Consider the following 54,433-nt stretch of genomic DNA (forward strand, 5'->3'; position numbering starts at 1 on the left):
GCCATGTCAGCCGTTTCGATAGCGGTGTCCGTTCCCGCAGCACCCATCGCGATGCCGACATCGGCAGTGGCCAGCGACGGCGCGTCGTTGATGCCGTCGCCGACCATCGCGACGACATGGCCGTCGGCCTGGTAAGCCTCGATGACGGACTGCTTGTCCTCGGGGAGGAGTTTGGCGCGGTACTCGTCGATGCCGACCTCCTCGGCGACTGCGGCGGCCGTCCGCTCGTTGTCGCCGGTGAGCATGACCGTCTCGATGCCGGCGTCCTGAAGCGCCGCGACGACGTCGGGTGCGGTCTCTCGGAGTTCGTCCCGCAGCGCGATTGCGCCGATGATATCCCCATCCGGACGACGTGGACGACCGTCTCGCCGCGCTCCTCACGCTCGCGGACGTAGTCGGCGACCCGACTGGGGACGTCGATGTCGCGGTCGTCCAGCAGTGCGCGGTTGCCGACGACAACTTCGTGGCTATCGGTATGGGCGATGACGCCCTTGCCAGCGACCACGTCGAAGTCGTCCGGATCGGGGATCGACTGGCGCCCCGCGTCCGTATCGTCCGCCTGAGTGACCGCCGTTCCACCGTCCGTCGCGGCGGTCGGACTCTCGTGGGCCGCGTCGACGATGGCGTCAGCGAGGTGGTGTTCGCTCTTCTTCTCGTTGGACTTGGAGACGAATTCCCTCCTCTGTGTTGCTGTCCTCCACAACGTCAACGACCTGTGGAGTCGCATCAGGATCCAGAACCGTCAGTTCGTCATCGTCGGTGACGATTCCGTATCCGCTTTCGACGCAATGACCCATCATCGCGCAATCCCGTGAGTGGGTCCTGGCCTTTTCAAGGAGATCATCGCGGGCGTTCTTCCGAACACAGCCGACGTCGATAACGTATCCCTCAAGCGCTTCTGGTGCCATTATGAATCCTAGTGGCAGGTGGCCTTTGCGTGTTGGGGGCACTTTTTCTCATCCCACTAGTGGGGCGCACAGAGACTAGTGTATACCGTCTAATATGCTGTGCTGCGTAGAATGACCGAGCGCGACCGGGACGGCTACTTTTCTTCCTACTCATCCCCTTGTCAGTCCATTCTCTGGATCTGCCGAATAAGATTCAGATGGAGTAGATGAAGATGCATAGCGATACCAAGAAGCAGGAACGCAATTCCGACGAATATCAGCGGCATAAGGATTGAATCTATAGCGTTCGATGCGCTGTTCAGGTTCTGTGGGAGTAGTACAATCACTGCCAAGAGAAACGCGAGATTGATTACAGCAACCCCGATTTTAGCGAGGGACGAGTACCATCCGGAGTTCTCTATTCGCTCGGCAATATCGCCTGGTGAGTCCTCTTGGTGGTCCTCTCGTGACATAGAGTATTTACCCTACGACAGCATTAGGCCTGAAGCTTTGTTCCAGTTTTGGCAGTCATTTACTACCACGCCTCACACAGAGCATTTTCGCGTCAAGGACGAATACAGGCTAATGGAAACGCCAATCAGCGCCAACACTCGTGTGCCAGCACCAGGGATAGTTGAAGTCCGGTTTGCTTCCAATGGAAATAGGCCGACCGCGGGGAGGCGGCTTCAATGAACCTTCTCTACTTTGTTCTCGGCTCTCTCCTCCTTTTGCTCGTGATCGTAGATCTCCTATGGACAACGGTCTGGGTAGAACAGGGTGCTGGACCGCTGACATCTCGCCTGATGTCTTGGACATGGAACTCGATACGAAAGATGGCCTCTACAAACTCGATCGTTTTGACCCTGTCTGGCCCATTAATCTTGATACTGGGCCTTTCGATCTGGCTCTCGTTTCTCTGGGTCGGATGGACGTTGATCTTTGCAAGTGTCGAAGGTGCGCTCGTAGATACAGTTAGTAGTCGGCTGATCTCTTGGCCTGAACTCCTCTACTTTGCAGGCTACACGGTCTTCACTCTCGGGAACGGCGATTTTATCCCTAGTGGGCCAGTTTGGCAGCTTGCTACCGTGCTGGCTACGGCGAGTGGTATGCTCTTCGTCACGTTGAGTGTCACCTACGTTCTTTCCGTTCTCGGCGCCGTGACGCAAAAGCGCTCATTCGCGAGAGGGGTCCATGGACTCGGCACGGAGAGCACTGCTATCCTCAGAACGAGTTGGGATGGAAACTCGTTCCAGGGGTTAGACGTTCCACTCAATACACTCGCTACGGAACTCAACGCGCTCACGTCGAACCACAAGGCGTACCCGATTCTCCACTACTTTTACAGCGAACAGCGGGAACAGGCCCCGACTTCAGGCATCACTATACTCGACGAAGCGCTTACACTACTCCGCTTTGGCGTTTCTGAACAGAAACGTCCAAACGAGATGCTCCTCTTGCAGACTCGGTCAAGTGTTGATGGCTACCTTGATACGGTCGGGGGCGCCTATGTCGAGCCTGCGAATCGCTCCCCACCACGGCCTGATATTGAGGAACTCCGCGATGCAGGTATCCCGACCGTTTCCGACGAGGAGTTCGCTACTTCGGTAGAAGAGTTAGACGAACGCCGACGAACACTACTGGGCCTCATTGAGTCCGACGAGCGGCAGTGGCCGACGACAGACCCGCCCCAGGGCAACCAATCAGATACGTAGCCCACACATCCAATATCCTGAGACCCATAGTCACCGAACGAGATACCAATGGACAATCACGACCATAATCACACATCAGATGGGGCCCACCACCAGAGGAACATCCCCATCACGGTCAGAACACCAATACTGTAGAAGGCGAAGTAGACTCTGACGACGAAGAACCCCGTGTAGAGCAGTCGATACTCGAGGAGGCAGAGGATGCCGACGAGGCCGTACGAGACGTCGAGGAGCACTACGAACACGGCACAGAACACGGGGACCACGGGGCTGAGCACGGTGACCACGGTGGGATGCACGAAGGTCACGAGCAGATGTTCCGCCGGCGCTTTTTCATCTCGATAATCCTGTCAGTCCCTGTCCTCCTGTACAGCGAGATGCTGCAGGAGTGGCTCGGATTTTCCGTCCCAGCGTTCCCGGGGAGTGAATGGATCAACCCCGTCTTTGCGATTATTGTCTTTGCATACGGTGGGATTCCGTTCCTCCGGATGGCGGTCCCGGAACTAAAAGACCGGTCGCCGGGGATGATGACGCTCATCTCGATGGCCATCTCGGTCGCATTTGTCTACAGTCTCGCGAGCGTAGTCTTCCCGACGCAGTCGGCGTTCTTCTGGGAGCTCGTCACGCTGATCGACATCATGCTGCTCGGGCACTGGATCGAGATGCGATCGGTGCGCCGGGCATATCGGCGGATGAGCAGGCCCGCCCGGCCGACTAATGTCTCTAACCGGTTCTATCGACCCAGATCGTTCGTCCTCGTGGAATTTTGAAGAGCCGTCCCAGTAGCGGAACAGAATCCTAGTTTTTCAAAGCAGGACGGGCCGAGCGCGAGGGCGACCGCTCCCATGAGACCGGTCGCATTGGGGATACGCAGCCGAATGCGGATATGAGGCGAGCCGATCAGTCACTGTCGGCCGCTATTCAGCCGGAAAAGCACGCGAAAGTAGTTCGGTCTGTAAAGAATCACCCAGTTGTTGGTTTGTACTCCAATATTCACTCTCCATTGAGACACGGGTTCTCTAGGCATAATTCCGTTAGGGACGGACCTCCATCTAGTAGATATGGAACGGACGGAATACGCGATCCTCGCGGTCATCGGGCTAGCGACCGTCGGTATTGGCGTATTCACCACGTCAGAACCGCTCTCGACGTTCTTCGTCGAGAGTACGCAGGAGTTCCTGACCACCACAGCGGCGATGGCATAGATCACGTGGTAGGCGATCGTCATCGGGTTCGCGATTGCTGGCGGCGTTGAGGCCTGGACCTCTAACGAGGAGGTATCGGAACTGCTGGAGGGGCACGGACCACGTGAAATCGGGTACGGGTCACTGTTCGGATTCGTCTCGTCGTCGTGTTCGTACAGTGCTATCGCGACTGCCAAGAACCTCTTCAAGAAAGGCGGCTCCGCGGCAGCGACCCTCGGAGCCTTCATGTTCGCCTCGACCAACCTCGTCATCGAGATCGGCGCGGTCATCTGGATCCTGCTGGGCTGGCAGTTTCTTCTCGCGGATATCATTGGCGGATTTACGCTCATCGGCCTGATGGCGGCCGGGTTCGTCTACGTGGTCCCCGACGAGATCGTCGAGCGGGCCCGCGAGAACGTCACCGACGAGGGGGACTCGAGCGTCCAAGACCCCGTCTGTGGAATGGAGGTTGACCCCGACGATGCCGACTACTCCACCGAGGTTGACGGCGAAATCTACTACTTCTGCTCGCAATCGTGTAAAGAGAGCTTCGACCCCGAGGACGCGAACACAACCGTCCGTGAGCAGGCGACGTGGCTGTCGGGGTGGAAGGCGCTCGCGGACAAACAGTGGAAGGAGTGGGGGATGCTCTGGGACGAGATCGCGATTGGCTTCGTCTTTGCCGGCCTTATCGCTGGGTTCATCCCCGAACAGGTGTGGACGTCGGTGTTCTCGGGTCCCACGTTCGGACTGCCAGTGTACATCTTCTGGACTGCAGTGCTCGGCGCAGTCATCGGCGTCGCGACGTTCGTCTGCTCGGTCGGAAACGTCCCGTTCGCACACACTGAGCCGCATTGAACGACCTCCGCTATTTTCACCCGACAGATAGTCTGACCAGTCCAATGAAAAGCGAATTCCTGTAGAATAGACCACGTTGGAGGCTAAACATACTCAAATCGTGGACTATCTGGGTATCCGGTTCGGTCTGAGGAGGCGCTTACTCACTCGTTGCGGTATGATAGACTGCGGCCCCGGAAACGAGCGCAATCACCAACCCGGCACCTGCACCGATCGTGATTCCGGTCGCCAGCTCACCCCCCATGATTTGCGCCATTACGATCCCCCATCCGGCACCGATCCCGGCCCCGGTCCCGATACCTGCACCGATCGCCTTCGAACGGTCAGACTGACCAGAATCGCTCACAACTGAGTGATTCCCTCCCTACAATGTCAATTCCGGGGGAGAAAAGGATCCGAGGAAAGGTTTGTCCACACCGACCCGATCTCACCTCATCTCTGTTCAGCAACGCTACTCTATTCGCGTGCTATCCAGCAGACACTTGAACACGCGTGAGTAGTCTCCTCAATCTCTGGATAATTGAGATCACTCTCGATAATGTTACAACGAGGGTGAGTATCGGTCAAATCGCCGCACTGCCAGTCGATACGAAAGAACGGTTATGACGACTGCACCGACGACGAGCAGACCACCACCGACAAGCTGGAACGACTCACCACTGACGGACTGCACAGCTGTCCCGATACCGTAGAACCATGTCGAAGCATCCGAGAGCACTCCGACATCCTCTCCGGCGACCAACTGCAGGAGCGTCGCTGGAACCGTTACTCCGAGGAAGTGGAACGCTGTAGTCACCAATCGTGGGGGAACGACCTCTCGGCTCTGTCCGATGCTGATCGCGCTGAACCGGGGGAACCATATACCGACGGCGGGGGCCGTGGAGACGGCGACGACGGTAGCAAGGAGCGCAACTCCCACGAGTCCGACCGCGGCCGGCAGTTCAAACGGGCCAACGAGCGCGGCACCTCCCGTTACGAGGACGGCGATGGGCAATCTGAGCAACAGACCCGGCAGCATCACCCCGCGGACGTAGGCCAGGCCCGAGATGGAGATGAGCGTGATGGGGAGGACAGAGCCTTCGTCGCCAAACGGGTTCATCGCGAACGTCGCACCAGCCATCCAGGGGAGCAGAACGGCAGCGGCTGGAACGAAGACGGCCAAAGGCGACTCGGCTTGCATCCCCGAACTGAACAGGGCACTCCCCACAATCACGACGGGCAACAGCAGGAAGTTGAGGCGACGTGGATCGCGTCGTGTTCGCAAGATGCTCCACTGTGCGACCCGGCGGGTCGGTTGCGAGATCCCTCGCGGAATTCGGACCGGAGCGGTAGCGTCGGCCAGTGCTGTTCGTGTCTCCTTACTCGTTGTGGCGGCGGGGTCGGACTCCTCTTTCTGTCCTTCCTCCCCACTGACTGGATCGGTGAACCAGAGCCGGGTTGCCTCGCGTTCGATGAGTGCGATACCACCAACCACGACGAGGAGACTCCCGACAACGACGACGGCTGCGCGTGTCATCGACCCTTGAATCGGGCTTCCGATGACGGCGAGGTCCACGAACCACCCGACGGGGAGGACCGCGAGCGCTTCTTGACCGACTCCACTGAACTGCGGGAGCGTCACGAAAAGGTAGCCACCCATCGCTGCGAGGACGGCGACTCCGCCGAGGACGGTCTTGTGGCGGGCGACGAACGGGGAGGTGGCAATCAGCAGTGCAACAGCGTAGCCGAGAACCATCCCGACGAGGACAGCGGTGAGACCGAGGAGGACGGCAGCCAGCGGTATCAGGAGGGTGCGCCGGTGAGCTGAACAGGTAGACCATCCCGCCTGTCAGGACCGAGACCGGGAGGCACAGGTAGGCAAGGACGCGGAGTGTCTCGGCGACGAGCAGCCCACCGACGACAGTCCGAGCAGAGACGGTCGTGAGAATGAGCGATTCAGCGTCGATGCGTGGACGGGCGGAGACGACGCGCTGCGTGGTGATGAACACGCCGAACAACCAGAGGAGCGCGACCGTTCCTCGGGCGACTGGCGGGAGTGAGACCGTTCCGATATCGCGGATTACCCCGGAGAAGAGATAGATGAACCCCACGAGCATGAGCGACGGGAAAACGAGGCCCGCAGCCATCAGGAACGCTCGGGCCTTGTCCTGCCAGATAGCTCTGACTGAACGCCGAAACTCGAAGACGCCAACACCGAGTGCGTGCTGCAGCCAGTTCGGCTCAGCCATACGTTTCCTCCGTGTCGTCCTGCGCCGGATCGGTGCTCGTGAGTTCGAGAAAGGCGTCTTCGAGCGTACGCGTCTCGCCGGTCTCGGCGCGTTGAGTCAGCTGGTCAGGGGTGTCGTCTGCGACGAGTTTGCCGTCGTAGAGGATACCGACTGTGTCGGCGACCTCCTCGACGACAGGGAGGATGTGCGTCGAGAGAAATACCGTCGTGCCCTCGTCGGAGAGTTCGCCGATGAGTTCGCGGATAGTCCGTGCGGCGCGCGGGTCAAGTCCTGACGTGGGTTCGTCGAGGAACGCGACGTCAGGGTCGTGGAGGACGGCCTAGACGTACGCCACCTTCTGGCGCATTCCTTTTGAGTACTCCGCGATGCGCGTCGCCGCGTCGTCCGGTGAGAGGTCGAGTCGGTTGAGCAACTCGTCAATACGATTCTGAGTCTCCCGGGAGGGAAGATCACGGAGCCCGGCGACGTATTCCAGCTGTTCGTAGGCGGTGGCCTGCTCGTACAGCGGGGGCTCCTCAGGAAGGTACCCGATGTGTGGTCGGAGCGAATCTCGATTTGTGACCGGGACGCCAGCGACGGTTGCCGACCCGCTGGTCGGTGTTGTGAGACCTGTGAGAATCCGCATTGTCGTCGTCTTTCCGGCCCCGTTCGGGCCCAGGAATCCATAGACTGTGCCATCGGGGACCGAGAAGTCGAGCTGATCTACTGCGGTCGTCGAACCGTAGCGTTTGGTTAGCGCGGTCGTTTCAATGGAGGGCATCGTTGGAATTCAGGGATGATGTCGGTTGCTGAGTGGATATAGTTGACCCTCTTCTTCTAACAGTACAGGATATGTTGGGATTCTGGTTACGTGCGCTATCGTGTTGAGTGACTGGAAGCATCGATAGGCATTTTCTATCGACGACCGAATCTGAGCATATGCTGCTTCGTATCGTCCTGGCGGTCTTCGGGATCGTAGAGTTGCTCTTCCCGCGAAAGATCGTCGACTACATGATGGATGTCTCGACCACGGCGGAGACGACATACGAGCTCAAGCCATGGGTATACAGTCTCGCCAGACTCGAAGGACTTGTATTCGTTCTTGTTGCATTCTGGTGGGGAAAGAACCCGGATGACGACAGTTAGAAGGTTGTCTCCTAGATTGTCAAGAACGCTAGACAGGTTTGTGGGATCCCGATCCGAAAGGCGATATTCGACCAAACTCATTGATCTCCGAGAATACAGTGCCGAGAATTGATGTTCACGAGAATACGCGATCTGCCCCCTCGTTACCCTGCAACCTGTGCTATCGCGACGGCCTCCCGGTAGCAGGCGACTGCCAGCAACAGATACCCGCCGACCAGAAGCATCCACTCACGCCGCGCTAACGACCAGTCGCTGGGGGATTGTACCCGGTCAAACTCCTCTTTCCACCGGGGGCCGGATTCCTGATGCCACAGCATCACACCACGCGTCGCGACCACGATCGCGACGAGTGCCGTGATCTCTATCGGACCACTTCGTTCGATGAGTACGCCCAACGACGGCACGATGCGCTCTCCCGCTCCGATAGCGAGCGATCCGGTTCCCCAGACTGCCCCGTACCAGGGCGCCTGGACGACCTCGATGACATAGCCCATCGGTGTGTTCACCGACCGGAGCGTGTTCGCGCCGACGGCGATCAGGGAGACACCAACATTCCACCCGAACAGCCACAGGAATTCCCGTGTGATACTCCCTGCGTACCCAGTAGCTGCACCCGGGTTCCCTCCGCGTAACAGCCCCTGGGGGAGAAAGAGGTAGCTGAGGACCCACGATGCCGTGAACACGCTCGCGACGACGATCCACAGGGAGACAAATCGGACGAGGATGTCGTCGTGGTTGACGCACCGTCCGATTCGGTTCGAGACGCGACCGATCAGTTCGGTCACGTTCGACGCTGCCATACATGCAATCGTTGTACGCCCTCCGAGAAATACGTTAGCGAGCCGGACGGTCAGCGCCAAGCGATCTCCTAGCGGCGATGACGAGTGTGAGGACAGCGACGGTGAGCGCCGCGACGAGAAGTCCGAGCCCGATGGGCGTCGTCGCACCCGCGACACCCCCAACGGGTAGTAGTTCAGGAGCGCGTTGCCACCCGCGTGCAAGAGTATTCCTGGAGTGTCGGCAGGAGGTATCCGCGCCAGCCGGGTTCCTCGAGCCCGCCGCCGAACAGGATGACGAACCCGAGAAAGAGCGGATACTCGATGACGCCCGGAAGCACGTCCGGTGTCACGACGCCATCGAAGAAGACGACATGGATCACGGCGGCACCGAGAAACAGGGCGACCGTAAGCGCAAGAGCGAGTACGTAGTACCGCGGTGCGATGTGCGCCTGGAAGATGTCATGGAACCACGCCTTCAGGGATCGGTCCGATGCCCGAACGAGGATGGCGCTCGCTACGACCGGTCCGAGCCCACCGAGCACGAACAGGACCGTTCCTGTGAACGTCGCTCCGGTCTCGCTGATCGCCCACACGCTCCACAGCGACCACGAAATGATGTACGTGAGGGCGGTGTACCCGAAGAGTGTCGCCCGAGGCGACCAGCCTGCGACAGCGACGTCGTGCGGGCGCGCCGGCATTCAGTTACACCCGGCGGTTCGGGGACGCGACTGTCGTCACGCCGGGACTGTAGTAGTGCACCGGCTCGGTTTCGGGGTGGGCGAATCCATTGGCCTCGAACAGCGTGTTGGTCTCGATCGTCGGGTCGGCCTCGTACAGCGGCCACGGCTCGTGGTCGATGGCTGCGTACCGTAGCGAGCCGTCTTGTGCCTCTGTGTAGTACCGGTAGCGCTCGGTGAGGAACGCTTCGAGCGAGTCTGACTGTACGTCGAGTTCTGTACCCGTCGGACCGTAGGTTCCCTCAAAGTGAGCGGGGCGTTCGCCGGGATGCAATCGCCTGCTCCGAAACCGGATGTCGCCGTTGACTTCAACAAGCGAACAGCGCGCGTAATAGTACGGGAGGTGATGGAAGAGACGCGCGCCGATGACGCCGAAGATGCCCTCGGCGTCGAGACTGAAGAAGTACACTCCATCGTGGCCGTCATGGGTGACGTATGTCCGGAGGTTGAGTTCGGAGAGCGGGAATCCCCACCCTTCGGGGACCCACGTCGGGCGAACGTCGACGTTCGTAAAGGGGACGACGGACAGCCACGCGTCGCCGTCGTACGTATCGACCGAGAGTGTCGATGGGAGATGGGCGTCGACGATGTCAGGGTTGACGGGCCAGTTCGCGAACAGGACGTGCCGCCAGCCCATGTGGAGTGCTGGTATCATCGCATGGATACCTCGATTCGGGTACTGGGGTCGTGGAGTGCTTCACACATGGCTAACTTCCACCTGGGATGGCGACAGGCTCGAACCGTTGGAGGCCGAAGTATGTGTTCAGAACGGCGCCGAACCCGACGAATGCGACGAGCAATTGTGTGATCCCACCAAGGTACGGTACAAGCCCGAGGAGCTCAAAGATGAGCAGGAACGCGGCGATACCAGCGACCGTCGCGACGCCGTCTCGCTCGGTCGGGAGGCGCCTTCCGATGAGGTATCCGAACACGGTCTGTCCGTAGAGAATGATCAGGAACTCGGCGAACAGCCCGATGATGGCGACCGGGAGCAAGATGAGGGTGAACGCCATATAGACGAACAGCACGAGGAGGGTCGTTGCGCCGAGGCTGCCGACGACGCCGCTGACGAGTGCATGCTCGGTGATCGCGGTACCGACGTTCTCGATGACGAGCGGGTGGCGGGTAACGAGCCACCACCCGAACCCGCCGAGAACGAGGAACTGTAGGAGGAACGCCCCAATCCGTTGGGCAGGCGAACTCGAGGGAGTGGGCGCCTCGAATTGCGAGACGGCCCCGACTGAGGCGTCCGAACTGACCGAGGCGGATCCCGAATAGGTCTGGATGGTCCCGGTCACGGTTGCGGCGTCACGTACCGAAAGGTTCCCGTTGAGGAGTGTCACGTCCCCGTCAATGGTTCCCTCAATAGCCGCAGTGCCACCGATTACGTAGATGTCTCCGTCGACTGTTGCGCCCTCGGGAACGGTGGTGGTTCCGCCGGCGACGACGTGGATATCCGCAAGGGAGTCGACATTGTTGTCGCCTTGGAACGTCACGGACATGTCTTGGACGTCGCCCCCGCCGATGGAGATCATGAGGAGGACGACGATGAGCAGCGGGATGGCTTCCGTCGGACTCATGCACTCGCACCTCCGTTCTCACGAGCGAGTTCGATCATCCGGTTAACGTACAGACCGACTGCGAGCCCAAATAGGAGGAGGAGTGAGAGTGCCTGCACCACGTTCAGATGTGAAAGGAGCGTGAGGTCCGCTGCCTGGAAGTACAGCGCAAGCGCAGTACTGGAGAACGTAGCGAGCCACCCGGCGACGCCAATCCCGATGGCGGAATGGGTGCCGATCGTTTCTGGCGTGGAGAGATCGGGCCAGATCGCGAAGTTCAGCGTCGTGTAGAAGCTCACGGCGATCGCGTACAGGGCGGGATTCAGGGGGGAAGTTCCGTCGCCCGCGATCGCGGGTAACACCTCGGCAAATCGCAGGTCGGACGTGTACATGACGTGTGTGAGCGAGAACAGCGCGAACGTCCAGAGGAAGATGCGCGAGAGCGAGTAGTTCGCATAGATGACGCCAGCCATTACGGCACCGACGACGTGTGCCACGGCGATGAACAGCCGCGTCGAGAACTCCGGAGACTGCCAGGAACTCAGAAGGAGTGACGGCGTATCGATAATCCGGAGAAACCCAAGACTGTCGATGAAAAACACGCCGAACATCAAGACAACGGGGATCGCGAACGCGAGACTGCGAGTCCGAATCAGGTCATCATAACAAAACCGCCCCCTGCCGTACGTCTCGTGTTGGACCCCGAGTGCGTCGATGATCGAATCGAGACGGTCGACATTGGCGAACGACAAGATGCCGAGTACGAGGATACCTGGGGCCATTGCAGCGACCATCAGCCGACTGAAGATGTCGACCGACCAAGAGAGCGGAATTGCGTTCGCCAGAAAGTACGCAATCGCCGTGATCGCCGCGGCGACATACCCCCGGTCCGGCACCGGAACGAGATCAATCGCAAGCGAGAACGAGACCGGAAATCCGACCCCGAGCCCGATCGACGCGAGGATGATCCATGCACCGAACCCGGGAACGGTCCGAACCATCGGTGCGACAAGCGTGAGCGCGAACTGCACGCAGACGACGCCGAACAGGAGTCGGAGCTTCGTCCGGAGATCCGTACTCCAGCCACGACGATCCATCGTCACGCCGGCCACGGCCGCCACGACGAGGGTCACGAGCGCGAGCGCCGCCATCCACATCGAGACAGCAGTCTCGGACATTCCGACGAGGCGCGTCCCGAGATCGATAAGCCCCAGCTGGACGAACGTGATATTGTAGTAGTACCCGGCGACCATCAGCGCGACGAAGAGCCCGTATCCTGCTATCGTCGTCCACTGGCGTTCTCGAACCTGCGTGCTGAACTCCATTTGAGCCGTCTTGACCAGTCGTACACACGGATTGCCATTAAATACGGTGTCGTCGCTAATCGAACCCTCGTCGCTGCGTTCCCTCGATCCACGTATTCATCATCGTGATGGACCGTCGTACCTTCCCATTCCGGCATGGAGATGGCCATCGAGGTGCGTCCATCCCTGGCGGTCGTCCACATAGATTGCAGGAGACGTTGTCGCTTCGAACGTGTTGAAACTGTTCGAGAGCCAGAATCCCCATTCGTTCCAGGCTTCGAACCTGATCTCGTCGATGACAACTGTCGCCTGGTTCGGTGACTCGTACGTGGCTGCAGCGGCGGTAGCGAAATCCCAGCACGTGTCCGAGTCGTCCCATCTATACTCGCAGTCGGCGGTGGCCACGTCAGTGATTGGTGCAAGGAACGACGCGTTCCCGATCGGGTATCGCGTTTCGATGTCGTGGTCGACCGAGTGCTGCCACGAAATCGAGTACCGAGTCGGGTCTGGTGAGAGTTCCTTGTTGCTCATATCGTCAGGGATTTCGTCGGGACCGATCTCGTCGCGGTCTATCACCGAGCCGTTAGGCGCGTAGGTCCAGAGGATGTACTGATCCTCACCAATGAGTCGATCAACGTTGAGACGCAGCATCGGTCCGCGGTCGGTCTGGACGATAGCGGTATCCCAGTCTGTGAGTTCTGTGCCGTTATCATCGTGGATCCACAGGTTCGATAAGGCGTCAGACTCCACGTTAGCGCCGGCGGGGAACGGGAGATGGACCGTGGCGTTCTCGATCGTCGTATTCGTACTGAGAGAGGTGGTATAGGAGTACGTCGATGTATGCGAATACGCGAAGTCCGGAGGGAAGAAGAGAAAACCCACGGCTGCGATCGGTACGAGAACGACGAGGACTGCGACTGCGAGCACGAGGAGCTGCTTCAAGGAAACCATACCGTGACTACGTTCATATCAACGATAATCCTGTTGAGCCCCCGGATAGCACACGACAGCACTCTGACGACCACGAACTTGCGATAGGACATTGAGGTATATCTCTTTCTCACAGCGATCAACCTCTGAACGTAGCAGTTTGACGGATTACCGGATTCCCACCCTTGGCCGTCACGACTTTCAGCGAACGAATCGGATCGGAGTACGTCCCAGTGGCTGTAGCGCTGAGATGCTGATTTCGGGGTTCTGACACTCTCTGTTCCACCGAAAATTCGCATAAATTCCTTAATCGGTTGGTGTAGCGAACCGAGGATTTTCTGGTCGAGAGAGCATTGTCTCACGGTCTGCGAGAAAGGAGTTTGCGCTGAACCGGCCGACATCGAACGGTTGCTCCCCACTGCCATGGTGGTAGATGAGCGTTGGATACCCCGCTCCGAGCCATTGCCAGGGTAGATACGCCGCTTCGAACTCCCCCAACGGGGTATCGACCACGACGTCGTGTCGACCAGCACTGCTTGGGTCGCCAATATCGTCGACCGGTGGCGTCGTCTCCGTGGCGATCTCAACGAGCGGTGGCGAATCGATGGAGTGCGCGAAGAACTTCGAATCACCCAGGAAGAGAGAACTAAGCCGGATCGTCGCGATGTCAAGGAATTCGTGTCGGTTCATCGTTGTGGGTCGTCATCATTCCTCATGAACTCTGTCATGGCTTGGGAATCCGCCACTTTGGAGGAGAGCCGCGATTCGGACTAGGAGTCGCGTACTTCGTCTTCCCGTATGCGTTCGCAACAACCGAGACGCGATTCTCGCGCAATCAGTTCATCGTAATTGCACTCGCCCCACTTGTGATACTCTCGATACTCGGTGTGCCAGTAATGCTTGTGTTCGAATGGCCTTGGCTCGCTCTGCCGTTGGCGCTGAACGCTGGCGGCGCCGTTGGTGACCTCTGGATGGTATTGACACTGCTGAGTTATCCTCCGACTGTTACGGTGGTCGATACGACGACTGGGCTCGAAATCTACGGAACATCGTCGCTTGAGCGAACCGAGACCGCCCCGGCAACCGTCGTCTGGGATCTGCTCGTCGGCATCGCAGGCGGCGTCGTGATCCTCGCCGTCTCTGGGGGTATTCTGGCACCGCTCGTCCTGGCTGCAATCGGTCTCGATTCATTCACTCTCGGCGTGCCAGACACCCCACTGTTGATCCTCGAGTTCGTCCAAACGCCCGACGGCGGTATCGATTTCACGATGGGCACTGGGATCCTCGCCGTCGGCGTCTTCATCGGGATCTGTTACGCGTATCTTCGGGCGAGCGGACGACATTGACGGCTGTGTGAGAGACCTCAGTACTCCTCTGTCAGTCTATTCGTGTTTCAGCTCCCGCGTGCGGTTGGGTTGTGAAGGAACTGTGTGGGATGGCGCGGATGAATCGAGTCACGAGAGCGAGACCAGTGAGACTCAGGAGGGCGAACAGCACGATCTGGGGAAGCGGGACGGTCTGGCCGTTCTGAAGCATGAATACGATCATGGCGAGGACCGCGAGGCCGAGCGTGGTGCCTTTTACGAGGAGGACGCCGGTGAAGACGTAGCCCCACGCTCGCTGCTTCCGAAGGAGGGCCGCCGAGAGAGCGAACGATGGGATGACGACGCCGAGATCCAGGGACTGGATGACGGGGACTGGAAGCGTTGTCTCGGCGATGCTCCCGGGTCTGGTGCCAGCAAGGCTCGCGGGGCCGACATCAGCAAGCCACATTAGGGCCAAGAGTCCGGCGACGAGGGCTTGGAAGGCGACGTATCCGCGAACCGGGTGATCGTCGAACGCTTCCCTCAGAACTGTTGGGTCGATACGGGCGATGCCGCCGATGAGCGTGAACAGCGTTAGTGCGAACAGCGCAACGTAGACGAGATACAGTTCGTTGAATGCCGTGAGGAATGCGTACGAGGCATACGTGTAGAGGAGGTAGCCTGTGACGCCAAGCCAGACGACGTAACCGCGGAGTGACCCCTGGTGCGCGGAATAGAGGGCGCCGGCAAGTGCGGGGACGGCGACGACGAGCGTCAGCAGGTCCTGCCCGTACAACTGTGGGAGGAGGACCTCGGCGTCTCGGTAGAACTCGGGGACGAACAGTCCGACGCTAGTCGCCACGACCGCGAGCAGGAGGGTCAGCGTCGACGCAACAAGATAGAGCCGAGGGAGGCGTCGGGGCTGTTGCGAAACCGTCATACCGGCGAATCATCGGTGGTGTCCGGGGCAACGCCGAGACGACCTTCGACGAACGAGGCGACATCCGCTGCGAACGCGTCGACAGCGTCCCAGTCGGTGAACTCGATGTCACCCTTCAGTTTCCGCTCCCCAGTGAGCAGGTCTTTTGCGATCTGTTTCATCATGAGGCGTTTGAGGAACCCGTACTCGGAGAACCGGAGCGCGCCGCCGAACTGGCCGATCCGATCCGGATACCACCCGGTTTCCGTGAGAAACGACTCGACGTACCCCGCAGCTTCTTCGCGTTTCTCCTCGTTCGCCGAGGACAGCGAAACCTGAAAGAACGCGGTCGGCATCTCTGATAGGGTGTCTCGATTGTCGGTGACGAAGTCACGAACCTCCTCCTGGTGTTTCCCGACGTGGATCGACGCGCCCACGACGACGGCATCGTACTCTTCTAAGGTGAACGAGTCCGGTCGGTCACGCACGTCGATCTCGCTCGTCTCGTGACCGCGCTCGCTGATTGTATCCGAAATCCGTTCTGCGATCTTCGCCGTCTGGCCTTCGCCCGTCCCGTAGAGTACAAGGAAAGAGCTCACGTGTTCTCACATCTCCGTACGTGCGTTCAACACGTCAGCAGATAAAGTCTGGTAGATCCCGTAACTCCATCCGAGTCATGGCTCGACGCAGGCATTGATTCACGCCGGAGCAACTCGGTACTTGTAATGGATGTCCATCGTTGGTAGGGTTCACTCTGCGGCGTCTGCTTCGGTCTCCGCTGGGAGGCCGGCATCTTGCGGGCTTGGTGGGTCGCGGTTCGCGAGGCGGTCAGCGCCGTAGACGACGATCAAGAGGATCGCGACCAATACGAGGGGAACGGTGCCGGTGACTTCGGCAAGCAGGTTCAGCCAGGGATCAGGCACACCGTTCGGGATGAGTGCCTCCGGGTCGGCGGGGTGGAAGATCCCCATGACATTAATGCCGGCATGAAACACTGCGACGGCAAGGACACTCCCGCCAGTGCTGTTGTACATCCATGTCCAGAGGATAGATCCAGCCAGGATGGAGACCATCCAGAGGAGTTGCTGGGAGAGCGGCCAGCCGCCGTGGGTTGTGGTAGCGTTCAGGAACAGCGGAAGGTGCCAGGCGGCCCACGTGACGCCCACGATGGCACTCGACACTAGCGCACTGTAGGAGTCCTGAAGAATGGGCAACATGAAACCACGCCATCCGAGATCTTCTTGGCCGCCACCCCACACGGTCCCCCACGCCATCGCGAACAGGTAGATGAACGGTGATTCGAACTCGGTGAGGTCGATTGGGCCACCGGCGACGACGAACAGCAAGACGCCGAGCGAGAGGATGATAAACGGGAGTCCGAGCGCGAGCGCCCACCATTTCGAGCCGATCCGCCATTTGAACATCTGGCCGACCCAGGTGCGCAGGCTCCCACCGGAGGCCCAGATGACGACTGCGGCACCAATTGGCGGACCGAATCCGCCGAAGCCGATAAGGATCGAGTGCGTCCAGGAGGCCTCCATACCCGAATACGCGAGCGCCCCCTGGATCGTCCAGGTGAACGTATACGCGATTGCGACGAAGCTCAGGAGGCGGTGTTGATCGATCCACGTGCGGAGATTAGACATACCAACGATTGTGGCCACGTCGCAGTTAACGGTACGCCCAGCTGCCGAGCTTTCGGCACTACACTCTTTTCAACTCGTCTCGAATCCATTCGTATGCCCGACAATGTTCTCGTCGCCTTCGACGGTTCCCCGCTTTCCGAGCGTGCGCTCACCTACACTCTCGAAAACTTCCCGGACGCAACCATCACCACGCTGTACGTTATTAATCCGATTGATTCGGTGATCGACGTGGAGGCTGGTGGCCTGCCAGTCGCTGAGGATTGGTACGACAACGCCCAGGAACGAGCGACCAACATTCAGACGACGGCTACGGATCTCGCGGCAGAGCACGGTCCCGACCTCGATACAGTCACAGAAGTCGGCAGGCCGGCGCGTACGATCCTCGAATATGCCCGTGAGTACGGGATCGACCAGATCGTTATGGGCAGCCACGGTCGGTCAGGCCTAGACCGGACGTTCCTCGGCAGTGTCGCCGAGACAGTCACTCGCCGAGCACAGATCCCGGTAACCATCATTGGATGAAATCCTCGCCTCGTGTGCCGAGATCAGGAGCGGATGAATGCTCGTGGGCCCAACCTAAAACGTGAAATCAAACCAAATCAAAGGTGTCGAGAACGTGGCTGTTACTGAATCACCATCTCTCTCGACGTGTACTATCCATATTGAACGACGAGGTGGTCGTGGCGACGCGGGAGCACGGGCACTCGAACGACATCTCGAGCGTCTCTCCGGCGTTCACGATGTCGATGTCTCGTTTCGAACAGGAGATGCCCGGATCACCTACGACGGGAGCGTCACCTCAGAAGAATCGATTCGAGATGCTGTCCGCGATCGCAACGTGTCGATTCAGGACGAATCTGAGACAGTAACGGATGACGTGAGTACCCGCTCGGAACTTAGGCAGGAGGTCGTGTTCGTCGGCTTGACCCTCTTCGGGATGGCGGTCGGCCTGGTGACGGGGTGGCTCGAAGGACCACAGATTCTCATGTGGGCCGGGTACGGCGTCGCATACGTCTTCGGTGGCTGGTACGGGCTCAAAGGCGCGGTCGAGACACTCCGCCACCGTGCGGTCGACATCGACCTGTTGATGATTGTCGCTGCCCTCGGTGCCCTCTCGATTGGCGCCCCGTTCGAGGGCGCGATGCTTCTGTTCCTGTTTTCGCTATCGAATACGCTCCAGCACTACGCCATCGGCCGCTCACGCCGAGCAATCAAGTCACTTGTCGAAATGCGACCGGACGAGGCACAGGTCCTCCGCGACGGTGAGGAGGTCACTGTGACCATTGATGAGGTCGCCGTGGGCGACGTGTTCGTCGTCCGGCCCGGTGACAGGATTCCGCTCGACGGCGTCGTTGCGTCTGGCGAGGGGACGGTCGATCAGGCGTCGCTCACCGGCGAATCAGTGCCCGTGCCGAAAGAGCCCGGCGACGAAGTGTTTGGCGGGACGATCAACGAGAGTGGCAGCGTGGAGATTGAGGTCACACGTCAGGCTCACGAGTCGGCGATCAGCCGGCTGATCCACATGGTCGAGCGTGCTCAGAGCGAGAAGGCGCCGACACAGCGGCTCATCGATCGCCTCGAGCAGCCGTACGTCCTCGGTGTGTTCGGGCTCACAATCGCGGCGATCGCCATCCCGCTCGCGCTCGGAAGCGAGTTCACCAGCACGTTCTACCGCGCGATGACGCTTATGGTCGCCGCCTCGCCGTGTGCGGTCATCATCTCCACGCCGGCGGCAGTGCTGTCGGCGATCGCCTCCGGCGGCCGGCAGGGCGTCCTGTTCAAGGGCGGCGAACACGTCGAGACGGCCGCGAACATCGACGCGGTCGCGTTCGACAAGACGGGCACCCTCACGCGGGGCGAGACACAGCTGACGGACGTGTTCATCCGAGACGGCCTCGCGGACGAGTCGCTGACTGCCGACGAGTTGCTCTCGCTCGCAGCCGCCGTGCAGGCCCGCTCGGAGCACCACCTCGCTCGTGCGACAGTCTCGGAAGCCGAAGACCGCGCCCTCGACGTCCCCGACGCACGTCGGTTTCAGTCGGAGGCCGGAAAAGGCGTCCGCGCCGACGTCGCCGACGGAATCATCCACATCGGGAACCGGAGTTATGTCAAGACGGTTCTCGAAGACGCTGCGATCGAGGGACTCGAACCTGGTCTCGACAGGCTTCGGACCCTGGAGGCGGAGGGGAAGACGAGCGTCCTCGTCGCCCGCGAGCACGGCGACGATGTCACCGTGTTGGGATGGCTTGCGTTCACCGACACGGTCCGCCCCGGGGCTGCAGAAATGATCGAGGACCTCCGGTCGCTCGGCGTGGAGCACATCGTCATGCTGACCGGCGATAACGAACGCGTCGCCCAGCAGATCGCCGACGAAGTCGGTATCGACGAGGTGCAGGCGGAACTGCTGCCGGAAGAGAAGGTAGCGACCATCGAAGAGCTAGTAGAGCGATACGAGAACGTGGCGATGGTGGGTGACGGCGTGAACGACGCACCGGCACTGGCGACGGCGACGCTCGGGATCGCCATGGGTGGCGCCGGGACTGACGTTGCTCTCGAAACGGCTGACGTCGTCCTGATGGGCGACGACATCGGGAAGATTCCCTACGTGCTCGGACTTGGTCGCAGGACACGCCGGACGCTGACAGTCAACCTCGCAATCGCCTTTGGTGCGATTGCGCTGATGGTTGGCACGATTCTGTTACGTGGTATCCCCTTACCGCTGGCCGTGGTCGGCCACGAGGGTTCGACGGTCCTCGTGTCCCTGAACGGGCTTCGATTACTCGGATTCCGGGAATAACGGTCGCTGAAGGCGACGAATGGACCGATGGCGCCGATCAGCAACAACTAGTGTTGTCGGGAGTCCACTCGCACGCATTCCCGGTAGTCAGGTCGTTCTCGTCGATATATGCGGACAGGCAGGCGTAGTTACAGAAATACGTGGGTGAGCCACACTCGTCATCTCAATCGCGGACGCAGATTGGATCGTGGTCGAATATCCGGGATTCACAGTACGCACATGTCTCGTCTGTTTCGGGTGTTGAGACAGTCGTCGACATACTCGTGCTGAGGAACTGCCCACAGAAAACGTTTCTTCGGGCTGTGATCAGTGAAGGAATCTCGATCACCCCCTCCTCCTCGAATTAGCAGTCTTCCCACCACTTTTTCGAACAGCGTTGGAGACAGTCACCTGTTACAAATCCTCAGGTTTCGGGTCGCGTCATCCGTCGATATCCTTCGTACAGGGCTGGTAATCCGAGAGGAAGTGCGAGGAATCCAAACCCGAGAAAGGCATATCGGTCTTTGTCCTGGTGTCGCACAACGAGGATGGTCGTGACGATGCCGAATAGCGCAATAACGTATGCGGTGTTGCTCCAGAGCACGTCGTAGGTCGAACAGTACAGCCAGCAAACGAACGTGTAGGCCGGGGCGTTCGCGCGAACGTCGACGGCAACGAGGTATACGTCGGCGGGCCGAACCTGTTGACCCAACTCGATAGCGAGATACCCGACCACCTCCATCGCTTCGCCGACGAGGCCGGTCAGAACGCGCAGACGGTCGTGTATCTCGTTCGTGAAGGGGAGTTGATAGCAGCATTCGCGATGGCTGACGTGATCCGCGAGGAGAGTTATCGAGTCGTCGACGCGCTTGCAGCCCTCACACGGTTCCGTGTCGAACTCGGCCACCTGGAAGGCCCACTACAGCTGTGTGCGAGATGTAGTCCCGGTGGGCGCGCGACGTACTGGACGCGGGACCTAGACGACCATCTCTTTAGTGAGTCTTGATTTGGAGTCGGAGGTGGTTAGAAAGGGTGGAAACTTGCTCACAGCGTAGGCACGGCCTCCTCTCCACTAAGATCAGATCGTCGTTGAGCGGCGTTCTACGCGCCCATCCGTTACTACGACGGCATCTTTCTGTTCCAGACGGCTCACAGTCTCCTGTACGTCCGCTGCAGGCCAGTCGAGTTCCTCTTGTAGGTCAGTCACCGATTTCGGTTCGTCGAGCGCGTGCAGCACTTCGAGTTCCTCGTAGACGCGCTCGGTGATCTCCGCGACAGGGTCGTGCAACGGTGTCGTCACGTTGTGTTGCTCGGTGAGATCGGTCAACGCTTCGTTGACGTACGTCACGAACAGTTCTTGATCCAATAGTTCGACCTGCGTCTCGAGTTCGGCTTCGACGACGTCGAACTCGAGGCCGGTCTGCATCAACGAAAACATATCCTCGATGTCGTCCACCCGACCAGCGACTGCTTTGAACAGGAAGATGTCTTCTGGACTCACGAGCTCGACCACGAGATCCCCAGGATGGAGATACCGTTCGCTCCGCTCACGAATGCCTGGAGACAGAATCAGTTTGCCAATCACCTGCTGGTTGAAAACGTCGATGCGACATCCATCATCGTTCTCGAAGATTCGCTGGGCACCGAGTTCTTCGTACTCTTCGTCCGGTTCCCGGACGATATCGTACCCCAACTTGAGGAGCACTGTTTGTAACTGACTCAGATCGTCGCCGGAGGAGACGATAAGGTCGATATCTTTGGTCGTTTCTTTGAGACCGCGAAACGCCATCGACCCACCGCCAATCAAGAAGACGGCGAGTGGGTTGTCCAGCTGCTGGCCGATGCGCTCGAGTTCTGATCGAATGTATGCGCTATCGAATCGCGCCCTCATAGCGTCACCTCGTACTCTTCAGCCAGTTTCTGGAGGTCCTCCCACTCAGGGAGTAGAGACGTCCGCTGGTCACCGCTGGTGTCGAGATATGTGCAAAGCTCGTCGACGACGTCTTCGACGCCGTATTTGGCGGCTTGGGCTCGGAGCACGTCGCGGTCGATGTCGACGTGACTGAGCAGGAGCAGACAGTAAGACTGAGCCCGTGCGCCCGAATCGATCACGAGCATGTGGCAGCACAACATCTCCGGGGAGAGCTCACTCGTCGTCTCCGAGTAGAGGTAGTATCGACGGTCACGTGCCAACAGCGGGAGGTCATATCGCTGGAATTGGTCTGGCCCTGTCGGAATGAAGTGCTCCTCGGTGCTTTCAGTCGTCGTCTGAACAAGGAACTCGTCGAGAGATTCCCAAAGGAGCGTGTAGGTGTCGGTCTGTTCTTCGACAGTCTGGCGGTGGACGTGATGGGCAAGCTCACGAGCGAATGCACTCAGCTGTTCGAAGCCGTCATTCAGTGCGTACGTGCTGTCGTCGGTTTGGTAGATAATTCCGCGATGTTGAAGCGGGGCAAGCGCACGGTGGACAGTACTTCTGTGGACGTCGGCGTGGCGTGCGAGCTCGGTCACGGTCCGTGGGGTATCGAGGTAGTAGCAGACACGGAGGGTTGCACCTGACAACAGCTCCGGCCAGTCGATGTGTGAATACTGCTGCGTGAGGTCCGTGAGTAACTCGAGTGCCTTTGCGTCCGACAGTCGTACCTGCTTTGTTTTCCCCTGTCGGCGTGCCTCGACGAGGCCAGCTGTTTCGAGCCGTTCAACGAGTTCGGAGGTGTAGCTGAGACTTCGATCGAGATTCGTTGCGAGTTCAGAGACCGTCTGCTCACCGTGGAGGACAGTAAGGGCGCGAACCTCGCCTTCTGTGAGCATACTGTTGCATACTAGCGAATCCATATATAAACCACTTCGGTATTTTGCAACACTCGACTGACTCAGTCGAGATCCGCAAACTACGCTTGTGGCTGTCGATGGTCGCTGATATCGAGGATGAACCGAACGAGGTCGAACCACTCCCGAATATTGATTTCAACATCCGTCAGGGTAACTCGCTGATCGGGTTCACCGAGCTCCAAGAAGTCGCACGGGAGGATGCCGGCGACGCGTCACTCTCGAATTGGGGTGTCGGAACTGCAGTCAAAGTCCTCTATGAGGACATCATCCGGGAACAGGACCGCCATCGAGCATCGGATTCTGCCCGTGAAGCGCAGAATGCTCGTAAAATGGCTGAGCGAAAAATCGACACTCACAGCGAGGAGCTTAATGAAAAGATTCGCGATCAGTTCAACGAACTTGTCGACGAGGATGTCTCTCTTGAGGAACTAGAGGAGTTCTCACCGTTTCATTGGGTGCTCGAGTTCGCGACAGTCTATCGCGAAGGCGGCTTTGATGTCATCATTGGAAACCCACCGTGGGATGAGCTGAAGCCATACCGGACGGACTTCTTCCCAAAGTACGATACTGAGTTTCGTAGCCGCCCGCCAGGTGAAAAGGACAAGGAGGTAGAGGAACTCTTAGAGAACCCTGAAATCGCTGTCGAGTGGGAGAAGTTCCAGCGGGACAAGGAACGGCAAGCGACCTATATCAACCAGAGTGGTGAATATGAGTACCAGACACCAAGGGTAGAAGGTCAGCAGGTTGCACGGACGAACGACTTGTCTCTACTGTTCTTCGAGCGCGTCTACGATATCGTCAGAGATGGTGGTTATGTTTCACAGCTGCTTCCTGGTCCGTTCTTCAATGCCGCCGCTGGGAAGGATTTGCGAGTACATGCCTTGGAAGAGTCGGAGATACAGAGTATCATCGGATTTGAAAATCGAGGCATCTTCTCCGACATAGACACTAGATATAATTTCGGGATCGATACGCTCCGAACAGAGGGAAGCACTGATACTGTCCACGGAATCTTTCATCAGACTTCCGTTGACGCTCTCCGGTCGATTGACGACTTAGCTCTAGAAATTCCAGCGCGCATCCTCAAAGAGTATTCTCCCGGAGCTCGAATTTTCCCTAACATCGAGAAACAGCAGGAGGTCTCAGTGCTGGATAAAATTCTCCAGACACCTCCATTGGCGACTGAAATTGAAGGTGCTTGGCGTACGGTCCTGTACAAGGAACTGGATCGGGGACGAGATCGGGATAGATTCATCGAAGACGAATCTAAAGGGGATTATCCGGTCTATCAGGGAAAGAATATCCACCAATTCTGTTATGAGTCGACCTACGTTGACGACCTTGAACCAATCTCTTTGTGGAGTGTCGATGAGGATAACGAGGAACTGAGCGCGAAGCGTCGCATTCGCGAGAAGAACTTCCGTGCCCGGAACGATGCGATCAGCCTCAAGAAGGCTATCTACAACAAGTTCGCTGATGAGCCTGAGTTCCGCCATCTCCCGACAAGTTCCCAGAAGCGGTTCGTCAATCAGTTGCTAACAGAGGAATTCGACCGCCCCGAACTTTCTTTGGAGGACATCCGTCTTCATAGTTCTGAGTACCGGCTTGTGCTCCGTGAGTCCGCTCGTGCAACCGACGAACGGACTCTCATTGCCGCTGTAATCCCACCGGGTGGAGTCGTCGTCCACACACTGTACACGGTTCGGCCATTCGAGGCAAACCCCACCAAGAACGATCTTTCAGAGTTCCCGATGCACAATGCTTATGACCGTGTTTTCTCTGATAAGGAGCTTTTCGTCGCGTTTGGGCTGATTAACAGTATCCCCCATCGACCATCCGATCCTCGAGTTTCTCCAAACACGCCTTAGAGGCACGAACCAAGTCGAACAGGCGACCATCACGGACGCGAGCGGTCATCTCGAACTGTACGTCCGGTTCGCATCGCCGTACTATCCAGCGACCGTCGACGAAGCGACGCTTACCGTTCGCTGGTATACAAATGACGACTTCAAAATCTACTATCGAGAGGTGCATCCCGAGAGCGCCTGGGAGTGCCGGTGGGACCGCCACCCGAACCCCCACAATACGCGAAACCATTTCCATCCCTCACCGACCGCTACGACGCCCGGCGATGACGCCTCCTGGCCGACCGACCATCGTGATGTACTGCGGCTCGTCCTCGACGACGTCGAAGAGCGAATCGCGGAGCTATGGGACGAGTAGGCGATTGACTCGTCGAGACGGGACACCGCCCACGCGTCGGTCGATGACGTCTGTAAGCTCCGATTCTGACCAGTTGATGTCATGAGATTTACCACTAGACAACTAGTTTTCACCATAGAAGGTGGAGAAGTCTATGGGAAATAGATATGCGAACGTGACGTCGGAACTCCTAGCAACGATATACGGTGTTCGGAAGGCCGTGCTTTATACAGGTGAGGTATTCAGCACTACATACGGTAAGTCCGGGGAGAATGACAAACGCCCAGTAGAAATAATCTTCCCTCCTTGCATCACGGAGTCGCGTCAGCCACTGATTCTGTTCTTCGTGACGGGACCTTCTCAACCTGAAGGCGATACCCGATAGTGAGGTAGAGTACGAACAGCAGCCCTTCTATCACGGTCCCGATCAGCCCTTCAGGGACGACCGTCTGCCCGATAAAGACGACCAGGAGTAAGAGCGCGACGATCAACAGGAGGCTTCCAATCAGCGTGGAGTGCGCACCGGTTCGGATGATGGAAACACCAAACAAGCTGAACGTGACGAACGACAACACGAGGGTGCCGATGCCAAAGACGGCGATAATGGGGGTAGTAACACCCACGTTCTCCAGAATCGCTAAGGTCAACAACCCGGTCGTGAAGACGACCGCTAAGCTGGCAATCGTACGATTCAGCTTCCCGAGTCTGACGGTTCGTTTCTCGATCTGCAAGGCGAGTCCCCCCGTTCCGAGCAGAGCTGCTAATCGGCCGAACAGACCTGCAAGACCGATCCAGTCGTTGAACGCGACGTTTTCGAGGAAGAACGCTATCCCCCTGTTTGAGGCAGCGACGAGCAAGAAGACTCCGGCGAGGATGAACAGCCGATGACTCCATCGTTCGAGCGATTCCAGCTGTTCAGTGCTATCGACCATGGTTCGACACGCTCCATCGGTCCGTGTTCACACTTGCCATAGCGGATTAAAACTGGGGGCCAATGGCCATAAACATAATTGGTATGATAATACGGTAAATGCTCTGTCATTTTGAAACTCCGATTGGGAACATCTACGAGTTTCATCTTGGCGCTCCCGACGCTGACGGGGATTTATGCTGGCTTCCCGCATATGCTAACACATGACGAACGACCAGTGGGGCGAGTCGTCCAAGAGTGTCTCGCCCGACGAGGCGTTCGCTATCCTGGGGGACGAGACTCGCCTCCATATCCTGGAGACACTTAGGGAGGCCGACGAGTTACTATCGTTCTCTGAACTATACGAGCGAGTAAACTACGACGACTACTCGAACTTCGACTACCACCTGGAGAAACTCACGGGGCTGTTCGTCCGCAAGACCGGCGAGGGGTACGGTCTCCGGGGAGCCGGTCGCCGTATCGTGGCGGCCGTCCTTTCTGGGACGGTCGGCGAAGACCTCCTGGTCGAGCCGACCCTGATCGACGAGCAGTGTCCATTCTGTTCGGCACCGGTCGAGGTGGGCTTCCAACAGGAACACGTCGAATTGTACTGCTCGGAGTGTCCGGGGGTCGTCCGGGACGCGAACTCGAAAGGGAAGTTCTTCGACGATTACGGGATCCTCAGTCAGTTCTCGCTCCCGCCGGCAGGTGTCCGTGACCGAACCCCGCGGGAGGTACTGGCCGCCGCGTGGACCTGGGGACACCTAGACATCCTGGCGGACAGCACGGGCGTCTGTTCGCGCTGTTCGGCTTCCATCGAGTACTCGGTCACGGTCTGCGAGGATCACGATCCGGCCGAGGGATACTGCGAGCAGTGCGGACGCCGATACGCCGCCCGGTTCGACGTCCACTGTCGGAACTGCCATTACAGTGTAAAGGGAATCGCGATCGCTCGCCTGCTAGCCAACACGGAGTTACTGGCGTTTCTCACCACCCACGGGATCAATCCGGTGGCTCCCAAAGCGCTCGGGCGCGCGTTAGCGACGATCGGGAACTACGAGGAGGAGATCCTTTCGACCGACCCCTTTGAGGCTCGATTCACATTCGCTACCAACGGCGATGCGATCACGCTAACCGTTAGTGAGCAGGTGGCGGTGACCGACGTAACGAGACACGATGCATCCGAATCCGGATATTGAACTCAGCCTCCGTATCCAGCACGCGGTTTCTGACAGATACTGGCTATATTTCGGGCCGGAACGGTACCTCGTCTCTCTGTACTTACCGTTTCAAACCCGGTATGACAACTGTTCTACGACCCTCCTATTCCCGGCGTAGTGTGGTGGTGTTTTTGAGCGCCTGCAAAGGGTACAGGTGCGGTCAATCGAGCCTGCACAGCACAGGTTGATTCGAGATGCGAGACCACCACCAGCGACAGGTGTAGCCTACCAGACGCTGAACACGGAACTCGGCCCCCCGGCCAAGCCCGTGACGCCCAGTGGGTTCGTCCCGCGTTTGGCCTCGGAACTCGATGTCCCAGATCAAATTCGGCAACGAGGACGGAGGTTGGCGGAGGATTCTGAACCAATGGGAGTCACTACGGGTGTCTGCCCGTCAGGGTTCGCCGCGGCCTGCCTGTACAAAGCGGGGTGCGAACAGGGCCGGTTGTTCACACAGTCGGACGTCGCAGAGGTCGCGAACGTTTCAACGGTAACCGTCCGATGAGCGGTGCGTACTGATGAACGAGTTACCGTTGAACGAGCAGTTGGACCCGGTCGGTATGGATTTGCAGCGGGCGATTCATGAGGGAGTCCCTGGCTGCGGAGAATCGTCACTGAACTCGTTGATTTTCAATCGAATGATGCCGACTAGCGCGATCCCCGACACGCCAAGGAGGACGGTGAACACGAGCACGGCGTGGTACAGTCCGATAACGTCCGCACTGAACCCGATCCCGACGGTAGGAAGGCCGAGACCGATGTAACTAATCGCATAGAACGCAGAAACCACATCGCCACGGTTCTCGTCTGGCGAAATTCCGTTGATAAATCCAACGGCGCCCATGAACGAGAGGCCGTGACCTAACCCTGTGAGAACGCTGCTACTGAGGAGCAACACGACTGATCGAATCGGAACGGCGACGACGAACCCGCAGAGGCCGGCGACGAGAAGGATCATCCCGAGAGTCATCATCCGATGGTACGAAAACCGTCGAAGCGATATCTGTGCGACACCGGATGCTCCGAACACGAGCGAGACGATCCCTGCGCTCAGCACGATGTTCTCAATTCCCAACAGCGCCGTGATGTAAGATGGCGCGAGCGAGAGAAACATTCCGATCACCGCCATAGTGATGAATCCAATACAGACTCCAATCAAGAAGCGGAACCGAATTGACGGCGGAATCGTCGGTCGGCGGAGTCGTACCCGGCGAACTGGTCGAGACTGAATCGTCTCGGGCATCAAATACACACCGACGAATCCAGGAATCAGGAGTCCGAGATGGACGAGGTACGGACCCTGTAGCGCTGCGGGACCGTACTGTGCGAACGCACCTGTGAGGATCGCTCCCATCGCAGTGCCGCCAACGAATGCGCCAGTCGAAACTATCGAAGCAAGCTTCGGAGCGTCCGGACGCAGTTCGACCAGCGCGGCGGTTGCAGCCCCAGTCAGGATGCCGACGCCGAAGCCCTGAACGATCCGACCCGCGAACAACCCCGTCACCCCATCCGCGATGACGAACGTCGCGGATCCCAGTGCCATGACGAGGAGGCCGGTGAACACAACCTTTCGGCGACCGATCTGATCCGATATTTGGCCGAAGATGAGGGAGCCGGGAACGACCGAGAGCGCGTACACGCTGAAGATCAGCGTGAGAATTCCGTCGGAGAACTGCCACGCTTCCTGGTAAAGTTCGTAGAGTGGAGTCGGGATAGCCGTTCCGTAGAGCACCATGAACACCGAATAGCCGATTAGCCAGAACGAGACGAGACGTCTGCGAGATGTGTTGTCCATCGATAGTAGTAACTTCTCGGTGAGCGGGATATATTGTCGAGTTCGACCGCCGAAACTAGGTCCTTGTGGTAGTACCTATTCGGATTTGGCACACGTCACGCACTCAGGCGCCGAAATTGATGCCCATCGGATTCGACACAGTAGCCAGTGGATCAACGGCGAAGAGCCGTTCTCTTATTAGTGCAGATGCTATACTTGGTACTATGACTGAAGTGAAGCGTGATCGACAACGCGTAGAACCGGAGGAGGATCACTTTTCGGTCGAAGAGAAATATCTCGATGTTACCGAGGAAGCGGAACTGTTCAATCTGCTTGGGCAGGCCCATATGATGCGACTCATCGCCACGTTCGTTCGGACAGCGGACGCATGGCGGTTTAACGAACTCCGTGACACCCTTGACATCTCCCAGAACACGCTTTCTGCCAGACTTGACGAGCTGGTCGAAGAGGATTTCGTAACCCGTCAGTCATACGACGAGATACCACCGCGTGTTGAATATGTGCCAACGAAGAAGCTCATGGATTTCAAGTCGGTGATTTGGGGCCTCTCTGAGTGGGCCGAGCAATACGAGATGTAGTCTTGGCCACTCAGAAAACAGTACATACGCACACCGACTTACCGGCCGATTCACCGAAAGATTGGATGGGAGCAACCGCTGAGAATAGTTCTATGACCCTCCGTCCGTAACTGCAGGGAAATTGACGTGAGAGCTGTCCTTTAAAACCGAAGACGAAGCATGCTGCGACCAGACTACTCCATGACCGGACGGTACTCTGACTACGAAGAACTCCGACCGCTCGGCGAAGCAACGCGTATTCCCGACGGTACACTCTCCGATAATGCCGACGGAGAGCCCCGACGACAACTGGTCGGACGACGCAGAGCGAGTCGAAACTGCAAAAGACTTCCTAGAAGAGGTGAGACTTTTTACCTAAAATCAGGCGCTAATGCCCCGTCCTCAAGGCTTCACACCGTCGATGGCGAGGCAGTATCTGAAACGGAAACTCGCCGAGCGGGTCGGCGATCAGCAGGAGTCTCCTACTGACTGGAGAATCAACCTTCGAAAGGGCAAGTCTGAACCACTCGTAGTCCGATCTGGCTCCGAAATTCTTCGTGTCCAGAAGAAGGGCACGGGATGGAACTAGACGTTCGGTTCAGACTCGGAACCGAACCTCGATCTCGTCCGGACCTGTGACACTGATACCATCGTTCGTCTCTGTGATCCCGTACTGACTGTCCGCAGTTCGATCTCGAAGTTCGGTGAGGGCCTCTTCATGGGGAACGACCACTTCGAACCAGGACAGCCCTCTGCCGCTGGCTGGACCCGTTCTATGGTTCCACGTGTTCGCCCCGAGATGGTGATGGTAGCCACCAGCGCCGACGAAGCGTGCGGCGGGCACGTCCGTTTGAACCTCAAAGCCGAGGATCTCGACGTAGAACTCGCTGAACGCCTCAAGCGAGGATACTTCGAGGTGAACGTGGCCCACCTCCGTTCCTACAGGCAGCCCCGACTTGCCGGCGGCAGTCGCTTCCAACGGCTCCAAATCCAGGTGATACGTCCCCATTCGAATGCGGCCGTCGTCGCCGCGGGGCCAATCCTCACGCGGGTAATCGCGGTAGATCTCGATCCCGTTTCCCTCCGGGTCGGTCAGGTACAGCGCCTCGCTGACGCCGTGATCGGACGCCCCGCCGAGCTGCCAGTGCTCTCGAATGCGAGCCAGTGCGTCCCCCAGCGACGTCCGCGACGGAACCCGGAACGCATTGTGGAACAGGCCCGCACCTGACCGGTGCCGATTGGGGGCATCCGGGTCGTGCTCCAGAACGAGCAGCGGAGTCCCTTCGACACCGAGCACGGCCGTCGTGTCGTCGCAGCTAAGCACGGTGAGTCCGACGACGTCTCGGTAGAAATCGGTCATCTCCCCGAGGTTCGAGACCGTGAGTGCAGTGCGCCCGATATGGGTCTCCGCCGGCAGAGTCGCTTCATCTGCGTGCATTGTGGTTCGATATGACGTGGTCTGAGCGTCGTTCGGCCGCATCAGACCTCAGTCTCCAACTGCCCACCAGTAACCTGAATCACCTGACCGGTGACGCCCTCGTTTGCCAGCAGATGCAGGACTTCGCCCGTGACCGCGTCGGGTGCGGTCCACTCCGAGAAGTCGGCGTCCGGCATCGCCTCACGGTTCCCGGGAACGTCGATGAGGAACGGCGCGACTGCATTGACCCGAGCATCGAGTTCGACGTCGAGGGATTCGGCCAACGTCCGGACCGCACCCTTGCCGACATCGTATGCGATCGTCCCGCCCACAGGGTCGATAGCCCGGTCAGAGCTGAACAGCACGACACCGCTCTGCCCGTCGAGGTGGTCTGCGAAGGCCTTGACGGTCAGGAAGGCAGTCGTCGCGTGCCGGTTGAGCGCCGCTTCGAACGCGGCTGCGTCCGTATCGTCGATACCACCCATCGAGAACCCGCCGGCCAGGCCGACGATGTGGTCGACCGACCCGTGGTCGTCGGCCACAATTTCGGCGAACGCTTCGACCGCCGCCTGGTCGGTGAGATCAACCTGATGGTACGACACCTGTGCAGCGTACTCAGCACGGTCATCTACGCTGTTACGCGCACCGTCGGTAACGTAGGTACCGACGACATCGGCACCAGTGTCGACGAGGGCATCCGTCACATACGGGCCAATGTTCCCCGTCGCACCGGTCACGAGGACCGTCGAGTTTTGAAGTTCCATTACATTACCTAGTTTGGTAGCAAACCTATATATATCTCAGGCAACAACCATGTGAGTAGGTTATGTCGACCCAACCACCCGAGGGTGATGAAGCGGAGAAATCCGACGTAGAGTTGCGGAACGCAGATGTCTGTAACGTTGTGGGGGCGGTCGAAGAGGTGGGCTCGAAGTGGAAACTCGTCGTACTCAACGACTTACGAGATGGCGAAAAGCGGTTCAACGAACTCAAGCGCTCGACGGGCGCGAGTTCGTACACACTGTCCCGCGTGCTCGATGACCTCAAGGAGGCAGGGTTCGTCGAGAACCGCAAGGAGTTGGAGTCGCCGGTCGCCAGCTATTACACGCTGACCGAGAAGGGCGACGACCTCTGCCCCGTGTTCGATGCACTCGACGAATGGGGAGCCAGCTGGGTTGAATAGCTCGCGACTCGGAGAGCAGTGCAAGCCGTTATCAAAACGGATCGCTGCCGTCGAAATGCTTCGCATTCTGGGAGAACCGCTACTAGTGGGTGCTGCGAGTGCAGTCGGTACGGGAATCACCAGGTGATGACGGCGAGAGATTGATCGGATTTCTCCTCGAACGAGTGGGACAGCTGCCACGCAATTTTGGTACTGATTCGGTGAACAAATTGCTTCGTGGCAGCTGCTGTTTTTCGGGGCAGAAACGGGTGAACTCCGTCATAGGCTCGTGATTTGATGACCCAAGACACAGCTGATACGAGAGTGAGAACCTCTGGATTGTACCGGCGGATGTCCACTTTTGAGGGAACAAACCGGCCAGCTGATCCGTAACGCAGTGACCGTGACGTCGTCTACGTCGGCTATCGACAGCGAGGACGCGCCATCGTGGAGAAACAGCCCGGTCAGGAACAGCTCACTCCGGAGCGGACGACTATCTGGCGCCCCACGGTGGCCGTCGTGGGATGGGAGAAGTTCTCTTTCGAGCATTCGGATATACCGGTGCCGCCCGGTATCTCGATAATTCTGAGCAGATGGTTCGTGAGCGGTACTCACATATCGAGGCCGGCGAACTTGGAGATGTGGCGACAGAGGCACTTGACGAAATCGAACCACGATCCCAGAGCTGAACGACCGAAGTCAGCCCTCAGTTCTTGCTCGTCGGGATCCCTCGTAGAGGGCAGGGAGGCCGAGAGGGAGGGCCAGTATGCCGAACCCGATGAGTGCGTACTTGGTTCTGCGTGTTCGCTGCAGGATCAGAATCGTGGTGACGGCGCCGAGAAGCGCAATCAGGAACGCTGCGTTGCTCCAAATGGTGTCGTAGGTCGAACAGTACAGCCAGCAGACGAACGTGTAGGCCGGGGCGTTCCAGGTCGGTGGATGGAGTTTCGGCCAGAAGAACCGGCAATACGTGGTCCAACCCAGCATCGCGACGGTCGGCAACCCAACGAGCCACAGTGCTGCCCCACGATCTAGGTCGCCGTATCGCTGGTATCCAGCGAGGAAGAGCGCGGGAAAGCAGAATACCCACAGCCAGATACCAATAGTGTAGGTCACCGGCCAGTATTCGATCCGAGGCTGTGCAATCGGCAGCCGTAGTGACTCAGGAAGCGTCGCCCACGGAAAGGAGGGATCGGGAACTGGATTCGTGAGGAACGCGCCCAAACAGAGACCCGTCCCGACGAGAAGTCCGTACAGTCCGAGCGTCGTGTATCGGTCAAGCCATGCTGGAAGTTGCGGACGGGTCAACTGTTGACGGTGATCGGAGAAACCGGGCATAGTTCAACTTTGTCTGGTCGTGATCAGGTGTCTCGTTCGAGTGCTTCGCGGCGCTGTTCGTATTCTTCGTCGGTCAAGTCTCCGCGGGCGTAGGCGAGCCGAAGCTCTTCGAGTGCTTGGTCTGAGTCACTCGCATCCCCAGTAATCCCGCGATAGATGAGGTACCCACCACCGACGAGGGCGGCAAGGAACAGGAGTTGCATCACGATGCCGACGACGAACATCCAGCGAGGCATCGTCCCGTCGCCCCACATGTGACCTCCCCACATCCCGCCCATCATCGGACCGAACCCCATCATCCCGAATCCCATGAAGAACATGGGGAAAATGATGACGGCGCCGATGATAACGAGGAGGAGTGTAACAAGTCGTGTCTCGTCTGAGCTTGTAGGCATATTGTGATCCCTCCGTGAGTGTGGGTCTCAACTAATACTACGCACTAACTATTCAATGCGGTTGTGCTTTTGAGTTGTGTGTTCCGTCCACCGCTATTCTTTTGAATTCCTACTTACCCCGGATCTGACTCGAACTATCTGAAGGAAAACTGCAATAGATGATCCCTTCGAAATGATACCATGGTGGCGACAATGATTGATGGTATCTTCGAAGCTCTACGTATCGGTTTAGGCTTCCTCTGGACGGCAGCCTGGGCGATCATCATGGGGCTTACGATCACGAGTCTCGTCCAGGTCTACGTCTCAAAAGAGCGAATGGCACAGGTGCTGGGCAACGGGGACCTAAGCGGACTCACCAAGGCGACTGCGTTCGGCGCGGCCAGTAGTGGCTGCAGTTTCGGCGCTGTCGCCATCGGAAAAGGGCTGTTCAAGAAGGGAGCGCACGCGGTGAACTTCCTCGCGTTCATGTTCGCGTCGACGAATCTCATCGTCGAACTCGGGTTGATGATTCTAATTCTGCTCGGCTGGGAGTTCCTCGTCGCAGAGTTACTTGGCGGGCTCATTCTCATTGCCGTGATGGCCGTCATCGTTCATCTCACGCTCCCGGAGAATCTCTTCGACGAGGTACGAGAGACGCTCAACGAGCGCGATCACGAGTCGGGCGTCACTGAGGACCCGACCTGCGGGATGGCAGGCAAAGACGAGTACACGCTCACGACCGATGGCGGTGAGACGCTGAAGTTCTGTTCGAAGGGGTGTATGGAGACCTACCGCCAGGAGACAACGAGCCGTGGCGGGTGGCGCGAAGAGCTGCTCTCGTGGGGTGGCTGGTACAAGGTCGGGAACCAGTACCGTAAGGAGTGGTCGATGATCTGGAAAGACGTCATCGCCGGTTTCCTGATCTCGGGGTTCGTCATCGTCTTCGTTCCCCAGTGGGTGTGGAATACCCTGTTCATTCAGGGCGACGGGCTTCTCGTGACTGCCGAGAACGCGATTATGGGCGTCGCCATCGCCGTCCTCAGTTTCGTCGGCAGCATGGGCAACGTCCCGTTCGCCGTTGCGCTCTGGGGCGGCGGCATCAGTTTCGCCGGCGTCATCGCGTTCGTCTACGCCGACCTCATCACGATTCCCGTCCTGAACATCTACCGGAAGTACTACGGCTGGAAGATCATGCTGTACATCCTCGGCGTCTTCTTCGTCACGATGGCGTTCACCGGCTTCCTCATGGAACTGCTGTTTGACGCGCTGGGGATCGTTCCAGATCTGGCGGGTGGCGAGACGGCGACCGAGCAGACGTACTTCGAACTCAATTACACGTTCTACCTCAACATCATCGCCTTCGCGCTTTCGGGCTTTCTCCTGTACGTCTATCGTCGCGGCCTGGGTGCGCCCGGCCAGTACCGTGACCCCGTCTGTGGGATGCGGACTGACGACAGCGAATCAGCGGCGACCCACGACGGCGAGACGTACTACTTCTGCTCACAGACCTGCAAGGAAACCTTCGAAGAGGACCCCGACGAATACGCCACCGGCCACCCGATGGTAATGGAAGGCCATAACCACGACGATTAATTCGAACTCGGATCCAGTCGGCAGGAGGAACTCTGCTGGGCAGGACCGCCTAGCCTCTCCAGTGAGTCCGCTTATTGATGACGCCTTGTCGCTTGGTGCAGCTGTCCAGTGGATGCTGTTCGCGAGTATAGCTTCTCCAAGAGTAGCCCGCGAAAGAACGCTCCGACTCGTCACTCACCCTCCAGCTGGGGCAACCGGGCGTGATGAGCGTTGCCCTCGGCCTACCCAAGCGGGGTCCCGCGCAGTTACTCGGCAGACTCGCGTTCCAGTCAGTCAAATATAACTTCCCCCTCTGATGAGAGAGGGAAGTGTATTTTCGGTGGCCCTTCGGGCTTGAAGTACGAATCTGAATAGACGAGTGGGGAAAATGGTGTACGGTGAGCCCCCGTCGATGGATACTGGTGGGTAGATTTATTGTTACTTCCTTTGAATTCCGACTGAATGTACGACCGAATTCTACTGTCGACCGATGGTACTGTCGCGTCTGAAGAGGCTGAAACGCACGCACTTGAACTCGCCGCCGCCCACGACTCAGTCCTTCACGTGCTCTACGTCGTCGACGAGGACGTCGTGACCGCATACAGCGGCGACGAGTACGTCAACGAAGCCGAAGGCCCTGAACACGGCCTCGAAGAACACGGCGAGGAGACGCTTTCGGAACTCCGACGTCGAGCATCGGAAATGGGTGTCGACGTCGAGACGACGATGCAACATGGCCGCCCCGCTGAGACCATCGTTGACCATGCAGGCGACTGCGACGCGGATATTCTCGTACTCGGTACCAAACGCCGGCCAGACGAGTATCGTGCGCTGCTCGGAAGTGTTACCGACCGCGTCCTCCGATTGACGACTCGTCCGGCAACCGTCGTGAAAACTGAAGTCAGCGAGTAGGGAACGACCGTTAGCTACCGTTCATCGGCAGGTGTGAGCGGGCCACTATCGATCGTTCCAGTCACGTACTGTTTTCCAAGGGCCGTTATCCTATATTTTCCACGTTCGACCTTCGTGACGAATCCGCGCTTCTCTAACGTGCGTAGACGGCGATTCACCTCCCCTCGACTGTACTCAATGTTGTATGCGATAATCGCGGGAGTAAGAACCAACTCTTTCGAGTTGAAGAGCTCTAGGATGGCGTCGTCGATCGGCAACATCCATTCTGCTTGCTCTCTGATCTGGATGGGCTTCTGGAGGAGCACGTCCGCCCAGGCATCACGACGCAGGTCTTTCTCGACGGGATCGTACAGTCCGAGAATGACCGATAGTGCAGCGGCTCCATGCAACCAGTGGACGAAAGACGGGAAGAACAGTTCCACCACTGGTCCGCCGACGAGGAATAGCATCAGCCCTGCCACCGTGAACAGCAGATACTGCTGATACTCAACGACAGTCTGCTTGAAGAACAGAAAGTAACAAACGCCGAGACCGGTAACGAGCCCAATTGCAAGATTATAGTAGGCAAATACGGAACTGTCAATCACTGGGTCTCACCTCTCGGTCACGCTGCTGTCGATTTGTTGGTGAGTCACAATCACGAGCCAGAGGAAGATTGCAATGACTGTATAGAGGGCACTCCGGAGCGTGTCAAGGAGTAGGATGTTTGGTTCGACGAGAAACAAAACGACGTGGTAAATGATCATCGCAGACATCGTCCCAGAGAGAAGCGCAATAACCGTCCCGAACGGGGATTCGCGGAGCACGCGCCAGAATAGGAGAGAAAGAAGCCCCGCTGCAGTTCCGCTCACGAGTGCAAAGAGAGCACTCAACGTGTGGAAAGTCGTGTCGACCATATCTGGAGTACGGGCCTAAGTCCCTTGAGTCCAACTGCAGAAGACGAGATCATCTATCCCTCTTCACTCAAGAGCGCTCCTGAGGATGTCCCTAAGTAGAAATTACTAGATAAATTGGCGTCCTCCGGTTTGTCCTCCTCGGCTTCGCGGCTTAGTATTCTGAATAAAGCTGGCATTATCCCCTACCTCACTAATCTTCAGTTCCGGGTCGGGGAGCGGATAACAAAGTCCGATGGGGTCGGAGTCTATACTGCTATGGCTTTGACCGAGATCCCGCACGTTAGCGAGAATGACCTGATGGCCGAGTGCATTGACTACTGCCTTGCAGCTGCCCAGGCGTGCGAGTGGTGCGCCGACGAGTGTCTCGGCGACTCAGAGATGGAGGAGTGCGCTCGTCTCTGCCGCGACGTCGCTGACATGACGACGTTGCACGCCCGATTCATGGCGCGTAATTCGAACTACAGCCAGCAGCTCGCGACGGCCTGCGCTGACGCGTGCGAGGACTGTGCCGAGGAATGTGAGCGCCACGATGCCGAACACTGCCAGGTCTGTGCTGAGGTCCTCCGCGACTGCGCTGAAACCTGTCGCGAGATGGCTTCCTGAACGAGACCTAGTCGGAAACCTAATCCATATTCTTTGAATGATGTCCCCACTTGTTGGATAACAATAGCCATCGGACTACTTGGAGCCTGGCTCATGGCCGCTCCGTTTATACTGGGGGCGTCGCTGCTCAGCGCCTGGAATGACGTTGTTGTCTGGCGAGACCGCGGCAACCGATCTGGGAGTGCCGGGTGTGTGGCTCGGTTCGCTACGGCCCCAGTCTCGAGTAGCGCCAGTGCTGGCCATCGATTAACCAACGCCCTGCGAGTAGTGTCGAGGTTCGTTGGTTAAGGCCGCGAGCTCCTGCAAACTCGATGCCAGTCTCGATGGGAAGTCTTTCCCCGCCGGCGAGCGGTGAGGCGCTTCCGATGGAGCAAGAGTTCAAACAGGGCTACCGGATGCATCGTGTGCTCAGCAATCCAAAACAAGAACCGGATCTGGTCTGGTAGTTGCCCATCAGTTATTCCTCAAGTCGGTGACGACGCTCTTCGAATTCCTCCTCGGAGATCTCTCCACGAGCGTACCGGGAGCGTAGCGTCGACAGTGCAGTGTCCGTGTCAGATCGCTTAGTAGCCGGTGTACGTCCGTGTACGTAGACTGTATAGCCGACGATGAGCACCACACTCAGTAAGATTAGCGACCAAATGAGGGGCCACCAGCCGAAGCCACTCATCCCACCCATTTCACCCGAGTGACCACCGCCGGACTGTGCGCTGGCAATCCCGGTAAATGCGATCAATAGGACGGAGCCAACAGTACTACGAACGATGGTGGTAGTGAGCTTGGAGGTCATGGAACAGATTGTTCCTGTGTGACTGTCGCTGGAGCGGCCGAGTCACTCGCGTCCTGAAGCGCCTCAAGGAACTCCTCGGCATCGAGGGCAGCCATACTCCCGGTGCCGGCGGACGTGATCGCCTGTCGGTAGCGCGGGTCAGCAACGTCGCCAGCTGCGAACACTCCTTCGACGGCCGTCCGGGCTGTGGGCCGACCAGCGGCGTCGTTTCGCGTGAAGATGTAGCCGTTCTCGTCCCGTTCGACGCCGGTGCCGTCGAGGAACTGCGTGTTCGGGGTGTGGCCGACGGCGTAGAACACGCCCCCAACGTCGACTGTCTCTCGTTCGACGTCGACACCGGACTCGGCTTTCTTTCTGGGATATCCCTCGGGATGGGAGACGAGCGTAGCGCCGGTAACGCCCTTCTCTTGCGAGCCGTGGATTGCTTCGAGTTCCGTGTTCCAGCGGAACTGGACATCCTTGTGGTCGCGAGCACGGTCGGCCATGATCTCCGATGCTCGCAGCTCTTCGCGGCGGTGAACGACCGTCACCGAGTCGGCGAATTTCGCGAGGAACAACGCTTCCTCCATCGCGCTGTCGCCGCCACCAACGACGAGAACGTCGTCGCCGCGGTGGAACGCGCCGTCACAGGTCGCACACGTCGACAGCCCGTGCCCCATCAGTTCGTCCTCGTTTTCGGCGCCGACCCAACGCGCGCTCGCGCCGGTCGCGACGATCAGCGACCGTGTGTAGATCGTGTCCCCGATCGACAGCGACAGCTCGAGGAGTTGGTCGTCCACATCCGCGTCCTCGATGCGGCCGTGTCGGAACTCCGCGCCGAACTGCTCGGCCTGCTCCTTCCCGCGTTGGATCAGATCCATGCCGCCGACGCCGTCGGGGAACCCGAGGTAATTCTCGACATCGGTCGTCAGTGTGAGCTGCCCGCCCGGTTCGTCGCCCTCGAGGACGAGTGGGTCGAGATCGGCACGCGCGGCGTAGACCGCCGCCGAGAGACCGGCGACGCCCGACCCAGCAATGACGAGGTCGTGGATGTCCTCGGTCATTTATTCGGTGTAGGTCTCGATGAGCGTTCGGAGTTGGTCCTCACCCTGGAGACCGACAATTTCCTTGACCTGTTCGCCGCCGGCGAACAGGACGAGGGTAGGAACCCCCCGGACACCGTAGGCGGTGGCGAGTTGCTGGTTGGCATCAACGTCGACTTTCGCCACAGTCGCGTCGGTCTCGGCGGCGAGCGTCTCGACGATCGGTTCGAGCATCTGGCACGGCCCACACCAGTCGGCGTAGAAGTCCGTGAGGACGACGTCGTTCTCTGCAACAATGTCGTCGAGTTGGGACTGACCGTCGACGTGGAGCGGTTCATTCGTGGACGCGGTGCCAGCGTCGGATGCAGTATCAGTTGCCATCAACAGTACGTATGCACCAGCGCTAATTAAGAGTTTTGGGAAAGATATGCAATACTATTCAAGACAGACTGTCTGCCGAAATACCGATCCGAACCCGAGATCGCGCAGAATTCTGCTCCCGAGGGGAGTCTTAGGACCAGAGATAGAGAGAAGTAGAGCGTTAGCTTTCGGCTGCAGGAGCCGCAGTTTCGGTCTGTTCGTACTTGGTTTCGAACTCCTGGATGAGCTGCCCCATCTTCGCGTACCAGTCGTTGAGCAGGCGTTGCATGTCATCGGCGATTTTGGAGGGGTCAGTCGGCGAGTAGACGTGGTAGTAGCCACCCTGGTCGTAGTTGATCTGGTCTTTCTCGATGAACCCGGTCTGCAGCAGCCGTTGGACGGCACGGTAGGCCGTCGAGCGCTCACGGTCGACTGCGTCGGCGATTTCGTCGACGGTCAGCGGTTCTTCGGACTCGACGAGCGCCTGGAAGCACTCCTTATCGAGTTCTTTGAGACCGTGGAAACACTCCAGCAGCCCTTCACACACCATGTCCCGACGGAGCTGTTCAGACATCGAATCTGGCATTGTTATCGAAATTACGTACGTACTGAGCCATTAAAAGACTTTTGCGCAATTCGCACAATTTCGCGGTGAACCAAGAGAGGTAAACAGAAAAAGGTGTAAACAGTTACTCGTCACTCTGGGGATATCCAGGGAGTAAACAACTAAATCAACCCGACCGGCCAGCAGGTTGGCGCAAAAATAGATTAGTCGGTAACCGAGGTTCCCTGATGACGCTTCTGACGAAGCGACGAAATCGTCGTGTACAGTATCGCGAAGGCGACGACGACCGCCGCGCCGATAACCAGTACCAGTCCGAGCAACTCGAGCGTCGGGCTGCCGACGTAGGAGCCGATCTCCCCGATACCCACGGCGACGGCACCGATCAGGAGCATCCCGCCGAAGTAGATCTTGATGCCGTCAGCGTCGACGACGGCGGTCGCAGCAGAGCCGATACGCGCACCGAGTGCGCTCCCGAACAACAGCGGGGCGACGATACCGAGGTTCACGCCGCCGCCCTGTCCGTAGAGGTAACTTCCGAGACCGCCGGAGAAGACGATCTCGAACAGGTCAGTGCCGACGGCGACGGGCACCGGGACCCCGATCGCGTAGATCATCGCCGGCATCCGGATGAAGCCACCACCGACGCCGAGGAAGCCGGACAGAAGACCAGTCGCGAAGGCGACGGCCGTGATAACCCACACGGAGACACGGACGTCGCCGCGGAGAGACACCATCGGTGGTATCCGAACGGTCTGCTGAATGGTTTTGGCGATTTCTGGGATCTCGTACTCGTCGAGGTCCTTGTCAGCAGCCTCGTGATCGATACCACCGCGATTACTCTTCAACGCGTCACGAGTCACCATCGCCCCGACACCGCCGAGTAGGACCACGTAGGCGACGCTGATGATACCGCCAGCGAGTCCTAACGACTCGAGGTAATAGACACTGGCACGGCCGGCCTCAATACCGATTGTCGTCCCAGTAATCATGATGGCGCCGAGCTTGTAGTCGACCTGCCCGAGGTCGTGGTGCTTCAGGGTCGCGATGACGGCCGTCCCGAAGACGAACGCCATTCCGCTCCCCACTGCGACGGGCGCCGGGTAGTCTAGCATCAGCAGTGCAGGGGTGACGAGGAATGACCCGCCCATGCCGAAGAACCCGAACAGGACCCCGACGACAAGGCCGAACCCGACGAACAGTGCCAGCATCTCAGGACTGGTTCCCAAGATCCCGAGGCCGTCAAGAAGACTATCGAGCATTGGCTTCACCTCCGACCAGGAACTTCATCAGATAGGGCCCGAAGAGCCGTTCGAGGCCACCGTAGCCCACGTATAGCACGATCGCTTCCAGTAGTATCGTGCCGATAAGCAAGGCTGTCTCGGGATCCCATGTGGGAATCTCTAATCCTGCCATCGGTTCTCCCTCGGAGTTTCGAACACGGAAATTCGCTGTTTGCACATTTCTGCTCAGTAGCACTTATCCGCCTCGTGCCTATAACGTTTTTGGGACTACTATACAATACTATATTCCGGTAACATCTCTTAGAGTATCGGTAACTTATAAGAAACATATAGACGCTGGCAGCGCACGAGACTGCTCAGCGGAGATGCCGTTGTCGACTAATCCTACAAAGCCGAACAAAACCATATTGTGGACACTCGACAAAAGTGTCGCTATGAGGGCCCTGTGCGCGACCGACCTGTCGGCTGCAAGTGAGGCCGCAATAGAGAACGAAACCTGCCTCGAGTGCTTGGGCCGTATTGGCGTCGATACGATCCACCTCGTGACGGTCGTTCCGGCGAACGTCCACTCCGGAATGCCCGGCGTGAATTTCGAGGAGCAACGTCGACGAGCACTCGACCAGTATCAGACGGTGATCGAGGCCACCGGATTCGACGTCGAGACCCACGTCGTCCGTGGAACCCCCTATCGCCGTATCAACGGCATCGCTGAAACCGTCCACGCTGACCTCGCGGTCGTCAGCTCTCGGGGCCAGAGCCCGCTCGAGAACCGGATCATCGGCTCGACCGCCCGCAACCTCGCGCGGACGACTGTCGTTCCGTTGTTGGTCAACCGCGTCGAGCGGGGGACCGACGACCCCGACGTTCTCCGGGAACACCTCTTTCAGCGTGTTCTCTTCGCGACGGACTTTTCTGAGAACGCCAACCGAGCGTTCGACGCCTTCTCGTACCTCCGTCACGCGACCGAGGAGGCAACACTCGTTCACGTTCGGTCGCCCAAAGACGAGGGCGCCGACGCCGATGGCGGCCCACGGGAGCGACTGGCCGAGCGGGCGAGCACGCTCGAAAACTGGGGTATCGAGACGCGGATCGAGGTCCGGCAAGGCGATCCAGCCAACGAAATCCTCGCCGTCGAAGCAGAGGTAACGCCGTCGACGGTCCTCGTCGGATCGAAAGGGAGAAGCCGTATCCGGCGGCTCCTGTTGGGCAGCGTTTCGGAGGAGATCGTCGCACAGGCGACGGGGAACGTCTTCCTCGTTCCGCCACCCCGGGCAGTCTGAGAGGGACAGCACCAGAGCTGCGATATCGTTGGGCGTCGGGAGCCCCTGCTAGCTCTTAGGTCGCATGGGAGTCCCACGAGACAGGGCTCCCACGGAGCATTCAGTCTTCGAGTTCAGTTGTCGTAGTCATTGGTGCTTGAGCTCAGCAGATTCAGTTGTGGGTTACAGTAGGAGGAACGCGGCTCCGTACGCGAGCGCGAACGAGAGGAGGAACGATCCTGCCCACGCCCCGACTGTCAGGAGAATCTTTCTGGTATCCACAGCTTCCCGACCACCAACGGCGGCACCGCTTCCGATGATGGCGCTGACGACGATCTCGTTGAACGAGACCGGGACGCCGAGCAGGACTGCCAGCTGTGCGATCAGGAACGACGGAACGAGCGCCGAGATGGAGCGCCGCGGCCCGAGCGACGAGTAGTCCTGAGCGAGCGACTTAATCATCCGCGGCGCGCCCGTCCAGGAGCCGACGAGCATTCCGAGTCCGCCGCCGACGAGCACGGCGAGCGTCGACACCATCCCCACCTCGTCGAGCAGTGGGAGCAGCGGCCCGACAGCGAGCCCGACCTGGCTGCCGCCCGCGGAGAACGCCACGAGCGACCCGAGCGCGAACAGCACGCGCCGCAGGCCGCCGCGCTCGTCGCGACTAACGTCCCACCAGACGACGGCCGCGACCGCCAGCGCTGCGAAACCGGTAATCCCAAACGCCGACACGAATCCGTCGGCTGACAGCACTTGCTGTCCGAGGCCGCGGACAGTTCCTGCCGTGTTCCCCTCGCCCAAGAAGCTGAACTGGACGTTCATGAGGACGGCACCGACGAGGCCAGCGAGGACGGGGATGCTGTACCGTTCGGGGACGTCGGGGCGCGGGAGGAGGCTCGCGATGGTGAACGCGATACCACCACCGACGAACGGCGTCAACACCCAGACGGCGGCGATTTGCCGGTACTTCGACCAGACCGGCGTGCCGCCAAGCGCGAGACCGACGCCGATGACGGCACCGGTCACGGTGAACGCGGTCGCTATCGGGTAGCCGGTCGTGATGCCGACCGCCATCAGTCCCGCGCCCAACACGAGCACGAGGATGACGCCGGCGACCGGGAGACTGATACCGCCGATGAGGCCGCTCCCGATGGCTTCGGAGACGTTTCCACCCTGCGTGACGGCGCCAGCGAACCCGAAGATGCCGACGACGAACGCCGCCCGCATCGTCGAGACTGCGTTCGCGCCGACGGCGGGCGCGAACGGCGTGGCGCCGCTGGACCCGGCACCGATGACCCAGGCCATGAAGAGGCTCGCGAGCGCTGCGCCGGCGAAGAGGGAGATGAGAGCGGGGTCCATAGACGTGGGTTAGTCTGTGCCCGTCGCGGCGGTGTCACGTGCCTGACTGCGGCTCCGCCGGTACCCCTGGGCGTACGCGCCGACGAACATCCCCGCGAGCGCCCAGAGGATGGTGACGTTGCCGACACCGAGGCTGGCGTAGGCGGCGCCCGGGCAGATGCCGGACAGCCCCCAGCCGACGCCGAAGACGGCGCCGCCGACCAGGACGTTCCGGTCGAACGGCTTCAGACGGCGTTCGTAGGGGTCGCCCGTGAGGGGGGCGCGGTCGAGGAGTCGCGGCATCACCGCGAAGGCGATGCCTGAGACGATTGCCGCCCCGAACATCACGAACGGGAGCCCGAGGTCCTCGAACTGGAGGAAGTTCAGCACCACTTCCGGTCGCGCCATGTGGCTGAACCCGAGCCCGAACCCGAACACGATGCCGCCGACGAAGATCAGCGGCTTGAACAGCGGGTGGCGGTCGCTCATGGGCTCACCCCCAGCGCGGCGACGACCTGCGCGGTTCCGATTGCGACGGTCAGGAACGTTAGCACGCCGACCAGCGACGTCTTCGACGCCGACCCGACGCCACAGACGCCGTGCCCTGACGTACAGCCCTTTCCGATTCGGGTGCCGATTCCGACCAGGATGCCGCCGACGAACAGCCGCCACGGCTGGACGTCGGTGATCCAGAGCGTCACGCCGCCGATCTCGTACAGCTGGCCGGTCGTTCCGGGCTGGTACAGCGGGCTCGTGACCAGACCGGACTGGAACGTCGCCGCGAACGCCAGCCCGCCCAAGATGATGCCGGCTGTGAACACGAGCCGCCAGTCGCGCGAGCCGACGTACTGCTGGAAGCGAGATTGGTCCGAGACGTACGACAGCGTCGACTCCAGGAACGTACTCGCCCCGGCTGGGATTCCCGTCCCGATGTAGATCAGGACGGTCCCGAGGCCGACGAGCAGCCCGCCAACGGCGTACCGACTGATCCCGTTGGGGAACAGGTCGGCAGCCCCTTGGAGCAGTACTGGGTCAGTGACCATCGCCGTCGTTAGTCACCCGCGAGGGAGTCCTGGCTGGCTGCGCAGTTGTTCGGCCCGAGTTCCAGCGTGAACGCCTCCTCGTCGCCGACGGCGTTCTGGCCGAGGTTCGTCGCGATGATGTCCTCGTAGTTGGCCGGCCGCGGTGGCATGTCCGAGAGGATCAGGTCGACGAACTCGTCCTCGTCCATCGTGAGCGCGTCCATCTCCGCGACGAGTTCGCCGATGGGTGCGGTGTAGGTGCCGTCGTCGGCCGGCTCCGCAGCGTCGCTGAAGTGAGCGCCACCGACGAGCGTGTCGTCGGGCAGCGTCAGCACGCGCTCTTGCAGGGACTCGTAGAGCATGCTGGCTGCCTCGGGCGCGCCCTCGTCGCCTTCCTCGAGGTCGGGGCGGGCGACGCTCTCGACGAACAGCCCGTCGCCGGTCGCGAGCAGGCTGTCGTCGACGAGGTACGAGGTCATCCCGGTCGTGTGCCCCGGCGTGTAGACTGCTTCGATGGTGGCGTCACCGACCTGGAAGGTGTCGCCGTCCGCGGCCGTGGTCAGTTCGTCAGCGTAGGTGACACCGCGGTCGACAGCGGCCTCAGGGATGATCCCCTCGACGTCCTCGTCGTCGAGGTCGCGGACGCCAGAGATGTGGTCGGCGTGGATGTGCGTGTCGAGAGCGTACTTCAGGCCGACGCCGAGGTCGTCAGCGTCGTCGAGGTACCGGTCGGTAAACGCCCGCAGCGGGTCGATGATCGCCGCCTCGCCATCATCGTACAGCAGGTAACCGAGACAGCCCGAGGAGGGCCGCTGGTACTGCAGCAGCGTGCCGGCGCCGTCGTAGCGCTCGACCTCGACGGCCTCGTAGATGCTGGCCCAGCCGTTCATGCCGTCCTCGAGATGGTTCACGTCGTAGCCATGCTCGGCGAGCGTGCCAGCGACGAACTCGCTGGCGCCGCCCTTCGCACACAGGACGGTCACTTCGCGGTCGTCGGGGACCTTGGCGAGGACGGCCTCGTCGATGTCGTCCTCAAGGAACTCGAAGTACGGGACGTTGATCGACGTGACGTTCTTGCCGTCGATGTGCCACTCCTCGTAGTCCGATTGCATACGCGCGTCGAGGAGCATGACGTCCTCGCCGGCGTCGATTCGGTCTTTCAGCGTTTCCGGGTCGACGGATTCCACGTCGACGTCCGGAGTCGGGAAGTCGTCGGCGTTCATGTTGTGCAGTCGCTTCTACCGGGTAGACGCACAAAAGCATTTGCATAGTAGTTCCTTCTACGAACAATACTATTATGAGTGCCTCTGCACCGTAACGGAATTACACCGCCTGAATAGGCCCTAAATGCAGTTCAACGCTTGAATTAGGACTCATAGTAGTTGGTAGTATCCACAAGGATCGACAACCTTTTACTCGGGTAGGGGGTATTGTGCGGTAGCTCCAATACAGACTCACGGAGCAGATAACCAATGAGTGCTGAATTCGACATCACGGAGACGCTCGACGTGAAAGGCGCATCGTGTCCCATGCCAGTTGTGAAGACGAAGTCCGCCATCGACGACCTCGCGGAAGATGAGATCCTCGAAGTGCTGGCGACCGACCCCGGAAGCATGAGTGACATCGACGGCTGGGCGTCCGGCACCGAGGGCGTCGAACTTGTCGACCAAGAGGAAGGCGACGACGTGTACAAACACTACGTCCGCAAGACGGAGTAACGATGAGCACGGACACACCCGACGCGCCGGCCGACGACGCGCCCTCGCGTGCGGAACTGGCCGCGCGCGTCGACGAACTCGAGGACGCGCTCGCCGAGGCCACCGACGACGATGGCCCCAAGAAGATGAGCATCATCGCGACGAAAGGCACGCTCGACATGGCGTACCCGCCGCTCATCCTCGCCAGCACCGCGGCCGCATTCGGCTACGACGTGACCGTCTTCCACACCTTCTGGGGACTGGACATCCTCCACGAGGAGCGCTCGAAGAGCCTCAAGCTCAGCTCCATCGGTAACCCCAACATGCCCGTGCCGAACGCCGTCGCCGCGCTCCCGGGCATGGACCGCGTGACGACGAAGATGATGGAGCGAAAAATCGCGGACAACGACACCGCGACCATCGAGGAACTGCTGGAGACGAGCCTGGACATGGGCGTGGAGTTCCAGGCGTGCCAGATGACCATCGACCTGATGGACTACGACGAGGACGACTTCTATGACGGTGTCACCACGGGCGTCGGCGCGGCGACCGCCCTCCAAGACATGGCCGATGCCGACATCCAGCTCCTCGTCTAAACTCCAATGAACAAATTCGAGAACCCGATTCCCCAGATTGTCAATGCCGTCGCGGAGGAGGAGGGCGTCGAGCCGGTCACACTCGATCCGCCGCTAGCCGAGGTCGTCGATCCGGATGCAGTAGAAAGGGTGGTCGAGGATTCGACGGCGTCTGACCTCGAAGTTCGATTCGCGTATCGTGGTCACGACGTCGTCGTCGACGACAGCGGTCGCGTACAGGTCGACTGAAGCAGACAAAATTTCTCTCCGATAGCGCTATCCCGCCGACGGCCACGCCAGCAGCTCCGTCCGATTTCTACGAGTAGACTCTGAGAGACAATCGTAGCGAGAGAAGCGGAGAACGGTGGTCGCGTCAGGTCCACTCCGGTTCCAGAGCATCCAGCAGCCGTTCAACCTCCTCACGGGTGTTGACCGCGTGGACCGACGCGCGGACGGCGTTCGGTTTCGGCAGAGCGCGAACGACGATTCCCTCTGACGCGAGTCGGTCGACCGTCGCTTCGGGGTCGTCTACGTCGATCGTCACGAGTCCCGACTCGGGATCTTCGGGGCTGAGAAGCCGCTCCTCGGGGATACCGTCGGTCAGCTGGCCGGCCAATTCCTGACTCCGGTCGGCGATACGCTTGACGCCGACCTCGTCGATCACCTCCATGGCCTCGGCCAGGGCGACGTGTGGAGCCGGGTTTGCTGATCCGACCTCGAAGCGCCGGGCGCCGGCTGCGAACTCGTAGGGATCTGCAGTCGGCATTTCGACGCTTCGGTACCCAACTGTGGTGGGCTGGAGGGAGTCAACGGCCTGGCCGTCGACGTAGAGGAAGCCGCCGCCCCACAGCCCCAGCAGCCACTTGTGTCCGGCCGCCGCGACGGCGTCCGCATCCCACTCACCAACGTCCATCGGGAGCAGTCCCGGTACCTGCACAGCGTCGACGAGCGCGAACGCGCCAGCCTCGTGAGCGATGTCAACGAGGTCGGCGACGGGCAACTGGGTGCCGTGGGTCCACGTCACTGCACTGAAACACGCCACCTGTGCGTCATCGACGGCCTCGGCGAAGGCATCGAGATCGACGCGGCCGTCCTCAGTCTCGACGACACGAACTTCGACGCCCTCCTGTTCCAAACGTTGCCACGGAAGCGTTCCTGCTGGATGCTCGAGGTCGGTTCGAACGACGACGTCACCGGGCTCCCAGTCGATCGCGGTCGCGATGGCGTTGATGCCCGCCGTCGTGCTCTCCGTGAGCGCGATCTCGTCGGCTTCCGCACCAACAAAGGTGGCGACGCGCTCCCGCACGCGGTCATAGGTGTCGAACGCCACCTCGTAGGGGTCGTTTCGCGTGCTCGTCTCGAACTCGTGTGATCGTACGAACTCGTCGGCCGCCTCGACGACGTACTGCGGACTCGGCCCGTGAGCGCCGAAATTCAGGTAGACGTCCTCGTGCAGGGCGGGCGTGTCGGCGCGAAGGTCTCTCGAGTTCATCTCGTTCTCGGTGAGTTAGTCACTATACTCTGCGATCAGGTCGCGGAGTGTCTGTTCGTTCTGTCCGCCGCGGAGCTGTTTCACCGGTTGCCCGTCGACGAATAGGACGAACGTGGGCGTGCTCTGGGCACCGAATTCGATCGCCGTTTCGAGATTCGATTCGATGTCGATCGTCAGGATCGTCGCGTCAGTGTCTTCTGCGAGTGCTTCGAGAACCGGCTTCATTCGTTTGCAGGTGCCACACCACTCCGTGTAGAACTCCACGAGCGCGACGCTGCTGTCTTCGACGACTGTTTCAATGTCGTCATCGCCGAGCGAAACCACGCCATCCGTCTTTGTTGTCTGTGTTGTCATTACCAGACACTACGCTTTGAATGTTTAATAGTCTTGGGCCCACTGCACAATATAAATGAGGCGATCATTTTTCCGTCGGCCCAAGTGAGGAGAGAGCGAATCGGAGGCCGCTAGCAAGCGTTATTCGCCGGCGATATGCTCACGACCGATCGCACCGGCAAGCGCCAGCAGGTAGCCCGGCCCGTCCTTGACATCTTGATCACGTAATCCGCGAAGCAGGCCGACGGTCCCGACCTGTTCGGGTGATGTCCGCTCCGCTTCACCGATACTCTCCAGCAGCGTCTCGATGCCATCACGGGTGTCGTCGTCGGACGCCGTCTGCGCGACCTCACCGAGTGCGGTACCGGTGCCGACCAGCGACGTGACCATTTCGTCGTCGAGCGCGCTCTCGCCAAGCGAGAGCACATCCAGTAGCCCGTTGAAGGCGTCGAGGTGCTGTCGAACTCGGCGACTGTCTCGGAGTTTCGTTCAATCGCCGCCTCCAACTCGAACGGCTCAGGGTTCTGCGGTTCAGACATGGTCAGAGCAATCCTCGTGCAGTCAGCCAGTAGGACTCGTTGTACGCCAGTTTCGACCAGTGGAGTTTCTCCGAAGGCGGCGCGGGCGACGGGGGATTCTCGTAGTCGAACTCGACCAACGACGCCGTATCTATTTCCGTTTCGATGAAGCACAGCGTCTTCCCGTCGTAGGTCGCCGTCGCCGGACGGCCGCGAATCTCGCTGGCGAGGCGCTGTCCGACGATGCCGGCCTAGTAATGGGCGACACTGCCCGCATTGGGGACGCCGATGTCGGTGGTGTCGTCAGGCTCGATGTCAGTCAGAGAGAGCTCACAGGCGGCAGTTGAAACGCCCCAAGAATAATAGTATTATGTGTAAATTGCAATATTCTGAAAACCTGTGGATCGAGGATGGGCGACCAAGGAGTGATATTGAAATCGTAGAGTAGGGCGTTTACCGCTCGGATATTAGCGCGTAGTGGTACGGCGGCAACTCGACCTGCCGGTCGAGCGTGAACGGTGCGGCTGGAAGTACGGCATCTTCAGTTTCTCTCGGCGTCATCCGAAGTTCCGTCGGGGGTCCCCGAGGTTCAGTCCCGACAGTCGTCGTTTCACGCGGGCGATCATGCCAGTTGACGATGACCAGGCTTCCGCCAGGTTCGATCACCCGGAACGCTTGCTCGACCAACCCCGACTGGTCGTCGACGCCGTGGAACGTGTTTGCCACGACGAGCGTGCTGACTGAGTCGGGGAGAACGCCAGTCAGGTTCCGGGCGTCACCGAGAATCGGAACCACGTTCTCGATGTCTTGCTGTTCGGCTAAGTCGTCGAGTTCATCGAGCAGTGACGCATCCAAGTCGATAGCGTAAACGGGCTCAGGGTCGACAATTCGAGCGGCTGGAAGCGCAAAGTAGCCGCTTCCACAGCCGACTTCGGCGACCGACTCGGCGGACTCGACGCCGAGTTCCCGGAGTGTCGCGCCGGGTGTCGGCCAGAGTTTGCTCCACCAGTCCCAGTCGGGCTGGCCGGTATTCTGGAAGCGTTCCATCTCTAGCGGGACCCAGACGTGTCCACTCCCAGCAGGCGGTACAGGAGACAGACTCGAACGAACCCAGTCCCGGCGAGAACGAGACCCAGCAGCGTCAGCACTGTGCCGACCACCGTCCCAACTCCAAGCAGCCCCGCGAGTGAGGCCACTCCGACAGCAGCCAAACCCAGCCCGATACCGATCCGGATTCGTCTGTCTGCCGCACCAATATTGTTCTTCATACCCACAGGTACACTATACTAATGCCTAAGTCTTTCCCAACGGCTTCCTCTCACCGCCCAAGCAGTCTGGCACAAGCGCCAGTCTGGAGGCGTTACTAACCGAACTGGAACTGCCACTGTCCTGGTAGCTGAGCATAAACGACGGCGTTGTCGACGAGTACGTCTACCGGAACGTACTCATCCGGCGCGTGGACGGTGTCGGTTCCTAGCGCGAACTCGACGGTCGGGATGTCCGCATTCCGGAGTTTCTTGGCGTCACCACCACCCGTAGCGCTCCGCCTGAAGACGCGATCACCCGTGGCCTCCTCCGCGGTCGACGCGACGGCTTCGACGAGGGGGCTGGCGGGTGCTTCGGCGGTACCGACGCTCCAGGAGACGTCGGCTATCGTGATACCTTCGCAGTCGGCGACGCACTCCCGAATCTTCGCGAGCACATCGGGCGTGTGGACACCTGCGGTCAGTCGTACGTCAATTTCGGCGTGCGCAGACTGCGGGACGGTGTTTATCGCGTCCCCGCCCTCGAGGACGCCGAGATTGATCGATGGGTACCAGAACAGTTCTCGAGCGGCGGCCTCACCCATAGAGGGGGCGTAGTATTCGACTGACTCCTCGACGATCGGTGCCACGTCGGCGTTGATCTCGAGTCGCTGGGTGCCAAACCGTTCGCGCATAGTCCCAATGGCGTCGTAGAGCCGGTCGATGGCGTTGACGCCGAGTACCGGCCGGGAGCCGTGGGCCCCCTCACCGCTGGCTTCGAGCGTCAACCAGATGCTGCCCCGGTCCGCGATTGTGACGGAGTGGCGGCCTTCCTCGCAGGTCGGCTCGCCAATCACGCATGCGTCAGCGTCGAGCTTTCCAGCGTCCAGTAACGCTGGCAAGCCAGCGTCACCACCCACTTCCTCGTCGCTCACGAACGCGAATTGGAGGTCGACTGGTGGATCAGTGTCGGTGGCAGCGAAAGCCTGAATTGCGAACAGCATCGACGCCACGGCACCTTTCATGTCGGTTGCACCGCGTCCGTAGACGTGTTCATCGACGCGCTTGCCAAGTGGATCGTGGGACCAGGCATCTGCGTCGAAGGGGACCGTATCAAGGTGGCCATTGTATAGCAGTGTGTGGTCAGACTCGCCCGGGATTCGAACGAGCAGATTCGGCTTTGCTGGATCGACTGCAAAACGCTCGACGTCGACCGGAAGCGGGTCAAGGAATTGCTCGATCTCGGAGACGATCTCACGCGTGTCGCCGGGCGGGTTCGACGTATCAATCGCGAGGAGATCGAGGGTGAGCGTGACCAACTCCTCGCGGTGGGCTCGCACGTACTCTGGGGGAGTCAAGTTGCTCATTCACTCTCTACCTCTCCTCCGAGGACTTTCGCCGCCGTGAGTATCGGGTCCCAGACGGGACTGAACGGCGGTGCGTACGCCAGATCGGCGTTCCGAAGCTCGGTCACCGTCATACCGGCCGTGAGCGCCGTGGCGACCGTGTCGATACGCTTTGCGCCTTCCCGGCCGACGACGCTCCCGCCCAGCAGCCGGCCGGACTCCCGGTCGGCCAGCAGCGTGACGGTAAGTTCCGAACCACCGGGGTAGTAGTGGGCCCGCGTCGGTGCCGATATCGTGACCAGGACCGGGTCGAAGCCGGCGTCCCGCGCCCGCTGCTCGTCGACGATTCCGGTTCGAGCGGCACCCAGGTCGAACGCCTTGACGATGGCCGTTCCGGCGATCTCGCCGACCGGCTCCGGCTCGCCGACGACAGTCTGGCCGATTGCGCGGCCGGCGCGGTTGGCGGTCAGCGCCAGCGGCACGTGGTCCGGCTCGCCGGTTACGACGTGGCGTGCCTCCGCGCAGTCGCCCGCGGCGTAGATGTTCTCGTAGTTCGTCCGACCGTACTCGTCGGTCGCGATGGCTCCGGTCTTGCCCAGTTCGATGCCGGCATCCTCCGCCAAGTCGGTGTTCGGTTCGACACCGACGCCGATGATGGCGACGTCGGCGGGATGGGACTCGTCGTCGAGCGTGACGCGCTCGACCCGGTCGGCACCCTCGAAGCCTGACACGGCGGTGTCGAGGTGTAGTTCAACTCCCTGCTCGCGGAGGTGGTCCTCGACGACCTCGGCCACCGCGTCACCGAACAGTTGGAGGACGTGTGGCAGCATCTCGTAGAGGTGGACGTCGACGCCGCGCGTGGACAGAGCTTCGGCCATCTCGATGCCGACGTACCCGCCGCCGACGATGGCTGCGGAGTCCGGCGAGTGTTCGGTGATGTAGTTCTCAATGGCGTCGGCCTCGTCCATGTCGTGGATCGTGAACACGCCGTCGAGGCCGAGCCCGTCGAACGGCGGTTCGATGGCGGTCGCACCCGTCGCGACGAGGAGGTGGTCGTAGGGCTGGTCGAGCGTCTCGCCGTCCCCCTCGACGGTGATGGTTTCGCCCTCGGGGTCGATGCCGACGACCTCGTGGCCGGTTCGGAGGTCGATGTCGCGCTCCTCGCGGAACTCCTCGGGCGTCACGGCGACGAGAGCCTCCAGGTCCTCGACCTCGCCTTTGACGTGGTAAGGCATCCCGCAGGCAGCGTAGGACACCCACTCGCCCTTCTCGAAGACGACGACGTCCAGCTCCGGGTCTTCGCGCTTGGCCTTACTTGCGGCGCTCATCCCCGCGGCGTCACCACCGACGACCACGAACGTGTCGCTCATATCTCGGAGTTGATCCGGTAGCGTCAAAAGTATTTTGTGGGATTCACAATATTGCTATATTCTCTCCGGTAGCTCAGAGCGATATTGCTCGGAGAGAAAGGTACACATCACGCGTGAGAGCGGTGACCGCGTAGCCGATATCCGCTGGGTCGTTCGCGAGCACCTGGAGCGAGAACTGAGGTGATGAAGAATGAAACGCGAGTCACGGCCTCTTCATTCCCTCGTTAGAGCGGTTTTACCGCCAGCTGGTCCAGCCCCCGTCGACGACAAGTGACTCACCAGTCACGTAACTCGCCAGTTCACTCGCGAGGAATACTGCGGCCCCGCCGATCTCCTCGGGCTGTCCGTATCGTCCGAGAGGGATCTCCTCGAGCATTGCTTCGACCTGTTCCGGACTGATATCCTGATCGCCGGCGATTTTCGTCTCGATACTGCCCGGGTGGATAGCATTCACCCTGATCCCATCGTCAGCCAGCCTGTGTGCTAGCGAGTAGGTGAGCATAGTCAACCCACCCTTTGACGC

General features: G+C 59.7%; 60 protein-coding genes and 10 pseudogenes (1 of these 70 cut by a window edge). 23 read left to right on the forward strand and 47 right to left on the reverse strand.

Going from position 1 to position 54,433, the window contains the following annotated elements:
- The 3 genes and pseudogenes from SM753_RS16790 to SM753_RS16800 form a co-directional block, all read right to left on the reverse strand.
- Positions 1-670: pseudogene (locus SM753_RS16790) on the reverse strand (HAD-IC family P-type ATPase); the annotation flags it as partial.
- Positions 627-908 carry a hypothetical protein gene (locus SM753_RS16795; protein WP_323192498.1) on the reverse strand — a complete coding sequence of 94 codons (282 nt, stop codon included), beginning with the start codon at positions 906-908 and terminating at the stop codon, positions 627-629. The gene SM753_RS16795 and the pseudogene SM753_RS16790, both read right to left, overlap by 44 nt.
- 161 nt (positions 909-1,069) lie before the next feature.
- The gene (locus tag SM753_RS16800) at positions 1,070-1,360 is read right to left on the reverse strand and encodes a hypothetical protein (RefSeq protein WP_323192499.1); all 291 of its coding nucleotides are present in this window, start codon (positions 1,358-1,360) and stop codon (positions 1,070-1,072) included.
- 216 nt (positions 1,361-1,576) lie between these two features.
- Here SM753_RS16800 and SM753_RS16805 point away from each other — a divergent pair, with 216 nt between their 5' ends.
- A complete protein-coding gene (locus tag SM753_RS16805; RefSeq protein WP_323192500.1) occupies positions 1,577-2,599 on the forward strand; it encodes a potassium channel family protein in 1,023 nt (340 codons plus the stop codon).
- 68 nt (positions 2,600-2,667) lie between these two features.
- Here SM753_RS16805 and SM753_RS16810 read toward each other — a convergent pair whose 3' ends face one another.
- Entirely contained in the window at positions 2,668-2,886 is a 219-nt protein-coding gene (locus SM753_RS16810) for a hypothetical protein (protein WP_323192501.1), read from the reverse strand.
- On the opposite strand from SM753_RS16810, the pseudogene SM753_RS16815 reads away from it, so the two are divergent.
- Both SM753_RS16815 and SM753_RS16825 read left to right on the forward strand, forming a co-directional pair.
- Positions 2,782-3,282 (forward strand): annotated as a pseudogene (locus SM753_RS16815) (heavy metal translocating P-type ATPase); the annotation flags it as partial. The gene SM753_RS16810 and the pseudogene SM753_RS16815 overlap by 105 nt on opposite strands.
- A gap of 378 nt (positions 3,283-3,660) precedes the next feature.
- Positions 3,661-4,617: pseudogene (locus tag SM753_RS16825) on the forward strand (permease); the annotation flags it as partial.
- A 163-nt stretch (positions 4,618-4,780) separates the two neighbouring features.
- On the opposite strand, the gene SM753_RS16830 reads toward SM753_RS16825, so the two are convergent.
- Both SM753_RS16830 and SM753_RS16835 read right to left on the reverse strand, forming a co-directional pair.
- Positions 4,781-4,987, reverse strand: a complete 207-nt coding sequence (locus tag SM753_RS16830) for a hypothetical protein (RefSeq protein WP_323192503.1) — start codon at positions 4,985-4,987, stop codon at positions 4,781-4,783.
- Between the two features lie 195 nt (positions 4,988-5,182).
- Positions 5,183-6,157 (reverse strand): hypothetical protein, encoded by a 975-nt coding sequence (locus tag SM753_RS16835; RefSeq protein ID WP_323192504.1) that lies wholly within the window; start codon positions 6,155-6,157, stop codon positions 5,183-5,185.
- Positions 6,158-6,163: 6 nt separating this feature from the next.
- On the opposite strand from SM753_RS16835, the gene SM753_RS16840 reads away from it, so the two are divergent.
- Positions 6,164-6,448: a hypothetical protein gene (locus SM753_RS16840; protein WP_323192505.1), complete on the forward strand. Its 285-nt coding sequence runs from the start codon at positions 6,164-6,166 to the stop codon at positions 6,446-6,448.
- Between the two features lie 413 nt (positions 6,449-6,861).
- On the opposite strand, the pseudogene SM753_RS16845 reads toward SM753_RS16840, so the two are convergent.
- Positions 6,862-7,629, reverse strand: a pseudogene (locus SM753_RS16845) (ABC transporter ATP-binding protein).
- Positions 7,630-7,787: 158 nt separating this feature from the next.
- Between SM753_RS16845 and SM753_RS16850 the strand changes: the two are divergent.
- Positions 7,788-7,994 carry a hypothetical protein gene (locus SM753_RS16850; RefSeq protein WP_138798929.1) on the forward strand — a complete coding sequence of 69 codons (207 nt, stop codon included), beginning with the start codon at positions 7,788-7,790 and terminating at the stop codon, positions 7,992-7,994.
- 143 nt (positions 7,995-8,137) lie between these two features.
- Here SM753_RS16850 and SM753_RS16855 read toward each other — a convergent pair whose 3' ends face one another.
- From SM753_RS16855 to SM753_RS16885, 7 genes are all read right to left on the reverse strand, one after another.
- Entirely contained in the window at positions 8,138-8,794 is a 657-nt protein-coding gene (locus SM753_RS16855; RefSeq protein ID WP_323192506.1) for a hypothetical protein, read from the reverse strand.
- Between the two features lie 173 nt (positions 8,795-8,967).
- Complete coding sequence (locus SM753_RS16860) at positions 8,968-9,471, reverse strand: hypothetical protein (protein ID WP_323192507.1); 504 nt, start codon at positions 9,469-9,471, stop codon at positions 8,968-8,970.
- Positions 9,472-9,475: 4 nt separating this feature from the next.
- Positions 9,476-10,165, reverse strand: a complete 690-nt coding sequence (locus SM753_RS16865; protein ID WP_323192508.1) for a DUF2071 domain-containing protein — start codon at positions 10,163-10,165, stop codon at positions 9,476-9,478.
- Positions 10,166-10,217: 52 nt separating this feature from the next.
- Positions 10,218-11,090, reverse strand: coding sequence for a polymer-forming cytoskeletal protein (locus tag SM753_RS16870; protein WP_323192509.1), 873 nt, complete (start codon positions 11,088-11,090; stop codon positions 10,218-10,220).
- Positions 11,087-12,394: an MFS transporter gene (locus SM753_RS16875; protein ID WP_323192510.1), complete on the reverse strand. Its 1,308-nt coding sequence runs from the start codon at positions 12,392-12,394 to the stop codon at positions 11,087-11,089. The genes SM753_RS16870 and SM753_RS16875 overlap by 4 nt, the downstream gene beginning before the upstream one ends.
- A 99-nt stretch (positions 12,395-12,493) precedes the next feature.
- Positions 12,494-13,324: a hypothetical protein gene (locus SM753_RS16880; RefSeq protein WP_323192511.1), complete on the reverse strand. Its 831-nt coding sequence runs from the start codon at positions 13,322-13,324 to the stop codon at positions 12,494-12,496.
- A 285-nt stretch (positions 13,325-13,609) separates the two neighbouring features.
- Positions 13,610-13,993, reverse strand: a complete 384-nt coding sequence (locus SM753_RS16885; RefSeq protein WP_323192512.1) for a hypothetical protein — start codon at positions 13,991-13,993, stop codon at positions 13,610-13,612.
- A 2-nt stretch (positions 13,994-13,995) separates the two neighbouring features.
- On the opposite strand from SM753_RS16885, the gene SM753_RS16890 reads away from it, so the two are divergent.
- The gene (locus SM753_RS16890; RefSeq protein ID WP_323192513.1) at positions 13,996-14,649 is read left to right on the forward strand and encodes a DUF3267 domain-containing protein; all 654 of its coding nucleotides are present in this window, start codon (positions 13,996-13,998) and stop codon (positions 14,647-14,649) included.
- 31 nt (positions 14,650-14,680) lie between these two features.
- On the opposite strand, the gene SM753_RS16895 is transcribed toward SM753_RS16890, so the two are convergent.
- The 3 genes from SM753_RS16895 to SM753_RS16905 all read right to left on the reverse strand — a co-directional run bounded on the left by SM753_RS16895 (position 14,681) and on the right by SM753_RS16905 (position 17,172).
- Entirely contained in the window at positions 14,681-15,547 is an 867-nt protein-coding gene (locus SM753_RS16895; protein WP_323192514.1) for a hypothetical protein, read from the reverse strand.
- Complete coding sequence (locus SM753_RS16900) at positions 15,544-16,125, reverse strand: flavodoxin domain-containing protein (RefSeq protein WP_138798936.1); 582 nt, start codon at positions 16,123-16,125, stop codon at positions 15,544-15,546. The genes SM753_RS16895 and SM753_RS16900 overlap by 4 nt, the downstream gene beginning before the upstream one ends.
- 150 nt (positions 16,126-16,275) lie before the next feature.
- Positions 16,276-17,172 (reverse strand): type II CAAX endopeptidase family protein, encoded by an 897-nt coding sequence (locus SM753_RS16905; RefSeq protein ID WP_323192515.1) that lies wholly within the window; start codon positions 17,170-17,172, stop codon positions 16,276-16,278.
- Positions 17,173-17,265: 93 nt separating this feature from the next.
- On the opposite strand from SM753_RS16905, the gene SM753_RS16910 reads away from it, so the two are divergent.
- Positions 17,266-17,694 carry a universal stress protein gene (locus SM753_RS16910; RefSeq protein ID WP_323192516.1) on the forward strand — a complete coding sequence of 143 codons (429 nt, stop codon included), beginning with the start codon at positions 17,266-17,268 and terminating at the stop codon, positions 17,692-17,694.
- Between the two features lie 94 nt (positions 17,695-17,788).
- Complete coding sequence (locus SM753_RS16915) at positions 17,789-19,969, forward strand: heavy metal translocating P-type ATPase (RefSeq protein ID WP_369335375.1); 2,181 nt, start codon at positions 17,789-17,791, stop codon at positions 19,967-19,969.
- 37 nt (positions 19,970-20,006) lie between these two features.
- Here the strand turns inward: SM753_RS16915 and SM753_RS16920 are convergent.
- Positions 20,007-20,228: pseudogene (locus SM753_RS16920) on the reverse strand (hypothetical protein).
- A 363-nt stretch (positions 20,229-20,591) separates the two neighbouring features.
- Here SM753_RS16920 and SM753_RS21405 point away from each other — a divergent pair.
- A pseudogene (locus SM753_RS21405) lies at positions 20,592-20,819 on the forward strand (heavy metal translocating P-type ATPase); the annotation flags it as partial.
- A 207-nt stretch (positions 20,820-21,026) separates the two neighbouring features.
- Here the strand turns inward: SM753_RS21405 and SM753_RS16930 are convergent.
- Together SM753_RS16930 and SM753_RS16935 are read right to left on the reverse strand one after the other, a co-directional pair.
- Positions 21,027-21,839, reverse strand: a complete 813-nt coding sequence (locus SM753_RS16930; protein WP_323192519.1) for a DUF6036 family nucleotidyltransferase — start codon at positions 21,837-21,839, stop codon at positions 21,027-21,029.
- Positions 21,836-22,759, reverse strand: a complete 924-nt coding sequence (locus SM753_RS16935; protein WP_323192520.1) for an ArsR family transcriptional regulator — start codon at positions 22,757-22,759, stop codon at positions 21,836-21,838. The genes SM753_RS16930 and SM753_RS16935 overlap by 4 nt, the downstream gene beginning before the upstream one ends.
- Before the next feature lie 98 nt (positions 22,760-22,857).
- Here SM753_RS16935 and SM753_RS16940 point away from each other — a divergent pair, with 98 nt between their 5' ends.
- Both SM753_RS16940 and SM753_RS21410 read left to right on the forward strand, forming a co-directional pair.
- Complete coding sequence (locus SM753_RS16940) at positions 22,858-24,648, forward strand: type II restriction endonuclease subunit M (protein WP_323192521.1); 1,791 nt, start codon at positions 22,858-22,860, stop codon at positions 24,646-24,648.
- Positions 24,608-25,003 (forward strand): hypothetical protein, encoded by a 396-nt coding sequence (locus SM753_RS21410; protein WP_369335376.1) that lies wholly within the window; start codon positions 24,608-24,610, stop codon positions 25,001-25,003. The genes SM753_RS16940 and SM753_RS21410 overlap by 41 nt, the downstream gene beginning before the upstream one ends.
- A 290-nt stretch (positions 25,004-25,293) precedes the next feature.
- Here the strand turns inward: SM753_RS21410 and SM753_RS16950 are convergent, their stop codons facing one another.
- Positions 25,294-25,914: a hypothetical protein gene (locus tag SM753_RS16950; protein WP_323192523.1), complete on the reverse strand. Its 621-nt coding sequence runs from the start codon at positions 25,912-25,914 to the stop codon at positions 25,294-25,296.
- Between the two features lie 202 nt (positions 25,915-26,116).
- Here SM753_RS16950 and SM753_RS16955 point away from each other — a divergent pair, with 202 nt between their 5' ends.
- Both SM753_RS16955 and SM753_RS16960 read left to right on the forward strand, forming a co-directional pair.
- Entirely contained in the window at positions 26,117-27,091 is a 975-nt protein-coding gene (locus tag SM753_RS16955; RefSeq protein WP_323192524.1) for a helix-turn-helix domain-containing protein, read from the forward strand.
- A gap of 244 nt (positions 27,092-27,335) precedes the next feature.
- Positions 27,336-27,617, forward strand: a pseudogene (locus SM753_RS16960) (transcription initiation factor IIB family protein); the annotation flags it as partial.
- Between the two features lie 75 nt (positions 27,618-27,692).
- Here SM753_RS16960 and SM753_RS16965 read toward each other — a convergent pair.
- Complete coding sequence (locus SM753_RS16965; protein ID WP_323192526.1) at positions 27,693-28,907, reverse strand: MFS transporter; 1,215 nt, start codon at positions 28,905-28,907, stop codon at positions 27,693-27,695.
- A gap of 203 nt (positions 28,908-29,110) precedes the next feature.
- On the opposite strand from SM753_RS16965, the gene SM753_RS16970 reads away from it, so the two are divergent.
- On the forward strand, positions 29,111-29,485 hold the full coding sequence (locus SM753_RS16970) for a helix-turn-helix domain-containing protein (protein WP_323192527.1): 375 nt from the start codon (positions 29,111-29,113) through the stop codon (positions 29,483-29,485).
- 577 nt (positions 29,486-30,062) lie between these two features.
- Here SM753_RS16970 and SM753_RS16975 read toward each other — a convergent pair.
- Together SM753_RS16975 and SM753_RS16980 are read right to left on the reverse strand one after the other, a co-directional pair.
- Positions 30,063-30,902: a VOC family protein gene (locus SM753_RS16975; protein WP_323192528.1), complete on the reverse strand. Its 840-nt coding sequence runs from the start codon at positions 30,900-30,902 to the stop codon at positions 30,063-30,065.
- A 41-nt stretch (positions 30,903-30,943) separates the two neighbouring features.
- The gene (locus tag SM753_RS16980; protein WP_323192529.1) at positions 30,944-31,645 is read right to left on the reverse strand and encodes an SDR family NAD(P)-dependent oxidoreductase; all 702 of its coding nucleotides are present in this window, start codon (positions 31,643-31,645) and stop codon (positions 30,944-30,946) included.
- A 62-nt stretch (positions 31,646-31,707) separates the two neighbouring features.
- Here SM753_RS16980 and SM753_RS16985 point away from each other — a divergent pair, with 62 nt between their 5' ends.
- Complete coding sequence (locus SM753_RS16985; protein WP_323192530.1) at positions 31,708-32,064, forward strand: helix-turn-helix domain-containing protein; 357 nt, start codon at positions 31,708-31,710, stop codon at positions 32,062-32,064.
- 470 nt (positions 32,065-32,534) lie between these two features.
- A pseudogene (locus SM753_RS16990) lies at positions 32,535-32,732 on the forward strand (site-specific integrase); the annotation flags it as partial.
- Between the two features lie 10 nt (positions 32,733-32,742).
- On the opposite strand, the gene SM753_RS16995 reads toward SM753_RS16990, so the two are convergent.
- Together SM753_RS16995 and SM753_RS17000 are read right to left on the reverse strand one after the other, a co-directional pair.
- Positions 32,743-33,381 (reverse strand): hypothetical protein, encoded by a 639-nt coding sequence (locus SM753_RS16995; protein ID WP_369335371.1) that lies wholly within the window; start codon positions 33,379-33,381, stop codon positions 32,743-32,745.
- 23 nt (positions 33,382-33,404) lie between these two features.
- Positions 33,405-33,776 carry an SHOCT domain-containing protein gene (locus SM753_RS17000; protein WP_323192532.1) on the reverse strand — a complete coding sequence of 124 codons (372 nt, stop codon included), beginning with the start codon at positions 33,774-33,776 and terminating at the stop codon, positions 33,405-33,407.
- A gap of 180 nt (positions 33,777-33,956) precedes the next feature.
- Here SM753_RS17000 and SM753_RS17005 point away from each other — a divergent pair, with 180 nt between their 5' ends.
- Together SM753_RS17005 and SM753_RS17010 are read left to right on the forward strand one after the other, a co-directional pair.
- Positions 33,957-35,348, forward strand: coding sequence for a permease (locus SM753_RS17005; protein ID WP_323192533.1), 1,392 nt, complete (start codon positions 33,957-33,959; stop codon positions 35,346-35,348).
- Between the two features lie 441 nt (positions 35,349-35,789).
- Positions 35,790-36,239 carry a universal stress protein gene (locus SM753_RS17010; protein WP_323192534.1) on the forward strand — a complete coding sequence of 150 codons (450 nt, stop codon included), beginning with the start codon at positions 35,790-35,792 and terminating at the stop codon, positions 36,237-36,239.
- A gap of 14 nt (positions 36,240-36,253) precedes the next feature.
- Here SM753_RS17010 and SM753_RS17015 read toward each other — a convergent pair whose 3' ends face one another.
- On the reverse strand, positions 36,254-36,826 hold the full coding sequence (locus SM753_RS17015; RefSeq protein WP_323192535.1) for a helix-turn-helix domain-containing protein: 573 nt from the start codon (positions 36,824-36,826) through the stop codon (positions 36,254-36,256).
- Positions 36,827-36,832: 6 nt separating this feature from the next.
- Positions 36,833-37,135 carry a hypothetical protein gene (locus SM753_RS17020; RefSeq protein ID WP_323192536.1) on the reverse strand — a complete coding sequence of 101 codons (303 nt, stop codon included), beginning with the start codon at positions 37,133-37,135 and terminating at the stop codon, positions 36,833-36,835.
- Positions 37,136-37,390: 255 nt separating this feature from the next.
- On the opposite strand from SM753_RS17020, the gene SM753_RS17025 reads away from it, so the two are divergent.
- Positions 37,391-37,738: a four-helix bundle copper-binding protein gene (locus tag SM753_RS17025; protein WP_323192537.1), complete on the forward strand. Its 348-nt coding sequence runs from the start codon at positions 37,391-37,393 to the stop codon at positions 37,736-37,738.
- 457 nt (positions 37,739-38,195) lie between these two features.
- Here SM753_RS17025 and SM753_RS17030 read toward each other — a convergent pair whose 3' ends face one another.
- The 6 genes from SM753_RS17030 to SM753_RS17055 form a co-directional block, all read right to left on the reverse strand.
- On the reverse strand, positions 38,196-38,528 hold the full coding sequence (locus tag SM753_RS17030; protein WP_323192538.1) for an SHOCT domain-containing protein: 333 nt from the start codon (positions 38,526-38,528) through the stop codon (positions 38,196-38,198).
- Entirely contained in the window at positions 38,525-39,571 is a 1,047-nt protein-coding gene (locus SM753_RS17035; RefSeq protein ID WP_323192539.1) for an FAD-dependent oxidoreductase, read from the reverse strand. Before SM753_RS17035 ends, SM753_RS17030 begins: the two co-directional genes overlap by 4 nt.
- Complete coding sequence (gene trxA / locus SM753_RS17040; RefSeq protein WP_323192540.1) at positions 39,572-39,931, reverse strand: thioredoxin; 360 nt, start codon at positions 39,929-39,931, stop codon at positions 39,572-39,574. It abuts the gene before it with no gap.
- 160 nt (positions 39,932-40,091) lie between these two features.
- Entirely contained in the window at positions 40,092-40,496 is a 405-nt protein-coding gene (locus SM753_RS17045) for a helix-turn-helix domain-containing protein (protein WP_135536817.1), read from the reverse strand.
- A 182-nt stretch (positions 40,497-40,678) separates the two neighbouring features.
- Positions 40,679-41,734, reverse strand: coding sequence for a sulfite exporter TauE/SafE family protein (locus tag SM753_RS17050; protein ID WP_323192541.1), 1,056 nt, complete (start codon positions 41,732-41,734; stop codon positions 40,679-40,681).
- Complete coding sequence (locus SM753_RS17055) at positions 41,724-41,888, reverse strand: hypothetical protein (RefSeq protein WP_168193036.1); 165 nt, start codon at positions 41,886-41,888, stop codon at positions 41,724-41,726. The genes SM753_RS17050 and SM753_RS17055 overlap by 11 nt, the downstream gene beginning before the upstream one ends.
- A 262-nt stretch (positions 41,889-42,150) precedes the next feature.
- On the opposite strand from SM753_RS17055, the gene SM753_RS17060 reads away from it, so the two are divergent.
- Positions 42,151-42,996 (forward strand): universal stress protein, encoded by an 846-nt coding sequence (locus SM753_RS17060; protein ID WP_323192542.1) that lies wholly within the window; start codon positions 42,151-42,153, stop codon positions 42,994-42,996.
- A 162-nt stretch (positions 42,997-43,158) separates the two neighbouring features.
- Here the strand turns inward: SM753_RS17060 and SM753_RS17065 are convergent, their stop codons facing one another.
- The 4 genes from SM753_RS17065 to SM753_RS17080 are packed head-to-tail and all read right to left on the reverse strand — an operon-like array spanning position 43,159 to position 46,558.
- Entirely contained in the window at positions 43,159-44,334 is a 1,176-nt protein-coding gene (locus SM753_RS17065) for an inorganic phosphate transporter (protein WP_323192543.1), read from the reverse strand.
- Positions 44,335-44,343: 9 nt separating this feature from the next.
- On the reverse strand, positions 44,344-44,802 hold the full coding sequence (locus SM753_RS17070) for a YeeE/YedE family protein (RefSeq protein WP_323192544.1): 459 nt from the start codon (positions 44,800-44,802) through the stop codon (positions 44,344-44,346).
- On the reverse strand, positions 44,799-45,356 hold the full coding sequence (locus tag SM753_RS17075; RefSeq protein WP_323192545.1) for a YeeE/YedE family protein: 558 nt from the start codon (positions 45,354-45,356) through the stop codon (positions 44,799-44,801). Before SM753_RS17075 ends, SM753_RS17070 begins: the two co-directional genes overlap by 4 nt.
- An 8-nt stretch (positions 45,357-45,364) precedes the next feature.
- Positions 45,365-46,558 (reverse strand): MBL fold metallo-hydrolase, encoded by a 1,194-nt coding sequence (locus SM753_RS17080; RefSeq protein ID WP_323192546.1) that lies wholly within the window; start codon positions 46,556-46,558, stop codon positions 45,365-45,367.
- A gap of 249 nt (positions 46,559-46,807) precedes the next feature.
- On the opposite strand from SM753_RS17080, the gene SM753_RS17085 reads away from it, so the two are divergent.
- From SM753_RS17085 to SM753_RS17095, 3 genes are read left to right on the forward strand one after another with little or no spacing between them, the layout of a single operon-like run.
- Entirely contained in the window at positions 46,808-47,053 is a 246-nt protein-coding gene (locus SM753_RS17085; protein ID WP_323192547.1) for a sulfurtransferase TusA family protein, read from the forward strand.
- 2 nt (positions 47,054-47,055) lie between these two features.
- Positions 47,056-47,628: a DsrE/DsrF/DrsH-like family protein gene (locus SM753_RS17090; protein ID WP_323192548.1), complete on the forward strand. Its 573-nt coding sequence runs from the start codon at positions 47,056-47,058 to the stop codon at positions 47,626-47,628.
- Positions 47,629-47,634: 6 nt separating this feature from the next.
- Positions 47,635-47,856, forward strand: coding sequence for a HalOD1 output domain-containing protein (locus tag SM753_RS17095; RefSeq protein WP_323192549.1), 222 nt, complete (start codon positions 47,635-47,637; stop codon positions 47,854-47,856).
- A 124-nt stretch (positions 47,857-47,980) separates the two neighbouring features.
- Here SM753_RS17095 and SM753_RS17100 read toward each other — a convergent pair whose 3' ends face one another.
- From SM753_RS17100 to SM753_RS17140, 9 genes and pseudogenes are all read right to left on the reverse strand, one after another.
- Entirely contained in the window at positions 47,981-49,099 is a 1,119-nt protein-coding gene (locus SM753_RS17100; protein ID WP_323192550.1) for an aminotransferase class V-fold PLP-dependent enzyme, read from the reverse strand.
- Between the two features lie 15 nt (positions 49,100-49,114).
- The gene (locus tag SM753_RS17105) at positions 49,115-49,453 is read right to left on the reverse strand and encodes a thioredoxin family protein (protein ID WP_323192551.1); all 339 of its coding nucleotides are present in this window, start codon (positions 49,451-49,453) and stop codon (positions 49,115-49,117) included.
- A 120-nt stretch (positions 49,454-49,573) separates the two neighbouring features.
- A pseudogene (locus SM753_RS17110) lies at positions 49,574-49,971 on the reverse strand (DUF1641 domain-containing protein).
- A 2-nt stretch (positions 49,972-49,973) separates the two neighbouring features.
- Positions 49,974-50,252: pseudogene (locus SM753_RS17115) on the reverse strand (NAD(P)/FAD-dependent oxidoreductase); the annotation flags it as partial.
- A 151-nt stretch (positions 50,253-50,403) separates the two neighbouring features.
- Positions 50,404-50,997: a class I SAM-dependent methyltransferase gene (locus SM753_RS17120; RefSeq protein ID WP_323192553.1), complete on the reverse strand. Its 594-nt coding sequence runs from the start codon at positions 50,995-50,997 to the stop codon at positions 50,404-50,406.
- A 2-nt stretch (positions 50,998-50,999) separates the two neighbouring features.
- A complete protein-coding gene (locus SM753_RS17125) occupies positions 51,000-51,224 on the reverse strand; it encodes a DUF2892 domain-containing protein (protein ID WP_135536829.1) in 225 nt (74 codons plus the stop codon).
- Positions 51,225-51,313: 89 nt separating this feature from the next.
- Positions 51,314-52,561, reverse strand: a complete 1,248-nt coding sequence (locus SM753_RS17130; RefSeq protein ID WP_323192554.1) for a M20/M25/M40 family metallo-hydrolase — start codon at positions 52,559-52,561, stop codon at positions 51,314-51,316.
- Positions 52,558-53,910: an FAD-dependent oxidoreductase gene (locus SM753_RS17135; protein WP_323192555.1), complete on the reverse strand. Its 1,353-nt coding sequence runs from the start codon at positions 53,908-53,910 to the stop codon at positions 52,558-52,560. Before SM753_RS17135 ends, SM753_RS17130 begins: the two co-directional genes overlap by 4 nt.
- Before the next feature lie 235 nt (positions 53,911-54,145).
- Positions 54,146-54,433: the 3' end of an SDR family oxidoreductase gene (locus tag SM753_RS17140; RefSeq protein ID WP_323192556.1), read on the reverse strand. Its footprint extends 480 nt past the window's final position; the window shows 288 of its 768 coding nt (coding positions 481-768); its start codon lies beyond the right edge, outside the window; its stop codon occupies positions 54,146-54,148.

This window comes from Halostella sp. PRR32 (genome assembly GCF_034808085.1).
Taxonomy (GTDB): domain Archaea; phylum Halobacteriota; class Halobacteria; order Halobacteriales; family Natronoarchaeaceae; genus Halostella; species Halostella pelagica.

Excerpts from the sequence above, each read along its gene's own strand:
- SM753_RS17055 (WP_168193036.1), bottom strand. The coding sequence starts at position 41,888 with ATGGCAGGATTAGAGATTCCCACATGGGATCCCGAGACAGCCTTGCTT.
- SM753_RS16910 (WP_323192516.1), top strand. The coding sequence starts at position 17,266 with ATGCCCGACAATGTTCTCGTCGCCTTCGACGGTTCCCCGCTTTCCGAG.
- SM753_RS16965 (WP_323192526.1), bottom strand. The coding sequence starts at position 28,907 with ATGGACAACACATCTCGCAGACGTCTCGTCTCGTTCTGGCTAATCGGC.
- SM753_RS17000 (WP_323192532.1), bottom strand. The coding sequence starts at position 33,776 with ATGCCTACAAGCTCAGACGAGACACGACTTGTTACACTCCTCCTCGTT.
- SM753_RS16930 (WP_323192519.1), bottom strand. The coding sequence starts at position 21,839 with ATGAGGGCGCGATTCGATAGCGCATACATTCGATCAGAACTCGAGCGC.
- SM753_RS16975 (WP_323192528.1), bottom strand. The coding sequence starts at position 30,902 with ATGCACGCAGATGAAGCGACTCTGCCGGCGGAGACCCATATCGGGCGC.
- SM753_RS16870 (WP_323192509.1), bottom strand. The coding sequence starts at position 11,090 with ATGAGTCCGACGGAAGCCATCCCGCTGCTCATCGTCGTCCTCCTCATG.
- SM753_RS16850 (WP_138798929.1), top strand. The coding sequence starts at position 7,788 with ATGCTGCTTCGTATCGTCCTGGCGGTCTTCGGGATCGTAGAGTTGCTC.
- SM753_RS16955 (WP_323192524.1), top strand. The coding sequence starts at position 26,117 with ATGACGAACGACCAGTGGGGCGAGTCGTCCAAGAGTGTCTCGCCCGAC.
- SM753_RS16950 (WP_323192523.1), bottom strand. The coding sequence starts at position 25,914 with ATGGTCGATAGCACTGAACAGCTGGAATCGCTCGAACGATGGAGTCAT.
- SM753_RS16880 (WP_323192511.1), bottom strand. The coding sequence starts at position 13,324 with ATGGTTTCCTTGAAGCAGCTCCTCGTGCTCGCAGTCGCAGTCCTCGTC.
- SM753_RS17105 (WP_323192551.1), bottom strand. The coding sequence starts at position 49,453 with ATGACAACACAGACAACAAAGACGGATGGCGTGGTTTCGCTCGGCGAT.
- SM753_RS16805 (WP_323192500.1), top strand. The coding sequence starts at position 1,577 with ATGAACCTTCTCTACTTTGTTCTCGGCTCTCTCCTCCTTTTGCTCGTG.
- SM753_RS16795 (WP_323192498.1), bottom strand. The coding sequence starts at position 908 with ATGGCACCAGAAGCGCTTGAGGGATACGTTATCGACGTCGGCTGTGTT.
- SM753_RS17035 (WP_323192539.1), bottom strand. The coding sequence starts at position 39,571 with ATGACCGAGGACATCCACGACCTCGTCATTGCTGGGTCGGGCGTCGCC.
- SM753_RS17090 (WP_323192548.1), top strand. The coding sequence starts at position 47,056 with ATGAGCACGGACACACCCGACGCGCCGGCCGACGACGCGCCCTCGCGT.
- SM753_RS16995 (WP_369335371.1), bottom strand. The coding sequence starts at position 33,381 with ATGCCCGGTTTCTCCGATCACCGTCAACAGTTGACCCGTCCGCAACTT.
- SM753_RS16935 (WP_323192520.1), bottom strand. The coding sequence starts at position 22,759 with ATGCTCACAGAAGGCGAGGTTCGCGCCCTTACTGTCCTCCACGGTGAG.
- SM753_RS17045 (WP_135536817.1), bottom strand. The coding sequence starts at position 40,496 with ATGCCAGATTCGATGTCTGAACAGCTCCGTCGGGACATGGTGTGTGAA.
- SM753_RS16875 (WP_323192510.1), bottom strand. The coding sequence starts at position 12,394 with ATGGAGTTCAGCACGCAGGTTCGAGAACGCCAGTGGACGACGATAGCA.
- SM753_RS16860 (WP_323192507.1), bottom strand. The coding sequence starts at position 9,471 with ATGCCGGCGCGCCCGCACGACGTCGCTGTCGCAGGCTGGTCGCCTCGG.
- SM753_RS16970 (WP_323192527.1), top strand. The coding sequence starts at position 29,111 with ATGACTGAAGTGAAGCGTGATCGACAACGCGTAGAACCGGAGGAGGAT.
- SM753_RS17020 (WP_323192536.1), bottom strand. The coding sequence starts at position 37,135 with ATGGTCGACACGACTTTCCACACGTTGAGTGCTCTCTTTGCACTCGTG.
- SM753_RS17050 (WP_323192541.1), bottom strand. The coding sequence starts at position 41,734 with ATGCTCGATAGTCTTCTTGACGGCCTCGGGATCTTGGGAACCAGTCCT.
- SM753_RS17135 (WP_323192555.1), bottom strand. The coding sequence starts at position 53,910 with ATGAGCGACACGTTCGTGGTCGTCGGTGGTGACGCCGCGGGGATGAGC.
- SM753_RS17075 (WP_323192545.1), bottom strand. The coding sequence starts at position 45,356 with ATGGTCACTGACCCAGTACTGCTCCAAGGGGCTGCCGACCTGTTCCCC.
- trxA (WP_323192540.1), bottom strand. The coding sequence starts at position 39,931 with ATGGCAACTGATACTGCATCCGACGCTGGCACCGCGTCCACGAATGAA.
- SM753_RS16835 (WP_323192504.1), bottom strand. The coding sequence starts at position 6,157 with ATGACACGCGCAGCCGTCGTCGTTGTCGGGAGTCTCCTCGTCGTGGTT.
- SM753_RS16985 (WP_323192530.1), top strand. The coding sequence starts at position 31,708 with ATGTCGACCCAACCACCCGAGGGTGATGAAGCGGAGAAATCCGACGTA.
- SM753_RS16855 (WP_323192506.1), bottom strand. The coding sequence starts at position 8,794 with ATGGCAGCGTCGAACGTGACCGAACTGATCGGTCGCGTCTCGAACCGA.
- SM753_RS17070 (WP_323192544.1), bottom strand. The coding sequence starts at position 44,802 with ATGAGCGACCGCCACCCGCTGTTCAAGCCGCTGATCTTCGTCGGCGGC.
- SM753_RS17030 (WP_323192538.1), bottom strand. The coding sequence starts at position 38,528 with ATGACCTCCAAGCTCACTACCACCATCGTTCGTAGTACTGTTGGCTCC.
- SM753_RS17100 (WP_323192550.1), bottom strand. The coding sequence starts at position 49,099 with ATGAACTCGAGAGACCTTCGCGCCGACACGCCCGCCCTGCACGAGGAC.
- SM753_RS16940 (WP_323192521.1), top strand. The coding sequence starts at position 22,858 with ATGGTCGCTGATATCGAGGATGAACCGAACGAGGTCGAACCACTCCCG.
- SM753_RS17095 (WP_323192549.1), top strand. The coding sequence starts at position 47,635 with ATGAACAAATTCGAGAACCCGATTCCCCAGATTGTCAATGCCGTCGCG.
- SM753_RS17065 (WP_323192543.1), bottom strand. The coding sequence starts at position 44,334 with ATGGACCCCGCTCTCATCTCCCTCTTCGCCGGCGCAGCGCTCGCGAGC.
- SM753_RS17130 (WP_323192554.1), bottom strand. The coding sequence starts at position 52,561 with ATGAGCAACTTGACTCCCCCAGAGTACGTGCGAGCCCACCGCGAGGAG.
- SM753_RS16865 (WP_323192508.1), bottom strand. The coding sequence starts at position 10,165 with ATGATACCAGCACTCCACATGGGCTGGCGGCACGTCCTGTTCGCGAAC.
- SM753_RS17080 (WP_323192546.1), bottom strand. The coding sequence starts at position 46,558 with ATGAACGCCGACGACTTCCCGACTCCGGACGTCGACGTGGAATCCGTC.
- SM753_RS16800 (WP_323192499.1), bottom strand. The coding sequence starts at position 1,360 with ATGTCACGAGAGGACCACCAAGAGGACTCACCAGGCGATATTGCCGAG.
- SM753_RS17085 (WP_323192547.1), top strand. The coding sequence starts at position 46,808 with ATGAGTGCTGAATTCGACATCACGGAGACGCTCGACGTGAAAGGCGCA.
- SM753_RS17005 (WP_323192533.1), top strand. The coding sequence starts at position 33,957 with ATGGTGGCGACAATGATTGATGGTATCTTCGAAGCTCTACGTATCGGT.
- SM753_RS16895 (WP_323192514.1), bottom strand. The coding sequence starts at position 15,547 with ATGACGGTTTCGCAACAGCCCCGACGCCTCCCTCGGCTCTATCTTGTT.
- SM753_RS16885 (WP_323192512.1), bottom strand. The coding sequence starts at position 13,993 with ATGAACCGACACGAATTCCTTGACATCGCGACGATCCGGCTTAGTTCT.
- SM753_RS16905 (WP_323192515.1), bottom strand. The coding sequence starts at position 17,172 with ATGTCTAATCTCCGCACGTGGATCGATCAACACCGCCTCCTGAGCTTC.
- SM753_RS17010 (WP_323192534.1), top strand. The coding sequence starts at position 35,790 with ATGTACGACCGAATTCTACTGTCGACCGATGGTACTGTCGCGTCTGAA.
- SM753_RS17060 (WP_323192542.1), top strand. The coding sequence starts at position 42,151 with ATGAGGGCCCTGTGCGCGACCGACCTGTCGGCTGCAAGTGAGGCCGCA.
- SM753_RS17025 (WP_323192537.1), top strand. The coding sequence starts at position 37,391 with ATGGCTTTGACCGAGATCCCGCACGTTAGCGAGAATGACCTGATGGCC.
- SM753_RS16980 (WP_323192529.1), bottom strand. The coding sequence starts at position 31,645 with ATGGAACTTCAAAACTCGACGGTCCTCGTGACCGGTGCGACGGGGAAC.
- SM753_RS17120 (WP_323192553.1), bottom strand. The coding sequence starts at position 50,997 with ATGGAACGCTTCCAGAATACCGGCCAGCCCGACTGGGACTGGTGGAGC.